Annotated in this window: 61 protein-coding genes and 1 tRNA gene (2 of these 62 cut by a window edge); 35 read left to right on the top strand and 27 right to left on the bottom strand. The window is 59.2% G+C overall.

What is annotated here, in order from left to right; translation table 11 throughout:
• The 5 genes from iolC to iolB all read left to right on the top strand — a co-directional run.
• A protein-coding gene (gene iolC / locus ACIQWS_RS21195) for a 5-dehydro-2-deoxygluconokinase (protein WP_403184022.1) crosses the window boundary here: on the top strand, positions 1–1,697 show its 3' portion. Its footprint begins 235 nt before the window's first position; 1,697 of the gene's 1,932 nt are visible here — the last part of the coding sequence; its start codon lies off the left edge, out of view; its stop codon occupies positions 1,695–1,697.
• Between the two features lie 23 nt (positions 1,698–1,720).
• The gene (iolD, locus tag ACIQWS_RS21190) at positions 1,721–3,571 is read left to right on the top strand and encodes a 3D-(3,5/4)-trihydroxycyclohexane-1,2-dione acylhydrolase (decyclizing) (protein ID WP_403184019.1); all 1,851 of its coding nucleotides are present in this window, start codon (positions 1,721–1,723) and stop codon (positions 3,569–3,571) included.
• A gap of 174 nt (positions 3,572–3,745) precedes the next feature.
• The gene (iolE, locus tag ACIQWS_RS21185) at positions 3,746–4,630 is read left to right on the top strand and encodes a myo-inosose-2 dehydratase (protein ID WP_403184017.1); all 885 of its coding nucleotides are present in this window, start codon (positions 3,746–3,748) and stop codon (positions 4,628–4,630) included.
• Positions 4,627–4,848 carry a DUF3329 domain-containing protein gene (locus ACIQWS_RS21180; RefSeq protein WP_403184014.1) on the top strand — a complete coding sequence of 74 codons (222 nt, stop codon included), beginning with the start codon at positions 4,627–4,629 and terminating at the stop codon, positions 4,846–4,848. Before iolE ends, ACIQWS_RS21180 begins: the two co-directional genes overlap by 4 nt.
• Before the next feature lie 4 nt (positions 4,849–4,852).
• Positions 4,853–5,647 carry a 5-deoxy-glucuronate isomerase gene (gene iolB, locus ACIQWS_RS21175; RefSeq protein ID WP_403184012.1) on the top strand — a complete coding sequence of 265 codons (795 nt, stop codon included), beginning with the start codon at positions 4,853–4,855 and terminating at the stop codon, positions 5,645–5,647.
• Positions 5,648–5,662: 15 nt separating this feature from the next.
• Here iolB and ACIQWS_RS21170 read toward each other — a convergent pair whose 3' ends face one another.
• Positions 5,663–6,304 (bottom strand): NrsF family protein, encoded by a 642-nt coding sequence (locus ACIQWS_RS21170; RefSeq protein ID WP_223612502.1) that lies wholly within the window; start codon positions 6,302–6,304, stop codon positions 5,663–5,665.
• Positions 6,291–6,848 carry a sigma-70 family RNA polymerase sigma factor gene (locus tag ACIQWS_RS21165; protein WP_223612503.1) on the bottom strand — a complete coding sequence of 186 codons (558 nt, stop codon included), beginning with the start codon at positions 6,846–6,848 and terminating at the stop codon, positions 6,291–6,293. Before ACIQWS_RS21165 ends, ACIQWS_RS21170 begins: the two co-directional genes overlap by 14 nt.
• A 208-nt stretch (positions 6,849–7,056) precedes the next feature.
• Between ACIQWS_RS21165 and ACIQWS_RS21160 the strand changes: the two genes are divergently transcribed.
• The 4 genes from ACIQWS_RS21160 to ACIQWS_RS21145 all read left to right on the top strand — a co-directional run bounded on the left by ACIQWS_RS21160 (position 7,057) and on the right by ACIQWS_RS21145 (position 9,903).
• Entirely contained in the window at positions 7,057–7,770 is a 714-nt protein-coding gene (locus ACIQWS_RS21160) for a DUF1223 domain-containing protein (protein ID WP_403184010.1), read from the top strand.
• Positions 7,771–7,914: 144 nt separating this feature from the next.
• Positions 7,915–8,202 (top strand): pentapeptide MXKDX repeat protein, encoded by a 288-nt coding sequence (locus ACIQWS_RS21155; protein WP_403184008.1) that lies wholly within the window; start codon positions 7,915–7,917, stop codon positions 8,200–8,202.
• A gap of 70 nt (positions 8,203–8,272) precedes the next feature.
• A complete protein-coding gene (locus ACIQWS_RS21150; protein WP_346307678.1) occupies positions 8,273–9,133 on the top strand; it encodes a cytochrome b/b6 domain-containing protein in 861 nt (286 codons plus the stop codon).
• Positions 9,130–9,903 carry a molybdopterin-binding protein gene (locus ACIQWS_RS21145; RefSeq protein ID WP_403184006.1) on the top strand — a complete coding sequence of 258 codons (774 nt, stop codon included), beginning with the start codon at positions 9,130–9,132 and terminating at the stop codon, positions 9,901–9,903. Before ACIQWS_RS21150 ends, ACIQWS_RS21145 begins: the two co-directional genes overlap by 4 nt.
• 15 nt (positions 9,904–9,918) lie before the next feature.
• On the opposite strand, the gene ACIQWS_RS21140 is transcribed toward ACIQWS_RS21145, so the two are convergent.
• Complete coding sequence (locus ACIQWS_RS21140) at positions 9,919–10,305, bottom strand: RidA family protein (protein ID WP_403184003.1); 387 nt, start codon at positions 10,303–10,305, stop codon at positions 9,919–9,921.
• 245 nt (positions 10,306–10,550) lie between these two features.
• On the opposite strand from ACIQWS_RS21140, the gene ACIQWS_RS21135 reads away from it, so the two are divergent.
• Positions 10,551–11,972, top strand: coding sequence for a coniferyl aldehyde dehydrogenase (locus tag ACIQWS_RS21135; protein ID WP_403184001.1), 1,422 nt, complete (start codon positions 10,551–10,553; stop codon positions 11,970–11,972).
• Positions 11,973–12,019: 47 nt separating this feature from the next.
• On the opposite strand, the gene ACIQWS_RS21130 is transcribed toward ACIQWS_RS21135, so the two are convergent.
• Positions 12,020–13,567, bottom strand: a complete 1,548-nt coding sequence (locus ACIQWS_RS21130; RefSeq protein ID WP_346307682.1) for an MFS transporter — start codon at positions 13,565–13,567, stop codon at positions 12,020–12,022.
• 229 nt (positions 13,568–13,796) lie between these two features.
• Between ACIQWS_RS21130 and ACIQWS_RS21125 the strand changes: the two genes are divergently transcribed.
• Complete coding sequence (locus tag ACIQWS_RS21125) at positions 13,797–14,675, top strand: LysR family transcriptional regulator (protein ID WP_403183997.1); 879 nt, start codon at positions 13,797–13,799, stop codon at positions 14,673–14,675.
• An 18-nt stretch (positions 14,676–14,693) separates the two neighbouring features.
• On the opposite strand, the gene ACIQWS_RS21120 is transcribed toward ACIQWS_RS21125, so the two are convergent.
• Positions 14,694–15,305, bottom strand: coding sequence for a LysE family translocator (locus ACIQWS_RS21120; protein WP_403183994.1), 612 nt, complete (start codon positions 15,303–15,305; stop codon positions 14,694–14,696).
• A gap of 111 nt (positions 15,306–15,416) precedes the next feature.
• Between ACIQWS_RS21120 and ACIQWS_RS21115 the strand changes: the two genes are divergently transcribed.
• Genes ACIQWS_RS21115 through ACIQWS_RS21105 form a run of 3 tightly spaced genes read left to right on the top strand, consistent with a single transcriptional unit; the run spans position 15,417 to position 16,987 of the window.
• Positions 15,417–15,878 carry an Lrp/AsnC family transcriptional regulator gene (locus ACIQWS_RS21115; RefSeq protein ID WP_223612513.1) on the top strand — a complete coding sequence of 154 codons (462 nt, stop codon included), beginning with the start codon at positions 15,417–15,419 and terminating at the stop codon, positions 15,876–15,878.
• Positions 15,879–15,881: 3 nt separating this feature from the next.
• Entirely contained in the window at positions 15,882–16,568 is a 687-nt protein-coding gene (locus ACIQWS_RS21110; protein ID WP_403183992.1) for a DNA adenine methylase, read from the top strand.
• On the top strand, positions 16,568–16,987 hold the full coding sequence (locus ACIQWS_RS21105; RefSeq protein ID WP_403183990.1) for a nuclear transport factor 2 family protein: 420 nt from the start codon (positions 16,568–16,570) through the stop codon (positions 16,985–16,987). The genes ACIQWS_RS21110 and ACIQWS_RS21105 overlap by 1 nt, the downstream gene beginning before the upstream one ends.
• Positions 16,988–17,215: 228 nt before the next feature.
• Here ACIQWS_RS21105 and ACIQWS_RS21100 read toward each other — a convergent pair.
• A tRNA-Met gene (locus ACIQWS_RS21100) sits at positions 17,216–17,292 on the bottom strand.
• A gap of 187 nt (positions 17,293–17,479) precedes the next feature.
• Here ACIQWS_RS21100 and ACIQWS_RS21095 point away from each other — a divergent pair.
• On the top strand, positions 17,480–18,442 hold the full coding sequence (locus tag ACIQWS_RS21095) for a Gfo/Idh/MocA family protein (protein WP_223613445.1): 963 nt from the start codon (positions 17,480–17,482) through the stop codon (positions 18,440–18,442).
• A 172-nt stretch (positions 18,443–18,614) separates the two neighbouring features.
• The gene (locus ACIQWS_RS21090) at positions 18,615–19,742 is read left to right on the top strand and encodes a DegT/DnrJ/EryC1/StrS family aminotransferase (protein ID WP_403183988.1); all 1,128 of its coding nucleotides are present in this window, start codon (positions 18,615–18,617) and stop codon (positions 19,740–19,742) included.
• A 39-nt stretch (positions 19,743–19,781) separates the two neighbouring features.
• Here ACIQWS_RS21090 and mnmA read toward each other — a convergent pair whose 3' ends face one another.
• Positions 19,782–20,972, bottom strand: coding sequence for a tRNA 2-thiouridine(34) synthase MnmA (gene mnmA, locus ACIQWS_RS21085; protein WP_403183986.1), 1,191 nt, complete (start codon positions 20,970–20,972; stop codon positions 19,782–19,784).
• 304 nt (positions 20,973–21,276) lie between these two features.
• Between mnmA and ACIQWS_RS21080 the strand changes: the two genes are divergently transcribed.
• Both ACIQWS_RS21080 and ACIQWS_RS21075 read left to right on the top strand, forming a co-directional pair.
• On the top strand, positions 21,277–21,552 hold the full coding sequence (locus ACIQWS_RS21080; protein WP_091878079.1) for a DUF1153 domain-containing protein: 276 nt from the start codon (positions 21,277–21,279) through the stop codon (positions 21,550–21,552).
• A gap of 166 nt (positions 21,553–21,718) precedes the next feature.
• Positions 21,719–22,015 (top strand): GNAT family N-acetyltransferase, encoded by a 297-nt coding sequence (locus ACIQWS_RS21075; protein WP_229489984.1) that lies wholly within the window; start codon positions 21,719–21,721, stop codon positions 22,013–22,015.
• A gap of 24 nt (positions 22,016–22,039) precedes the next feature.
• Here the strand turns inward: ACIQWS_RS21075 and ACIQWS_RS21070 are convergent, their stop codons facing one another.
• The gene (locus ACIQWS_RS21070; protein ID WP_105731965.1) at positions 22,040–22,426 is read right to left on the bottom strand and encodes a flagellar export protein FliJ; all 387 of its coding nucleotides are present in this window, start codon (positions 22,424–22,426) and stop codon (positions 22,040–22,042) included.
• Positions 22,427–22,880: 454 nt separating this feature from the next.
• Between ACIQWS_RS21070 and ctrA the strand changes: the two genes are divergently transcribed.
• A complete protein-coding gene (ctrA, locus tag ACIQWS_RS21065) occupies positions 22,881–23,582 on the top strand; it encodes a response regulator transcription factor CtrA (RefSeq protein WP_223612517.1) in 702 nt (233 codons plus the stop codon).
• Positions 23,583–23,660: 78 nt separating this feature from the next.
• On the opposite strand, the gene ACIQWS_RS21060 is transcribed toward ctrA, so the two are convergent.
• The 3 genes from ACIQWS_RS21060 to ACIQWS_RS21050 all read right to left on the bottom strand — a co-directional run bounded on the left by ACIQWS_RS21060 (position 23,661) and on the right by ACIQWS_RS21050 (position 25,764).
• The gene (locus ACIQWS_RS21060; RefSeq protein ID WP_403183982.1) at positions 23,661–24,239 is read right to left on the bottom strand and encodes a tyrosine phosphatase family protein; all 579 of its coding nucleotides are present in this window, start codon (positions 24,237–24,239) and stop codon (positions 23,661–23,663) included.
• 121 nt (positions 24,240–24,360) lie between these two features.
• Positions 24,361–24,723 carry a VOC family protein gene (locus tag ACIQWS_RS21055; RefSeq protein ID WP_229489986.1) on the bottom strand — a complete coding sequence of 121 codons (363 nt, stop codon included), beginning with the start codon at positions 24,721–24,723 and terminating at the stop codon, positions 24,361–24,363.
• A gap of 75 nt (positions 24,724–24,798) precedes the next feature.
• Positions 24,799–25,764, bottom strand: coding sequence for a quinone oxidoreductase family protein (locus tag ACIQWS_RS21050; protein WP_403183978.1), 966 nt, complete (start codon positions 25,762–25,764; stop codon positions 24,799–24,801).
• 92 nt (positions 25,765–25,856) lie between these two features.
• Between ACIQWS_RS21050 and ACIQWS_RS21045 the strand changes: the two genes are divergently transcribed.
• Entirely contained in the window at positions 25,857–26,723 is an 867-nt protein-coding gene (locus ACIQWS_RS21045) for a LysR family transcriptional regulator (protein WP_346307495.1), read from the top strand.
• 10 nt (positions 26,724–26,733) lie between these two features.
• Here the strand turns inward: ACIQWS_RS21045 and ACIQWS_RS21040 are convergent, their stop codons facing one another.
• Positions 26,734–27,099 (bottom strand): response regulator, encoded by a 366-nt coding sequence (locus tag ACIQWS_RS21040; protein ID WP_223612524.1) that lies wholly within the window; start codon positions 27,097–27,099, stop codon positions 26,734–26,736.
• Between the two features lie 105 nt (positions 27,100–27,204).
• Positions 27,205–27,834, bottom strand: coding sequence for a histidine phosphotransferase ChpT (gene chpT, locus ACIQWS_RS21035; protein WP_105731971.1), 630 nt, complete (start codon positions 27,832–27,834; stop codon positions 27,205–27,207).
• A gap of 345 nt (positions 27,835–28,179) precedes the next feature.
• Between chpT and ACIQWS_RS21030 the strand changes: the two genes are divergently transcribed.
• Together ACIQWS_RS21030 and ACIQWS_RS21025 are read left to right on the top strand one after the other, a co-directional pair.
• Entirely contained in the window at positions 28,180–28,740 is a 561-nt protein-coding gene (locus ACIQWS_RS21030; protein WP_223613446.1) for a DUF1134 domain-containing protein, read from the top strand.
• Between the two features lie 143 nt (positions 28,741–28,883).
• The gene (locus ACIQWS_RS21025; RefSeq protein WP_403183974.1) at positions 28,884–29,945 is read left to right on the top strand and encodes a hypothetical protein; all 1,062 of its coding nucleotides are present in this window, start codon (positions 28,884–28,886) and stop codon (positions 29,943–29,945) included.
• Here ACIQWS_RS21025 and ACIQWS_RS21020 read toward each other — a convergent pair.
• From ACIQWS_RS21020 to ACIQWS_RS21010, 3 genes are all read right to left on the bottom strand, one after another.
• Positions 29,916–30,752 carry a TrmH family RNA methyltransferase gene (locus ACIQWS_RS21020; protein ID WP_403183972.1) on the bottom strand — a complete coding sequence of 279 codons (837 nt, stop codon included), beginning with the start codon at positions 30,750–30,752 and terminating at the stop codon, positions 29,916–29,918. The two genes, ACIQWS_RS21025 and ACIQWS_RS21020, sit on opposite strands and share 30 nt — an antisense overlap.
• A gap of 4 nt (positions 30,753–30,756) precedes the next feature.
• Complete coding sequence (locus tag ACIQWS_RS21015; RefSeq protein ID WP_403183970.1) at positions 30,757–31,536, bottom strand: HugZ family protein; 780 nt, start codon at positions 31,534–31,536, stop codon at positions 30,757–30,759.
• A gap of 91 nt (positions 31,537–31,627) precedes the next feature.
• Complete coding sequence (locus ACIQWS_RS21010) at positions 31,628–31,819, bottom strand: hypothetical protein (RefSeq protein WP_223612529.1); 192 nt, start codon at positions 31,817–31,819, stop codon at positions 31,628–31,630.
• Positions 31,820–32,058: 239 nt separating this feature from the next.
• On the opposite strand from ACIQWS_RS21010, the gene ACIQWS_RS21005 reads away from it, so the two are divergent.
• A complete protein-coding gene (locus tag ACIQWS_RS21005; protein WP_403183967.1) occupies positions 32,059–33,009 on the top strand; it encodes a cell wall hydrolase in 951 nt (316 codons plus the stop codon).
• Positions 33,010–33,063: 54 nt separating this feature from the next.
• Here ACIQWS_RS21005 and ACIQWS_RS21000 read toward each other — a convergent pair whose 3' ends face one another.
• The 5 genes from ACIQWS_RS21000 to ACIQWS_RS20980 form a co-directional block, all read right to left on the bottom strand.
• Positions 33,064–33,453 carry a DUF930 domain-containing protein gene (locus ACIQWS_RS21000; protein ID WP_288192659.1) on the bottom strand — a complete coding sequence of 130 codons (390 nt, stop codon included), beginning with the start codon at positions 33,451–33,453 and terminating at the stop codon, positions 33,064–33,066.
• A gap of 108 nt (positions 33,454–33,561) precedes the next feature.
• The gene (locus ACIQWS_RS20995; protein ID WP_403183964.1) at positions 33,562–34,245 is read right to left on the bottom strand and encodes a hypothetical protein; all 684 of its coding nucleotides are present in this window, start codon (positions 34,243–34,245) and stop codon (positions 33,562–33,564) included.
• Between the two features lie 54 nt (positions 34,246–34,299).
• Positions 34,300–34,890 carry a protein-S-isoprenylcysteine O-methyltransferase gene (locus ACIQWS_RS20990; protein WP_346307489.1) on the bottom strand — a complete coding sequence of 197 codons (591 nt, stop codon included), beginning with the start codon at positions 34,888–34,890 and terminating at the stop codon, positions 34,300–34,302.
• Positions 34,887–36,080, bottom strand: a complete 1,194-nt coding sequence (locus ACIQWS_RS20985) for a hypothetical protein (protein ID WP_403183961.1) — start codon at positions 36,078–36,080, stop codon at positions 34,887–34,889. The genes ACIQWS_RS20990 and ACIQWS_RS20985 overlap by 4 nt, the downstream gene beginning before the upstream one ends.
• A gap of 178 nt (positions 36,081–36,258) precedes the next feature.
• Positions 36,259–37,020, bottom strand: coding sequence for a 3-hydroxyacyl-CoA dehydrogenase (locus ACIQWS_RS20980; protein ID WP_403183959.1), 762 nt, complete (start codon positions 37,018–37,020; stop codon positions 36,259–36,261).
• Positions 37,021–37,353: 333 nt separating this feature from the next.
• Here ACIQWS_RS20980 and ACIQWS_RS20975 point away from each other — a divergent pair, with 333 nt between their 5' ends.
• The 6 genes from ACIQWS_RS20975 (at position 37,354) to ACIQWS_RS20950 (ending at position 43,086) form a co-directional block, all read left to right on the top strand.
• Positions 37,354–38,958, top strand: a complete 1,605-nt coding sequence (locus tag ACIQWS_RS20975) for an ABC transporter substrate-binding protein (protein ID WP_346307486.1) — start codon at positions 37,354–37,356, stop codon at positions 38,956–38,958.
• Positions 38,959–39,010: 52 nt separating this feature from the next.
• Positions 39,011–40,018 (top strand): ABC transporter permease subunit, encoded by a 1,008-nt coding sequence (locus ACIQWS_RS20970; protein WP_403183956.1) that lies wholly within the window; start codon positions 39,011–39,013, stop codon positions 40,016–40,018.
• Positions 40,019–40,081: 63 nt separating this feature from the next.
• Positions 40,082–40,942, top strand: coding sequence for an ABC transporter permease subunit (locus ACIQWS_RS20965; protein WP_403183954.1), 861 nt, complete (start codon positions 40,082–40,084; stop codon positions 40,940–40,942).
• Positions 40,943–40,946: 4 nt separating this feature from the next.
• The gene (locus ACIQWS_RS20960) at positions 40,947–41,801 is read left to right on the top strand and encodes an ABC transporter ATP-binding protein (RefSeq protein WP_288192664.1); all 855 of its coding nucleotides are present in this window, start codon (positions 40,947–40,949) and stop codon (positions 41,799–41,801) included.
• Positions 41,798–42,631 (top strand): ABC transporter ATP-binding protein, encoded by an 834-nt coding sequence (locus ACIQWS_RS20955; RefSeq protein WP_223612539.1) that lies wholly within the window; start codon positions 41,798–41,800, stop codon positions 42,629–42,631. The genes ACIQWS_RS20960 and ACIQWS_RS20955 overlap by 4 nt, the downstream gene beginning before the upstream one ends.
• Positions 42,632–42,819: 188 nt before the next feature.
• Positions 42,820–43,086 carry a hypothetical protein gene (locus tag ACIQWS_RS20950; RefSeq protein WP_288192665.1) on the top strand — a complete coding sequence of 89 codons (267 nt, stop codon included), beginning with the start codon at positions 42,820–42,822 and terminating at the stop codon, positions 43,084–43,086.
• A 13-nt stretch (positions 43,087–43,099) separates the two neighbouring features.
• On the opposite strand, the gene ACIQWS_RS20945 is transcribed toward ACIQWS_RS20950, so the two are convergent.
• From ACIQWS_RS20945 to ACIQWS_RS20925, 5 genes are all read right to left on the bottom strand, one after another.
• Positions 43,100–43,450: a transcriptional regulator gene (locus tag ACIQWS_RS20945; RefSeq protein WP_346307483.1), complete on the bottom strand. Its 351-nt coding sequence runs from the start codon at positions 43,448–43,450 to the stop codon at positions 43,100–43,102.
• Positions 43,431–43,580: a DUF6516 family protein gene (locus ACIQWS_RS20940; RefSeq protein WP_403183949.1), complete on the bottom strand. Its 150-nt coding sequence runs from the start codon at positions 43,578–43,580 to the stop codon at positions 43,431–43,433. The genes ACIQWS_RS20945 and ACIQWS_RS20940 overlap by 20 nt, the downstream gene beginning before the upstream one ends.
• 227 nt (positions 43,581–43,807) lie before the next feature.
• Positions 43,808–44,851: a choline ABC transporter ATP-binding protein gene (gene choV / locus ACIQWS_RS20935; protein ID WP_346307482.1), complete on the bottom strand. Its 1,044-nt coding sequence runs from the start codon at positions 44,849–44,851 to the stop codon at positions 43,808–43,810.
• Positions 44,848–45,690 carry a choline ABC transporter permease subunit gene (gene choW, locus ACIQWS_RS20930; RefSeq protein ID WP_105731991.1) on the bottom strand — a complete coding sequence of 281 codons (843 nt, stop codon included), beginning with the start codon at positions 45,688–45,690 and terminating at the stop codon, positions 44,848–44,850. The genes choV and choW overlap by 4 nt, the downstream gene beginning before the upstream one ends.
• Before the next feature lie 79 nt (positions 45,691–45,769).
• Entirely contained in the window at positions 45,770–46,711 is a 942-nt protein-coding gene (locus tag ACIQWS_RS20925) for a choline ABC transporter substrate-binding protein (RefSeq protein WP_403183946.1), read from the bottom strand.
• Between the two features lie 190 nt (positions 46,712–46,901).
• On the opposite strand from ACIQWS_RS20925, the gene ACIQWS_RS20920 reads away from it, so the two are divergent.
• The 6 genes from ACIQWS_RS20920 (at position 46,902) to ACIQWS_RS20895 (ending at position 54,201) form a co-directional block, all read left to right on the top strand.
• Positions 46,902–47,492: a thymidine kinase gene (locus tag ACIQWS_RS20920; RefSeq protein ID WP_223612543.1), complete on the top strand. Its 591-nt coding sequence runs from the start codon at positions 46,902–46,904 to the stop codon at positions 47,490–47,492.
• A 123-nt stretch (positions 47,493–47,615) separates the two neighbouring features.
• A complete protein-coding gene (locus ACIQWS_RS20915; protein WP_223612544.1) occupies positions 47,616–48,704 on the top strand; it encodes a hypothetical protein in 1,089 nt (362 codons plus the stop codon).
• Positions 48,704–49,855 (top strand): hypothetical protein, encoded by a 1,152-nt coding sequence (locus tag ACIQWS_RS20910; protein ID WP_403183944.1) that lies wholly within the window; start codon positions 48,704–48,706, stop codon positions 49,853–49,855. Before ACIQWS_RS20915 ends, ACIQWS_RS20910 begins: the two co-directional genes overlap by 1 nt.
• Positions 49,856–49,867: 12 nt before the next feature.
• Positions 49,868–51,778, top strand: coding sequence for an AAA family ATPase (locus ACIQWS_RS20905; protein ID WP_403183941.1), 1,911 nt, complete (start codon positions 49,868–49,870; stop codon positions 51,776–51,778).
• Positions 51,778–53,064, top strand: coding sequence for a DUF6638 family protein (locus ACIQWS_RS20900; RefSeq protein ID WP_403183939.1), 1,287 nt, complete (start codon positions 51,778–51,780; stop codon positions 53,062–53,064). Before ACIQWS_RS20905 ends, ACIQWS_RS20900 begins: the two co-directional genes overlap by 1 nt.
• A gap of 12 nt (positions 53,065–53,076) precedes the next feature.
• Entirely contained in the window at positions 53,077–54,201 is a 1,125-nt protein-coding gene (locus ACIQWS_RS20895; protein WP_403183937.1) for a DUF2333 family protein, read from the top strand.
• Between the two features lie 341 nt (positions 54,202–54,542).
• On the opposite strand, the gene ACIQWS_RS20890 is transcribed toward ACIQWS_RS20895, so the two are convergent.
• Positions 54,543–55,001, bottom strand: partial view of an Lrp/AsnC ligand binding domain-containing protein gene (locus tag ACIQWS_RS20890; RefSeq protein ID WP_105731999.1) — the 3' portion only. Its footprint extends 3 nt past the window's final position; only the last 459 of its 462 coding nucleotides appear in the window; its start codon lies beyond the right edge, outside the window; it ends in the stop codon at positions 54,543–54,545.

Below are 55,001 nucleotides of genomic sequence, written 5' to 3'. Positions count from 1 at the left end.
TGCGCGAAGGCGTGGCCGTCGATGGTGTCATCACCGATGCGGAACGGCTGTCGGCACTGGTCATCCTGTCGGTCGAGAACGACAAGAGCTTTCCGCTGATCTTCTACCGCGAGAACTGCGCCGACATGGCGCTGAACGAGGACGATGTCGATCCGGAGTTTATCCGCTCGGCCCGCGCCGTGGTGGTGACGGGCACGCATTTTTCCAAGCCCAACACCGATGCCGCGCAGCGCAAGGCGATCCGCCTGATCAAGGAGGCGGGCGGCAAGGTCGTGTTCGACATCGACTACCGGCCGAACCTCTGGGGGCTTGCCGGCCATGGGGCAGGCGACAGCCGCTATATCGCCTCCGATGCCGTATCGAGCCATTTGAAGACGGTGCTGGCCGACTGCGACCTGATTGTCGGCACGGAAGAGGAAGTGCTGATTGCCTCCGGCGAGGCTGATCTGCTTGCGGCATTGAAGACAATCCGCGCGCTTTCCGCCCGTGCCACCATCGTGCTCAAGCGCGGTCCGATGGGCTGTATCGTCTATGAAGGCGCGATATCGGACAATCTTGAAGACGGCATTGTCGGCAAGGGATTTCCCATCGAGGTGTTCAACGTACTTGGCGCGGGCGATGCCTTCATGTCCGGTTTCCTGCGCGGCTGGCTCGGCGGCGAAAGCCTTGCCACGGCGGCGACCTGGGCCAATGCCTGCGGCGCCTTTGCGGTGTCGCGTCTCCTGTGCTCGCCGGAAATTCCGACATTCGAAGAGCTGCAGTTCTTCCTTGAACATGGCAGCCCGCAGCATGCCCTGCGCAAGGACGAGGCGATCAATCATGTGCACTGGGCAACCACGCGCCGCCATGACATCCCTTCGATGATGGCCTTTGCCATTGACCATCGCGTGCAGCTTGAGGACCTTTCCCAGAGGCTTGGCGCGGATATCGGCCGGGTGCAGGCATTCAAGGAACTGGCCGTCAAGGCCGCCGCACGGGTTGCGGATGGCCGCAGCGGTTATGGCATGCTGCTCGATGAAAAGTTCGGGCGCGAGGCGATGTTCGAATTTGCCCGGCACAATTTTGACTGGCTCGGCCGCCCGGTCGAACTGCCGGGCTCGCGCCCGCTGCGCTTTGAATTCTCGCAGGATATCGGGTCGCAGCTGGCGGAATGGCCGGTGGACCATTGCATCAAATGCCTGTGCTTCTATCATCCGGACGATCCGGCAGACCTGAAGGCGGAGCAGCAGGCCAAGCTGCGCGCCCTGTTCGAAGCGGCGCGCAAGGTCGGCCGCGAACTGCTGATCGAGATCATTGCCGGAAAGCACGGGGTGCTCGACGACATGACCATTCCGCGGGCGCTGGAAGAACTCTATGCGCTTGGCATCAAGCCGGACTGGTGGAAGCTGGAGCCGCAGGCTTCGGCCGCCGCATGGAAGAAGATCGAGGCGGTGATCGAAAAGAACGATCCGTGGTGCCGTGGTGTCGTCCTGCTCGGGCTGGAAGCGCCGCAGGATGAGCTGGAAGCAGCCTTCGCTGCCACCGCAAACGCCCCTGTCGTCAAGGGCTTTGCAGTTGGACGCACCATTTTCATGGACGCCGCCGAACAATGGCTGGCGGGAAAGATATCCGACGAGGCGGCCATTGCCGACATGGCCGATCGTTTCGAAAAATTGACCAGGGCGTGGCTTGCCAGCCGCAAGCAACAAGCGGCATAGCATCAGGCCGGGAGGAGATTGACATGACCAAGACGATACGCCTGACGATGGCGCAGGCATTGACGCGTTTCCTTGCCAGCCAGATGACCGTGATCGATGGCCGGAAGGTGCCGGTGTTTGCCGGTGTCTGGGCGATTTTCGGCCACGGCAACGTGGCGGGTCTCGGCGAGGCGCTGTATCAGGTGCGCGACGAGCTGCCGACCTACCGCGCCCATAACGAGCAGGCCATGGCGCATGCCGCCATCGCCTTCGCCAAGGCCAGTTTCCGCCAGCGCATGATGGCGGTGACGAGTTCCGTCGGGCCTGGCGCAACCAATATGGTGACGGCGGCGGCGCTTGCCCATGTCAACCGCCTCCCGCTGCTGCTTTTGCCCGGCGATGTCTTTGCCAACCGTATTCCCGATCCGGTGCTGCAGCAGGTGGAAAGCTTTGGCGACGGCACGGTTTCGGCCAATGACTGCTTCCGCCCCGTCTCGCGCTATTTCGACCGGATTACCCGGCCCGAACAGATCATTCCGGCACTCGCCCGCACCATGGCGGTGCTGACCGATCCGGCCGAGTGCGGTCCGGTGACTTTGGCGCTGTGTCAGGATGTGCAGGCGGAAGCCTATGACTATCCGGAAAGTTTTTTCGACGAACGCGTGTGGACGACGCGCCGCCCGCGCCCGGACCGCGACGAACTGGCTGCCGCCGTCGAACTGCTCAAATCCGCGAAAAAGCCGCTGGTCATTGCTGGCGGCGGCGTCATCTATTCGCAGGCATCGAACGAGTTGAAAGCCTTCGTGGAGGCGGCGGGCATTCCCGTGTGCGAAACGCAGGGCGGCAAGTCCTCCCTGCCTGACAATCATCCCCTGAACATGGCGGCCATCGGCGTGACCGGTACATCGGCGGCCAATCGTCTGGCGGAAGAGGCGGATGTCATTCTGGCCGTCGGCACGCGCCTGCAGGATTTCACCACCGGTTCCTGGGCGCTGTTCCGCAACGGAGACAAGAAATTCATCGGCCTCAACGTGCAGGCTTTCGATGCGGGCAAGCACCGCGCGGCGGCTCTCGTCGCCGATGCGCGGGAAGGACTGCTGGAACTGGCTGCGGTGACCGCCGGTTACAAGGCGCCCGTGAGCTGGACCGAAAATGCCAGACAGGGCAAGGCGGAGTGGCAGAAGGCCGCTGCCGAGGTCACCGGACCGACCAACGCGGTCCTGCCATCGGACGCGCAGGTGATCGGCGCCGTGCAGCGGACCATGGGCAGCGCAGCGACAGTCCTGCATGCGGCGGGCGGCTTGCCGGGAGAAATGCACAAACTCTGGCAGGCGGGCGCACCGGGCTCCTATCACGCCGAATACGGCTTCTCGTGCATGGGCTACGAGATTGCGGGCGGTCTCGGGGCGAAGATGGCCAAGCCGGATGACGAGGTGGTCGTCATGATCGGCGACGGCTCCTATCTGATGCTGAATTCGGAGATCGCCACTTCGGTGATGCTGGGTCGGAGGATCACGATCGTGCTTCTCGACAATCGCGGATTCGGCTGCATCAACCGGCTGCAGATGGGCACGGGCGGGGCGAACTTCAACAACCTTCTGAAAGACTCGCGCCACGAGGTTCTGCCTGACGTCGATTTTGTTGGCCATGCAAAAAGCCTTGGCGCCATTGCCGAGAAGGTTGCATCGATTGCGGAACTGGAATCTGCACTTGCACGCGCCAAACAGAACGACCGGACCACGGTTGTCGTCATCGATACGGACCCGCTTGTCTCTACCGATGCCGGCGGCACCTGGTGGGATGTGGCTGTGCCAGAGGTCAGCCAGCGCCCGCAGGTCAATGCCGCGCGCAAGGCCTATGAAGAGAAGCTGAAACTGCAGCACATCGGCGATTAACCCGATTTGTAGATAAATAGTGCGTGGTTCGACAAGCTCACCATGAGGGAGGTAGATGATGACAGGAAGTCATATTCTGCAATCTTTGCGATTGGTGTTGCAGCCAACCCACCTTCCTCATGGTGAGCTTGTCGAACCACGCACCCCGCACACAACAACTGAAGGAAGACAAGAATGATCCGTATCGGGGCGAACCCAATCGGCTGGTCCAATGACGACATGCTCGAAATCGGCGGCAATATTCCTCTGGAAACCTGTCTGGAACAGGCGAAGGCGGCCGGGTTCACCGGCATGGAGCTCGGCAACAAGTTTCCGCGCACGGCGGACAAGCTGCGCCCGATCCTCGATGCGTTCGGACATAGTCTTGTCAGCGGCTGGTACTCGACAGAGCTGCTCGTGCGTGACGTCGACGCTGAACTCAAGGCTGTCGTCGACCATGCCACGCTCTTGAAGGATATGGGCTGCAAAGTCCTCATTGCCGCCGAGACGTCGAACGCCATCCACTCCAACAAGGATCTGCCGCTGTCGGCCCGTCCGGTTCTGGAAAAGTCGGCATGGGCTGAATTCGGCAAGCGCTATACGGCCTTTGCCGAAGCGGTGAAACAGACCTATGGCCTGCAGGTGGTCTATCATCACCACATGGGCACCGTGGTGCAGACCGAATCCGAGATCGACCGGTTCATGCAGGTAACGGGCGATGCGGTGCATCTTCTGCTCGACACCGGCCATGCCACCTGGGGCGGCGGCGATCCGGCACGTCTCGCCCGCCATCATAAGGCGCGCATCAGCCATGTGCATTGCAAGGATATCCGCGAGGCCGTGATGTGGCAGTCCAACCGCGAAGACTGGTCCTTCCTCGATTCCGTCCTTGCCGGCGTTTACACGGTTCCCGGCGACGGCATGATCGACTATGTTCGTGTTCTCAAGGAACTCCAGGGCTATAGCGGCTGGGTGGTTGTCGAGGCAGAGCAGGACCCTGTGAAGGCTGATCCAGCCGTCTATTCCAAGCTTGGCCATGCCAATCTCAGCCGCTTCATCAAAGAGGCAGGATTGGTTTGACCAGCGATTCCAAGCATCCGTTCTTTCGTCCCCTGTGGCGGCGTATCGCCGTCGTGGCCTTCTGCGTGGCATGGGCCATTTTCGAGTTCGTCACGGGCACGCCGTTCTGGGGGACGATAGCGCTTGGTTTCGCCGGTTATGGCGTCTGGCAGTTTTTCATCGCTTTTGACCCATCCGAACCGGCCAAGCCGGCGGATGCGGACGGGAAAGAGGAATAGGACCATGTCGAAATTGTTGCTCAAGGCGAAAACCGGTATCGGCCGCGTGGCGCATGTCACGCCGGAAACCGCCGGCTGGACCTATGTCGGCTTCGACCTCAATCGCGCTGCGCCGGGCCAGACCATTGCCGGGCGCAGCGGCGACACGGAAGTCTGTCTTGTCTTCGTGACGGGCAAGGGATTTGCTCAAGTCAACGGTCACGACCTCGGTCTGCTGGGCGCGCGCATGTCGCCCTTCGAGGGCAAGCCGTGGTCGGTCTATATGCCCGCCAATTGCGACTGGTCGGTGGTGGCCGATACGGCTGTCGAACTTGCCGTCTGTTCGGCGCCAAGCCTTGGCGGCGATCTGCCGGTGCGCGTGATCGCGCCTGATGATCTCGGCCAGGAAACACGCGGCAAGGGCACCAACACGCGCTATGTCACCAACATCCTGCCGGAAAGCGAACCGGCGGATTCATTGCTCGTCGTCGAGGTGATCACGCCGGGCGGACACACATCGAGCTATCCGCCGCACAAGCACGATCAGGACAACCTGCCGGCGGAGTCCTATCTCGAAGAGACTTACTATCATCGGCTCAATCCGCCGCAGGGTTTTGCCTTCCAGCGGGTCTATACGGATGACCGGTCACTGGACGAGGCGATGGCGATCGAAGATGGCGATGTGGTCATGGTGCCCAAGGGCTATCATCCCTGCGCTGCCTGTCATGGCTACGACCTCTATTATCTCAATGTCATGGCTGGTCCCAAGCGCACGTGGAAATTCCACAACGCGCCCGAGCATGAGTGGCTGATGAAGTAGGCTCCTGGCTACAATCTACCACCGCAGAATGAAGCGACCGGCAATCGCGCCGATCAGGCCGGAGGAAATCACCCCGAGCGTGTACCAGATGGCGATGAACGGCATGGCGCTTTCATCGCAGTGGAAAGAGTAGATAAGCGCCGCAATCGACCCCGCCGCAAGGCCCGCCGCGATTCCGGCAACCGTGGGCCGCGTCGGCGCCAGGCCGCGCAGCACCCAGAAGGCGCCAAACAGCAGCGGCAGCGATAGCACCACGATGTTGAAGGTGCAGACCGTAATCGTGTGCCCCTTCATCATGTTGGCGTAGTGATCGCGCGGCGACATGGCGAGCTGGGCGAAGGCAAGCATGCAGATGAGGGCAATGGCGACCGCCATCACGGCAAGGCTGATGCGGATGCTGCCAAGCGGGTAGGCGATGCGCTTGACCGCCCAGGCGCCGCCGACGGCAAGCGCGAGCGTATAGGTGAACTTGACCCAGAAGGCCATGGTCCCCGCCGCGGTCATCAGGTCCGGGCGCATGCCCAGCCACGACCACATGAGAATGGCGGAGGCGACCGAGCTGATGCCAAGGCCGATGCCGATCCGCCGCAGCACGGCTTTGCGCGATACCGGCTTCAATTCGCTGGCGAGACGCTCGATCAGATCATTTGTCGTCATCGGCTGCCTGTCCTCTCAACTTCGCGGCTATGGCCTTCAATCCCCTGTGAATGCTGACCTTCACGAGCGATTCGGAAAGGCCGGTGCTTCGGGCCGCTTCCGCGATCGACTGCCCTTCTATCTTGGTCCGGTAAATCAGATCCCGTGATTTTTCCGGTATGGTCTGCAACAGCCTGTCCACATCCATGCGGTCTGCGGCGGCGTCTGAATTGTCCTGCAGAAACAGGTCTTCCACATCGTCCAGCGGCACGGTTGCCCGGATGCGGTTGCGCCGGAAATGATCGATCAGCTTGTAGCGCGCAATCGCATGCAGCCACGCGGTGAAGGGCCGATCCGGCTCATAGGTCTGCCGCCGCGTGTGCAGGGCGAGCAGTGTTTCCTGCACCAGATCGTCCGCGTCGCCCCGGTGGGCATCGGCCAGACGGCGCAGAAAATACCGGCGCAAAAGCTTGGCCACCTCATCGAGCAGCACACGATAGCTCTGCGCGTCGCCCGCAAGGCTTGCGAGCATCAGTTCCTTCAAACGCGCTTCGACCGAATGCACCCTGGTTCATTCCTTTATTCGCAGCAACGGCGAAAAGGTTACAGATGCGCCGATCATATCGACAGCGGTTACCGCATGCCAGTGGCCGCTGGCCGAACTTTTCGATCACCAATCCGTGATCGGTGTAACCAAATTCCAGCTTCCGGCGAATTGCCTGATGTGACCGGCCGACAGGTCCGGATCACACCACGGAAATCAGGAGGCCGTTATGGGGTCGCGCAAAAATATCGGATATGTGTCTGCAGTGTCTGTGATTGCAGGATTGCTGAGCCTTGGCGCCGGCGCCGCCTTTGCCGGCAATGGCAAGCCGTTGACTGTCGTTGAACTCTTCACCAGTCAGGGCTGCTCGTCCTGCCCGCCTGCCAATGCCAATCTGATCGAGATCAGCAAGCGGCCGGATGTTCTGGCCCTCAGCTTCGGCGTAACCTATTGGGACCGGCTCGGCTGGAAGGATATCTTCGCCGCGCCTGAATATACGGACCGGCAGGTCACCTATGAAACCCCGCTCGGCCGCGACGGGCCGTTTACCCCGCAGATGGTCGTCAATGGCCGCGCGGATGTCGTCGGCAACCGCATCGGCGAGATCGACCACCTGATCGCCACGGCGCCAAAGCCCGATCCCTTGTCCGTGACGATCACCGGCAATTCCCTCGCCATCGCTGCGGGGAAGGCACCGGCGAGCGGTGCCGATATCTGGCTGGTGACCTATGACGACAAGACCGTCAACGTTCCCGTCAGCCGTGGCGAAAATACCGGCCACACGCTGCCGCACAAGAACGTGGTTCACAGCCTTTCCAATCTTGGAAGCTGGGACGGCAAGGCGGTCAGCCTCCGCATTTCTCCGGCCAAGCCCGGCCTGCGCACGGCGGTCCTGATCCAGGCGCCGCATGGCGGGCCGATCCTGGCCGCCGCCACCAACTGAGTTCCGCGGCTGCGAATGGAAGAATTCCTGGCATGAACAGCTGTGAGACACGCAGCGCGATGCCCAGGAAGTGTGGATGACCGCATGGCATCCGAAACTCAACGGCACGCAGATACGTGTCTTATTCAAATCGAGGAGACCACCATGAACATTCTTGCACACCGCATCGCTCTGTCGGCTTTCGTTCTCGCTTCCGGACTGGCCGGCATCAACAGCGCCCTTGCGGAAGATGCCATGAAGGCAGACCCTATGAAGATGAGCAGCATGAAGGCTGACTGCATGAAAAAGGCCGGCATGGAGAAAGACTCCATGAAGAAGGATGCCATGACCAAGGAATGCGACAAGCAGGCCATGGCCAAGGATGCGATGAAGCCCGATGCCATGAAGAAAGACGCGATGAAGCCGGACGCCATGGCGCCCAAGAAGAACTAAAAAACCTTCCGGTGCTGTCTCGGGAACGGGACGGCACCGGATCCATTGCCCGACAGCCAAGGATAGCATCATGACGAGCGTAACTGATCATGAAACGGCACGGCCCAGGAAAATCCTGTTCTACCGGCATTCGATTGCCGTGCGGCTGACCCACTGGCTCAATGTCCTGTGCCTCAGCTTCCTCCTGATGAGCGGTTTGCAAATCTTCAACGCCCATCCCGATCTCTATTGGGGACAGTACGGTGCCGATGCCGACCATTCCTTCATCTCGATCGGTGCCGTCAGCGATGGCGACACGATCAAGGGCATCACCCGCGTCGGTTCGATTTCCATCCCGACGACAGGGGTTCTCGGCGCATCGACGGTCGAGGGCGAGCTGACGCCGCGCGCCTTTCCAAGCTGGATCACCATTCCGGGTTATCAGGATCTCGCTTCCGGGCGGCGCTGGCATTTCTTTTTTGCCTGGTTCTTTGTCATCAACGGCTTCGTCTACCTGCTGTACGGCCTGATCGCCGGACATTTCCGCAGGGATATCGTGCCGACGAAGGACCAGTTGACGCCGCAGCATCTGGCGCATGAGATTGGCGAACATGCCCGCCTGCGCTTTCCCAAGGGCGAAGAGGCGCGGCGTTACAACAGCCTGCAGAAACTGACCTATATGGCGGTCATTTTCATCCTTCTGCCGCTGATGGTGCTGACCGGCCTTACCATGTCGCCGGGCTTCGATTCCATCTTCCCGTGGCTGCTCGATGTTTTCGGCGGACGCCAGTCGGCGCGCACCATTCACTTCATCACCGCATCGCTGCTCGTCGCCTTCGTCATCGTGCATCTGGTGATGGTGCTGGTATCCGGCGTCTGGAACAATCTGCGCTCGATGATCACCGGCTATTACGGCCTGACGGTCGAGACCGACAAGGAAACAGTGAAATGAAGTTCGAACTCTCACGCCGCCGTTTTCTCATCGGCTCCAGCGTTGCTGCGACCGGGCTTTTGACCGGGTGCGACGCTCTGGTGGAAAATGCCAGCGTCAACAATATCCTGCAGAAGGCCGAAGCCTTGACCATGGGCTCCCAGCGTCTCCTGCAGGCGCACGAACCATTGGCGCGCGAATTCACCGAGGCGGACCTGTCACCCACATTCAAGGCCAACGGCACGCAGATGCCGGACAGCGAAGACTATGCGAGGCTGATGGAGGGCAATTTCGCCGACTGGCGGCTGGTGGTCAACGGCATGGTGCGCACCCCCCTCAGCCTGTCGCTGGCCGATCTGAAGGCGATGCCGTCACGCACGCAGATCACCCGGCATGATTGCGTTGAAGGCTGGAGCGCCATCGGCAAGTGGACCGGCGTTCCCCTCGGCCTTGTCCTGCAGAAGGCGGGCCTTGCCCCCGGCGCGCGCTATGCGGTGTTCTATTGTGCCGATGAGTACGAGAAATCACTGGATGGCAGCGGCCAGTATTACGAGAGCGTCGATCTCATCGATGCCTTCCATCCGCAGACCATCCTGTCGTACAGCATGAACGGCAAAGACCTAGAGGTGGCGCACGGTGCGCCCCTGCGGCTGCGGGTTGAACGGCAACTCGGTTACAAGCATGCCAAATATCTCATGCGGATTGAACTGGTCGACAATTTCAGGGGCCTGTGGGGCGGGAAGGGCGGATTCTGGGAAGATCGCGGCTATGAATGGTATGCGGGCATCTGAGTGGTTTGACCGAGTTCAGGCAGCGGCGATGACCTCGATTTCGACGAGCCAGGCTTCGGACAATGTCTGGGCGGCAATGGTTGTCGTGGGGATCGTGCGGCCACCCAGCGCCGCCACCCGCGCATTCTGGTTGGCTTCGGCAAAGGCGGGATCGCGCAGGTAACTCGTCGTCCTGACGATATTGTCGACCGTCATCCCGGCGCTCGCAAGGATGGCCCGGATGTTGTTCCAGACGAGATCGAGCTGTTCTGCCAGGGTCGTGCCGGCTACGCCGTTCTGGTCGAGGCCCATGGTGCCGCTGATGTAGAGGAAGCGTTCCGGCTGCTGCACTTCCAGTGCATGGAGATAGTCCGGTGTTGCCGGATAAACGCCGCTCCGGGGATTGCGCGGGATCAGTTTCATGATCTCAGTTCCTTTCGTGGCACGTTGCGGGATGTCTTGGGCCGATGAGCCTCGGATTGCCGGTCGCTGTGGCTGGGGATGCGCAGCACGCCGGGAGGCAAGGCGGGTTCTTCACTCTTCGATGGACCGGGGAAAAACTACCACGGACGCACCCCTTCGGAAATGGCCTGTTCTATTGAAAGTGCTGACGGGTACCCTCACATCCGTGGTAGAACACAAGGCGGAGAAGACCGGAGGAAAACACCATGGACATGAACGCCACATCTGCCGATGCCTTGGTGCCGACCCTCCATCGTCTGCGAACCGCATGGCTGGCGCACCGGCCCGATTACGCCCAGCGCCAGGACGATCTGAAACGCTTGCGTGCGGGGCTGAAAGACCGGCTCGAACCGATGGTCAAGGCGATCAGTGCGGATTTCGGCCATCGCTCACGTCATGAAAGCATGCTGGGCGAAGGCATGACCGTCTTTGGCGAGATCGACCACATGCTCGCGCATCTGAAATCCTGGATGAAGCCGCAGCGCCGTTCGGCCGGCTGGCACATGTGGCCGGCCAGGGCGGAAGTGCGTTATGTGCCGCTTGGGGTTGTGGGTGTCATCGCCCCGTGGAACTATCCAGTCAACCTGGCGCTGACGCCGCTTGCCACCGCCATCGCTGCCGGCAACCATGTTTACCTCAAACCCTCCGAACACACGCCGCGCACCAGCGAGTTCCTGCGGGAACTGCTCACCGATGTCTTTCCGCCGGACCGGGTTGCCGTGGCGCTGGGCGGCGCCGATGTGGGCGGGGCGTTTGCCGGTCTGCCCTTCGATCACCTGCTGTTCACCGGCTCCACCGCCGTCGGCCGCAAGGTCATGGCATCGGCTGCCCCGAACCTGACGCCCGTCACCCTGGAACTCGGCGGAAAATCACCCGTATTCATTGGCGCGGACGCGCCCTTGGCCAAGGCGGTGACGCGCATTGTCACCGGCAAGCTCTACAATGCCGGCCAGACCTGCATCGCGCCGGACTACGCGCTGGTGCCGGAGGCGCGGCGTGATGAATTTGTCGAGGCCGTGCGGGCGGAGGTCAAGTCCCGCTATGCACAGCTCGATGCCAATCCAGACTACACCCATATCGTCAATGAGGGGCAGTATCGCCGCCTGCGCGGTCTGCTTGACGATGCGCGGGCACGCGGATTTGACGTGATGACGCTGGTGGAGCCGAAAGATGCGGCACGGGCGGCAAACGAGCGCCTGCTGCCGCCGACGCTGGTGCTCGATCCGGGCGATGACAGCAAGATCATGCAGGAGGAAATCTTCGGGCCGATCCTGCCGGTCAAGACCTATCGCAGCGCCGATGAGGCCATTGATTATATCAACGGGCATGACCGGCCGCTGGCATTCTACTGTTTCAGCAATGACAAGGCGGAAACGGAAAAAATGCTGGCGAACATTGTGGCCGGCGGCGTCTGCGTGAACGAAACGCTGTTCCACAATGTCTGCAACGATCTGCCGTTCGGCGGTGTCGGCGCCAGCGGCATGGGCCATTATCACGGCCGCGAAGGCTTTCTGACCTTCAGCAAGATCATGCCGGTCCTGCATCAGGCCAGGATGCCGCTGACCGACCGGATCAAGCCGCCCTACAGGGGATTGGCAAACATGGTGGTCAGGCTTTTCGCGCGCTGAAATTCACGGAAACGGCCGTGTCGATGACCTTCAGTACCGTGCCGGCTTCAAAGGTTCGCGGCGGTCGCTTCGCTCAGGCGTTTCCTCGGCCCGAAGATCAGGAAGCTGATCACCGCCAGAACCCAGACGCCGGCACCGCCATAGAGCATGATCAGGCCAAAACCGTGGATCAGCGCATCATGGACAAGCGTTCCGTCCGGGTCCAGAGCCGTGAGTTCCGGAAAGGACTGCGGGAGGCTCGCAAAGTTTCCGGCGGCGATTTTTTCCGCCAGCAGGCGCAACCGGGATGGGTCGAACGACCCGGCAAAGACGCTTTTCAGATAAGACAGCGTGCCCTCCAGCAGGATAAAGCCCATCAGCGCGATATTGATGGCGAGCGTGATCAGCCGGGCGCTCATGTCGATGCCTGAGGCCATGCCGGCGCGGGTGCTCGACACCGAACCGGTGGTCGTGTTGGTAACGGGTGTATTGGTCAAACCCAGCCCGATACCCGCCAGCAGGCAGCCGGGCAGCATGGTCAGCCAGCTTGCGTGGTCAACGCTGCTGCCAACGCGCATCAGCATGAAGCCGAGGCCGATGGTGAACAGCCCGAGCGGAATGACGATACCGGGCCGGTAGCGCAGCGAAAGGCGCTCCGCCAATGGCGGGGTGACCAAAGTAGGCAGCGTATAGGCCAGCAACGACAGTCCAGCCGCGACAATATCGTAGCCGAGGCCGCTCTGAAAATAGATCGGCAGGTAGATCATCAGCGGCCAGAAGCTGAAATTCATGCCGATGGAGCCGAGGATAGCCCCGGAAAAGTTGCGGATGCGGAAGACGGAAAAGTCGAACATGGGATGGGGACTGCGGTTTTCCGCGACGATGAAGGCGATGAAGCTCGCCGCCGATGCGCCGATGATGGTCAAAGCAGTGATGCTGGTAAAACCGAGGTCGGGGCCCTGCGTGATGAAATAGGTGAGGCCGAAAACCGCCAGCGACAGGGTGGTGATGCCGAGGACATCCAGTTTTTTCGCTTCGGGATCACTGGATTCTTCGATGCTGCCGAAGACGAGAATCAATGTCAGGATGGTGAGGGGTACGTGGACCAGGAACACCCATTCCCAGCTCGTCAGCGCAACGATGATGCCGCCGATGATCGGCCCGAAACCGAGGCCGATGCCGAAGACAATCCCCCATATGCCGAAGGCCTTGCTGCGCTCGCGCCCTGCCTGAAACTGATGCGACAGAATGGCAATCTGGCAGATCAGCATGGCACCGGCGGCAATGCCCTGGAGAAAGCGGCTGACGATCAGAATGGCGGCATCCTGCGCCAGCCCGCACACGAAGGACGTGATGGCAAACAGCACGAGGCTGATGACGAAGATGCGTTTGCGGCCATAGCGGTCAGCCAGGGTGCCGACCGCCATCAGCACGGTGGTGCAGGCAATGGTATAAGCGTTCATGATCCACTGCATGTCCTTCAAGGTGCCATGCAGGACCTTTTCCAGGGTTGGCAGAATCACCGGCACGCTCGAAATTTCGAGGCCGAACATGAGGGACGACAAACATATGGCAGCCAGCGCCACCATATTCTTGCGGGACGAGGAGAGCGACATGGAAGGTTCTTTCCAAGGTTGCACCTGGCAATAGAACGCACCTTCCCCGGCACGCATGCGGTGCCGGTGAGTTCCGGGCCAAGTCAGGACGAAAAAGCACCAGCACGGCGGGATGACCGGTCCGATGGTCGCCGAAGCGGGTAATGCACCCACTTTAGGTCAGTTCGTATCATGACAAAAATGATTTAATTTACTAGAATAAATTAGTGATCGTCATTAATCTGCTGACATGGATTTCGACCCCACACTGTTACGCGCCTTCGTGGCTGTCAAAGAAGCGGGAAACTTTACCCGGGCGGCCCGACGGCTGAACCTGACGCAATCGGCTGTCAGCCATCAGATCCGGCGGCTGGAGGAGCAGGTTGGCCGGTCGCTGCTCTACCGCACGACGCGCAGCGTCAGGCTGACGGAAGATGGCGACGATTTCCTGCGCTATGCCTGCCAGATCCTGCATTCGCTCGATGCTTTGAGCCGCCGCTTTCAGGCATCGCCGGTGTCCGGCATCGTCCGCTTCGGCGTTCCGGAGAATTTCATCGGGGACCGGCTGCCGACATTGCTGTGCCAGTTTGCCCGCACCAATCCGGAGGTCCAGCTCGACGTGAATGTCAGCATGAGCCTTGATCTCCATGCGATGGTCAGGGCCAGCGAACTCGATCTGGCCGTCGTGCTGACATTGCCGGAGGCGGCCAACGGCAAAGTTCTCAAGCAGACGCAGTTCGTCTGGGTGGCGGCCGAAACGTTCAAAGTGCCGCCGGGCACGTCATTGCCTTTCGCCTTCATCCCGGCTCCATGCCTCAACCGCAAGGTCGGCGTCGAAGCGCTGGACCGGACGTCGATCGATTGGCACGTCGTCTTCACGTCGGCGAGCATGCAGGGCATTCGCGCCGCCGTGCTGTCGGGGCTGGCAATGACCGTGATGACCCGGGATGACCTTGAACCGGGAATGAAGATCCTTGACGGCCAATATGGCTTGCCGCCGCTGCCGACGGCGGTGTTCAGCCTGATCTGGAGCGAAGAGGGGCAGACGCCCGCCACCCGCGAATTCGGTCAACTCGTCGTCGACATGCCGGAACAGGCGGCTGCGGCAAAACTGGCCAGGATCAGCTAGCCAAGGACCCGCCCGCATTCATTTTGCCGCCATCAGACCGGCGGCAACGATGAGCAGCCCGCCAGCGCCGCCTTCGACGATTCTCCGGCGCCGGTCGCTGAAACCGCCGCGTCCGGCCAATCGCCCGATGACCAGGCTGAGAATCACATAGACCACGCCGCACCAGAGGACAAAGACGGCCGACAGGGCCGCCGCCTGCAGCGCAATGTCGCTGCCGGGCCGGATGAATTGCGGCAGGATCGCAAAATAGATCATCATGCCTTTGGGATTGAGAAAGGCCGTGAGGAAGCCGCGCTGGAGCTGCCGGCTCGCCGGTCTGGCGGCGACGGTCACCCGCCCGGCCTGCAATGCCGACGCGATGAGCTTGCAGGCGAGATACAGGAGATAGGCGATGCCGATCCAGCGCAGCGCTTCAAACAGCAGCTGCGACGCCGCCACGATGGCAGCGAGGCCGAGGGCGACGAGGGTGGAGTGGACGAGGTAGCCAAGGCATACGCCGGCTGTCGCGCGCAGGCCCGCGGCGCGTCCGCCCGCAATCGCCTGCGATGCAACGAACAGCATGTCCGGTCCCGGCGTACAGATCAGCGGCAGTACGGTCGCCGTAAACAGCAATAGCGTGTGTATTTCCATGGTTGGAACAGTACCGCACACGGCGCGCAATCGGATTGCAAAGATATCAGGGTATGGTGTTTTCCTGATATAATTACCGTATTCTATCGGAAATATTGGCAGGAAATTTCAATGATGCTGGATGAGATCGACAAGCGTATCCTTCGCGCGCTTCAGAAGGACGGGCGCATGCAGAATGTGGAACTTGCCAGGGAGGCCGGCCTGTCGCCATCGCCCTGCCTGCGCCGCGTGCGGTTGCTGGAGGAGGCCGGTGTCATCGACCGCTATGTCGCCGTGCTCAATCCGGCCAAGGTCAATTTATCGCTTTCGCTGTTCGCGCGGGTGTGGCTGACAGCGCAGGATGCCGAAACGATTGATCATTTCATGGATGCCATGAAGAGGCTGCCCCAGGTGGTGGAATGCTACATCATGCTTGGAGAGAGCGACGCGCTGCTGCGGGTTGTGGTCGCCGATCTTGACGACTACCGGCACTTTCAGGCCTCTCATCTGACGCGGATCAACGGCATCCAGAATGTCAAAACCGATGTGCCGAGCCAGATTGTGAAGCAGACCTATGCTCTGCCGCTCGATTGACCGGTGAAAAGCCGAAAATCGCCGGTATTTCAATGGATTACCTCGGCAAGAACGGGAACGGCCAGCAAAGCTCTCTTTCGCGCGCGATCTTCACAATGTCACTCTGATTGGCAAGATATCAATGATCGTAACGGCGAAGTGGTCAATCTATTCCGCATTCTTCAGCGCCACTATCCGCAATTCATGGACGCAATGCTTTTCCAGATATCTTCCCGCCGCGAGTTCAATCGGCTGAAAGCAAGCGATCCTGCGACACTGACCGATTTAGAGCGGGCTGCTCGGTTCAACCTTAATCATTCGGGCGCCTCTGCTGGAGGATGCGCCGCACGATTAGCTGGTGTCATCCTTGAGAACATGGACTGGATGGAGTTCATCAGTCGCTATGATGGGGCGGGAACTTTGTCTTATCTCGATCCGCCATATTGGGGATCGGAAGGCGAATATGGAAAGGCAACGTTCAGCCAGGATCAGTTTGAGCTTTTGGCATCACGTCTGAGTCCATTGAAGGGACGTTTCATAATGCCGATCAATGACGTGAATGAGATAAGAGAGCTTTTTAGGCTCTTTGAACAGACGGAGGTGTCATTGACCTACTCTCTCAACGGGGGCAAAGGTTCGGATGCTCGTGAACTGATAATTGTTGGTGGTGCGCCTGCTTCCAGTGAGACAAGACGGAAAGGAATTTATTAGTGACGGATAATTCTGTGATCAGCGATTTGTTCGATCGATGGGAACGAGTTTGGCACGAGGGCCAGTACGATCTCGTGCCAAGCTGCGTCGGGGAACACTATATTCGGCATGACGAGGCAGGTGACCGGACGGTGACGCGAGAGGCCTACGCAGCAGAAATTGCGAAAGTGCGGGAAGATCGACCAGATATACGTGTCGTCGTGTATGATCACTCCTTCGAAGGTTGCCGCGCGTGGTTTCGCTTTGCTTTTAAGTGGACTGATAGAGAAACGGGGGAGCCGCGCAGTCGGGCGGGCATGCAGTCGTATCGAACCGAAGCGGGCAAGCTCGTGGAGACCTGGTTGTCAATGCAGCCACTCGGCTCGTCGTGGACCGGCAACGCACAGGAAAATTGGACGAGTCCGGCTTCAACCAAGTGAAGCTGGCTGAAGCTCAATATTGAATTTGTACAACAAAGAGCCCTGAAACCAGCTTTGAGGGCTCTTCGAATTTTCGATCTTGTGAAGGCACACGAAATACCCAGAGCGTTTTAAAATGGCATTGTTCTAAATTCTGCTGTCCAAACATCAGTTTTTCGCGACCGGCTACAGTGGCAAACCGCAATTCGCGCCGCGCCGATCTGAAAACCGCCTTCTTTGGAAAGACAATGGTAGCGAAGGAGGGATTCGAACCCCCGACACAAGGATTATGATTCCTCTGCTCTAACCTACTGAGCTACTTCGCCCCATATGTCATGCGACCCGTGAACGGCTAGCCTGCAAGTGAGGACCGGGGGACGCGCTGTCAATTGACAGGGACGGGGCGGATATATGTGGGGAGCAACGGCCTGTCAAGCAATCTTCTCCGTATCGAAGACTTGTGTTCGTTTCTTCCTGCGGATAATGGATGCCGATATGAAAAAGGCTGAAAAGATGGCTCCACGGATTGCAGTGCTGGGTTGCGGCTATTGGGGCAGCAATCATATCCGGACATTGAAGAGTCTCGGGGCGCTGTTTGCAGTCTCCGACCAGAACACCGATCGCGCCGCCGGCTTCGCCGCGGAGCAGAATGTTCTGCACATTGAAGTCGACGATCTTTTCACCCATCCGGAGGTCGATGCCATCGTCATGGCCCTGCCGCCGCAATTTCACGCGGCTGCGGCGATTCGCGCCGTGACCAATGGCAAGGACGTCCTCGTCGAAAAGCCGATTGCCCTGACCGTTCCCGATGCGGAAGCTGCCGTGAAGGCCGCGCGCGACAACGGGCGCATCTTCATGGTCGGACACGTCCTGCGTTTTCATCCGGCATTCGAACGGCTTCTGGAGCTGATCAAGGCGGGCGATCTCGGCGATGTGCGCTATATCCATTCGCATCGTCTCGGTCTCGGGAAATTCCACACGGAAAACGATGCCCTCTGGGATCTGGCGCCGCATGACCTGTCGATGATCCTGGCCATCACCGGCACCGAACCTTTGGAAGTGCGCGGCGAGGGCGCGGCGGTGCTCGATCACCTCAGCGATTTCGCTCACCTGCACATGCGCTTTCCCAATAATATTCGCGGGCACCTTTTTGCCTCGCGGCTCAATCCCTATCGCGAGCGCAGGCTTACGGTGGTGGGAACCAAGGCCATGGCCGTCTTCGATGACATGGAGCAGTGGGACAAGAAGCTTGCCGTCTACAAGCATTCGATCTGGCAGGATAACGGCCAGTGGGCGTCGACGACGGAAGAGCCGACCTATGTCAAGATTGCGCAGGGCATGCCGCTGACCCGGGAATGCCAGAATTTCATCGACAGCATCAACACACGCAGCGAGCCGGTCACCGACGGTGAGGAAGCGATTCGCGTCCTGCGGATTCTGACCGCCGGTACGGTCGCGCACGACAAGGCGAGCTGATCCGTCCGGCGCCTCCAAAGGCGCTGCAAGATTGCGCTCGGTGTAAAGCGTTGTTACAAGACCGGACAAACTTTGAACGACAACGTCTGGCAGACCTCCCACGGCCCTTCTAAAGAGTTGTCTTGACCGTTTTCCGCGACGGATTCGCGGAACAATTGATATTGGAGCAATGATGCAGTTCATCGATCTCGGCGCACAGCGTGAACGGATTAGCAGCAAGCTTGATGCGGCAATCGCCAAAGTGGTGCGTGAAGGCAAATATATTCTCGGACCGGAAGTTGCCGAGTTCGAAAAGCGTCTTGGTGCATATCTCGGTGTCGAGCATGTGGTTGCCTGTGCCAATGGCACGGATGCCCTGCAGATTCCGCTGATGGCCCGCGGCATCGGTCCGGGTGATGCGGTGTTCTGCCCGAGCTTCACCTTCGCCGCCACCGCCGAGGTCGTGGCGCTTGTCGGGGCGGAGCCGGTTTTCATCGATGTCGACGCCGACACCTACAACATCAATGTCGAGCAGCTGGAAGCGGCGATCAAGGCCGTCCTGGCGGAAGGCCGGTTGCAGCCAAAGGCCATCATCCCGGTCGATCTGTTCGGCCTCGCCGCCAACTACACCTCGGTATCGGCGATTGCTGACAAGTATGGCCTGTTCGTGATCGAAGATGCGGCGCAGTCGATCGGCGGCAAGCGCGACAATGCGATGTGCGGTGCCTTCGGCCATGTCGGCGCGACCAGTTTCTACCCGGCAAAACCTCTAGGCTGCTATGGCGACGGCGGTGCCATGTTCACCAATGACGCGGCGCTGGCCGACCTGTTGCGCTCCATCCTGTTCCACGGCAAGGGCGAGACGCAGTATGACAATGTGCGCGTCGGCATGAATTCGCGCCTCGATACGATCCAGGCGGCGGTCCTCATTGAGAAGCTCGCCATTCTCGAAGACGAGATGGAAGCGCGCCAGATCGTGGCCAAGCGCTATGCCAACGGCCTGAAGGACGTGGTCAAGGTCGCCCTTATGCCGGAAGGCTCACGCTCGGCCTGGGCGCAATATGCCATCGAGACCGAGAACCGCGACGCGCTCAAGGCGCATCTGCAGGCCAACGGCATTCCTTCAGTGATCTATTATGTCAAGCCGCTGCATCTGCAGGAAGCCTATGCGCACTATATGCGCGCGCCGGGCGGCCTTGCCGTGTCGGAAACGCTGCCGAAGAACATCCTGTGCCTACCGATGCATGCCTATCTGAGCGAGGCTGATCAGGACCGCATCATCGGAACCATTCGCGAGTTCAAGACCAAAAGCGCTGCCTAAGCGCTTTTGGGGCTGCGTCGCTGACAGAGGTTTGTGCGATCAGGCGACGGCCTGGCCCTGTTGCGCCAGGCGCTTGAGCATGGCTTCCGCCTGCGGGGCCCGTTCGGAGCGGCCGATGAAGCCGCCGCCATAGACACGGGCGGTGTTGCTGTCATCGGAATAGAGGACACAGGCCTGACCGGGGGCGATGCCGCTTTCACCATCGACCAGCTCGACCCATGTCTCGCCGTTACGGTGGTGCAGGACAGCCGGGCGCGGCGGACGGGTCGAACGGACCTTGGCATACACTTCAACGCCGCCTTCCGGAATGCTCTCGAGCGCATCATCCCCGAGCCAGTTGACGTTGCGCAGGAAAACCTTGCGGGTTTCCAGCGCTTCGCGCGGGCCGACGACCACACGTGCGTTGGCCGCGTCGAGATGGACAACGTAGAGCGGGTCGCCCGTCGCCACGCCGATGCCGCGGCGCTGGCCGATAGTGTAGTGCACGATGCCCTCATGGCGGCCAAGCACGCGTCCGTCGATATGGACGATGTCGCCGGGATTGGCAGCCTCGGGCTTCAGCTTGGAAATAATATCGGAATACTTGCCCTGCGGAACAAAGCAGATGTCCTGGCTGTCCTGTTTGTTGGCAACGGACAGGCCGAGCTCTTCGGCAATGGCGCGGGTTTCCGGCTTGGTCAGCGATCCCAGCGGGAAGCGCAGGTAGTCGATCTGTTCCTGCGTGGTTGCAAACAGGAAATAGCTCTGGTCCTTGTCCGTATCGACCGGGCGGTAGAGCGCGCGGTGCGCGCCATTGGCATGGCTGCGGATATAATGTCCGGTGGCGAGCGCATCGGCGCCTAGATCCCTGGCCGTCTGCAGGAGATCGGCAAACTTCACCGTCTGGTTGCAGGATACGCAAGGGATAGGCGTTTCGCCGCTGACATAGCTATTGGCAAAGGGATCGATCACGGCCTCGCGGAAGCGTGCTTCGTAGTCCAGCACATAATGCGGAATGCCAAGGCGTTCGGAGACGCGGCGCGCATCTTCGATATCCTGGCCGGCGCAGCAGGAGCCCGCGCGGTGGGTCGATGCGCCGTGATCATAGAGCTGCAAGGTAACGCCGACGACATCATAACCCTGACGTTTGAGAATGCCTGCCACAACAGAAGAATCCACGCCGCCAGACATGGCGACGACGATACGTGTGTCTTCCGGCTTGCCCGGCAGATCGAGATTATTCAGTGTCATAAGCGGATCCGGTTCTTGCAGCGACATAACGGCGCAGGGATATTCAAGGCCCCTATATAGGTCAATTGACTCGATCTTGCCAACAGGAAGTGGCAGGCGGCGCATTTTTCTCACGCAAAGGTGAGCGATGTGTCGCTGTGGCCACGGCCGGTGACACCGGTCAAAGCCGGCAAAATGGTCATTTTCAACAATCTCCTGGAATTTGCAGAAGTTACCAGAGAATGACTCGCTGTTTAGGCAATTATTAAAGCCCTGCCTGTAATGTCGGCTGCGATAGGTCTTGAAGTTTAGTGTAGAGAGTACAATGACCGATCTTGTTCGACCGAGAGTAAAATATGTAATCGGCCCGGATGGCAGCCCGCTGACCATCGCCGATCTTCCGCCCGCCAATACGCGGCGTTGGGTTATTCGCCGCAAGGCTGAGGTGGTTGCCGCTGTGCGCGGTGGTCTTCTTAGTCTTGAGGAGGCTTGCCATCGCTATACATTGACGGTGGAAGAGTTCCTGTCCTGGCAGTCCTCGATCTCCGATCATGGCCTGGCTGGACTAAGAACAACCCGGATACAGCAATATCGTCATTAGATGATGTCGCCTTTGAGTTTGGCTGAGGCTGGTCGTTGAGACCAGCCTTTTCCTTTTCACGGGAAGCATGAACGCGATGCTGCCAAGATGTTCCGCTGAGCTACAAAACCTGATCTAACTGATCACGGATGACGGCAAGGCACTTCTTGCGTCAAGGAGACGTTGAATGGCAGACGATATCAAAATTACCAAGGAAGAAACCGCCAAGGGCGGACGCTATGTGACCGTCGTCTCGGGACACGAGGCGGAGATGACGTTTTCCCGGGTGAATCCCGAGCTGATCATCGTTGATCATACGGGTGTGCCGGATGCGCTACGCGGCCAGGGCGTGGGGCAGGCGCTGGCGCTGCATGCGGTGGAAGATGCGAGGGCAGGGGGATGGAAAATCATTCCCCTATGCCCGTTCATGCGCGCCCAATCCCTGCGGCACAAGGATTGGGCCGATGTGGTGCGGCAGAGCTGAAACAGACCCGGCTGCCGTTCCCGGTCAGCCGATCATGGCGCGTTTGTCGGCGACCGGCATGTCGTCGATATCGCGGACCTTGCCGTCGCGCTGTTCCAGCGCCTCGGCTTTCGCCAGTTCGGCTTCTGATTCGGCCAGTGCCGCCTCGGCATCGTCCTTCTGAGCCTTCAGATCACGGATCGAATCAAACAGATTGTCGCGACGCTGGCGCGCAGCCTTGGCGAATGTCGGGTAGGCAAAATGCGACGTGTCGGTAATGCCCGCCTTCTTTTCCTCGGACATAATCTGCGCGTCCAACTCAGCAGCCATGCGTTCGAATTCACCCATCATGAGATCAAGCTGGCCGAGCTGGCGGCGCTTTTCCTTGACCTGAAACAGTTTCAATCGAACCAAACCTTCATGCGACTTCATACTCACTACCCCCACAAAGCCGGTACGCAGACCCTTCAACAGGAGTCATCCGGCTGGCGTTTCACCCGAATCACTTCGGGAAAATGAAACAAAAACTTAAAGGTTGCCGCGTCTGGTAACCTTTCCTTTACGTTCAGCATTAATCATACGCCTTAAGACTTAAAGCTCGGTAAATCGAAGTCGGCCGTGTCCGGCTAAAAATTTATTGAGTCGAATGAATCGCTTAGGCGCAGAACCTGAAGCTTTGGCTGATGGTTTTTGGCCGGGTGACTCACCTTATGAATCAATGCGGTGCCTGTGATTTTTAACTTATGAGTCAAAGACACTTGCAAAGCGGAATTAGATTTTGTTAACCATTCGGTGGCAATCTTAACGTTATGGAAACGGCTTGTTTCGCGACCTGACTTCGGGATTGCACGGCAACCCATTTCAGCGGCGGGAAAAGGGGAATGATATGCGGGTTCTTTTAATCGAAGACGATAGTGCGACGGCCCAGAGCATCGAGTTGATGCTCAAGTCGGAAAGCTTCAATGTTTATACGACGGATCTGGGCGAAGAGGGTGTCGATCTCGGCAAACTCTACGACTACGATATCATCCTCCTCGACCTCAACCTGCCGGATATGTCCGGTTATGAAGTCCTGAGGACCCTGCGTCTGTCCAAGGTCAAAACGCCTATCCTCATCCTCTCCGGCATGGCCGGCATCGAGGACAAGGTGCGCGGCCTCGGTTTCGGCGCCGACGACTACATGACCAAGCCTTTCCACAAGGACGAACTGGTTGCCCGCATCCACGCGATCGTTCGCCGCTCGAAGGGCCATGCCCAGTCGGTCATCACCACAGGCGACCTGATCGTGAACCTCGATGCCAAGACGGTTGAAGTCACCGGCCAGCGCGTTCACCTCACCGGCAAGGAATACCAGATGCTGGAGCTGCTCTCGCTCCGCAAAGGGACGACGCTCACCAAGGAAATGTTCCTCAACCACCTCTATGGCGGTATGGATGAGCCTGAATTGAAGATCATCGACGTTTTCATCTGCAAGCTGCGCAAGAAGCTCGACAGTGCTTCCGGCGGTATCAACTACATCGAGACCGTCTGGGGCCGCGGCTACGTGCTGCGTGAGCCGGATGCGTCGGACATGCGCGAAATCGCCTGAGCCTTCGTCTCGGGTCATTCAAGCAAAAAGGCTCCGTCAGTGACGGAGCCTTTTTGCGTTTTGCATGTTTGATGCGGGTCAAACGGCCATGTCCAGCTCGCGGCTTCGGCCGATGCGGGCCATCCATTCGAGATAATTCGGCTCGCGCTTGATCTGCCAGCCATAGTGGCGGCGCAGTTCATCGACCAGCTTGCCGTTGCGGCCGAGGAGATCATCCGCATACTGGATCATCAGGGAATTCGGCCAGGCCTGCGGGCGTATCTGCCGCAGGCGCTCGAACAGCCGGACTTCGGATTCATCGGGATAGGTCTGGGCGAGGAGGGAGAGCATGGCTGCCGTCGAGCGGGATATGCCCATGTGGCAATGGATCAGCAGGTGGCCCTCGGCGCTTTCCGCCTTTGATTCAGCCAGCGCCTTGCCGAAGTTCAGGATTTCCGCAACGTGTTGCGGCTGCGGCAGGATCTTGCCTTCATCGGCGTCGATGATGTCGTGAAAGTTCAGCGTCGTGCGGTGATGGGTGCCATAGGCCTGGAATGCCTCGAGTTCCGGCCAGTTCGGGTCGAGAATGGACAGGACATGGGTGACGGTGCGCCCGCTCTGAGCGGGCAGTTCGTCAATGCCGCAGATGGTCAGCGTGGAGATGGATAAAGGTTTCATGGGGAATCGGTAATCCTGATGCTTGTGTGGCGCCAATCGCATTGTGGAAGCGTTCCGCGGCGATGGCAAAGATTATCCGAGGTTTTCCGGCATATTTACGACGCGGACTGGCAAAGGAAATTCATCTGGGCTGCATCAGTTCGATGCGGTTGCCGAAGGGATCGTGGACGAAGCGCCGGTCGTATTTTTCCAGCGGCTGGTCTTCGGCAATGGCATAGCCCGCCGCTTCCAATGCGTGGACCAGCGCAGCAAGATTGTCCGTCAACAGAGCGGGATGCGCTTTTTTCGCGGGAGAAAAGTTCTGCTCGACGCCAAGATGAAGGCGGACGCTGCCGGTTTCAAACCAGCATCCGCCGCGCCCGGCGAGCGATGCGGGCTTGGGCACTTCGGGGATGCCGAGAAGGCCGTCATAGAATGCGCGTGCCGCCTGTTCTTCGCCCGCGGGCATGGCCAGCTGGATGTGTTCAATTCCGGTTATCGCCATCGTCTTCAGCCTTCGGACTGCTTGCTCTTGAGATATCAACCTAGCGAGCACGCGGCGGGGCGGCAACAGGCATGGTCAGGTGGTCAGAATGACACTGCCCGTTGTTTTGCCCGCTTCCAGATCCGCCTGTGCCCTGGCCGCATCGCGCAGGTGATATTCCGCGCCTATCGGGCTGCTCAAGCCGTCCTGCAGGGCGGCGATGAGGGCTTTTGACCCGCGCTGGTAGAACGCCGGATCGTTGACGGCAGCAATGACGCTTGGGCGCATGACCGCGATGTTGCCCAGGTCTTCGAGCCGGACCGGCGGCACCGGGCCCGCCGGCTGGCCGATGGAGCCCAGGATGCCGAAGGGCCGGATTGTCTTCAACGTTTCCATGAAGATCGATCCGCCGATACCGTCGACGGCGAGGTGGACACCCTTGTTGTCGGAGATGCGGCGGACGTCATTGGCCCAGTCGCCTGATTTGTACAGCAGCACCTCATCGGCGCCCGCCGCCTTTGCGGCTGCGATTTTGCCTTCCGACCCGACTGTGCCAATGACATTGGCTCCCAAACGCTTCGCCCAGCGCGAGACCAGCTGGCCGACGCCGCCTGCCGCCGCGTGAACCAGCACCCATTCGCCCGGCCTGACAGAGCGGACCTCGTGCAGAAGCATGTAGGCCGTCAGGCCGCGCAACAATGTGCTTGCGGCGACGCGATCCGAAACCGCATCCGGCAGCTCGATCAGGCGTGACTGCGGGATCAGCCGCACTTCAGCGTAGCCGCCGAGCGGCATGCCGGCATAGGCAACCCGGTCTCCGGGTTGGAGATGGCTGACGTTTTCCCCGATGGCGTCGACAAAGCCCGCCCCCTCGAGGCCAAGCACGGCGGGCAGGCTTGGCGGTGAATAGAGACCGCTGCGGAAATAGATATCGACAAAATTTACGCCGATGGCGGTTTGTCGGATGCGCACCTCATCCGGCCCCGGATCGCCAACAACGATGTCCCTTGCCCGCAATACTTCAGGGCCGCCGGGGCCGGTCATTTCGATCGTCAGTGCCATGATGTTCTCCTCTGGAATAAGGGCATTCGAGCACATTGCGGGATGTGAGAAAATTCTGTGTTTTGTCTCCATACATGTGCAATAATTCACCAATGATCGATTGGCAGGATTTGCACTATTTTTCCGTTCTGACCCGGACAGGATCGCTGTCCGCCGCCGCCCGCGCGCTTGGCGTCGACCATGCGACGATCGGGCGACGCGTCGCATCGCTCGAACAGGCGCTTGCACTGCGTCTTGTCGATCGTCTGCCGCGCCGTTCGCCCTTGACGGCGGAGGGAAAGGCGATTGCCGAACTTGTCGAAGACATGGCGCGGCTGACACAATCTATTGAACGGCGTGCCCGAGGCTTGTCACTCTCGCCGGTCACAACGGTACGCATCAGCGCACCGCCGGCGGTTGCGGCAAGGCTGATTGCACCGCGCGTGGTGGAGTTTCACCGCGAACACCCGGACATAACCCTGGCGCTTGCGGGGGCGACGCAGAACGCCGCACTTGATCGCAGCGAGGCCGATCTCGCCGTCCGCATGGCGCGGCCTGTGGAGAAGGATCTGCTCATCCGGCGGATCGGGGCCATGCGCTTCGGGCTCTATGCCACGCGCGAGCAGGCGGCCCGGCCGCCGGAAGCGCTGGCGTTCATCGCCTATGATGCAACGCTGGATCACGTGGCCCAGCAGGTCTGGCTGCGCTCGATCCTCGCGGGACGCCCGATCATCTTTCAGGCCAGCGACCTCTTCGGCCAGCAGGAAGCGGCGCGCGCCGGTCTGGGGGCGGCTGTCCTTCCCTGCTTCATGGGGGACAATGATGCGATGCTGGTCAAACTGCCGGTCGAGGAGCTGCCGCCAGTCCGCGATCTCTGGCTGACGGCCTATCCGGATATCGGCCGCTCGCCCGTCATGCGGACGGTGATGACCTTCCTCGCCGATATCATCGGCAGGGAGTGTCCGCTCAGAATAGCATGACTGCTGGATTTTACCCGACGGACGTCGACGGCAGGATTTCCGAGATGGACTCCCGGTTGAAGGGTTTCAGGAGATAACCATATGCCCCGGCCCGTTTGGCCCGCATGATCTTGGTCACATCGATTTCGGCAAGGCAGAGGTAAATCCGGCTTTCCTTGCCGCCGGGCAGGGCGCGAATCTGGCTGATGATGTCGACGGACGGCATATCCGGCAGTGCGCAGTCCAGAATGATGATGTCAGGCATTTCTACGCTGCAGGCCGAAACCGTTTGAAAGCCCGTGTCGGCTGTGGTCACGACAACGCTGTCGCTTGCGAGCAGACGCGTCGCAACTTTCCTGACCACCGGCGCTCCGTCAACGACCATACAACGTAACACGTGCCAACTCCCCCCGGAATCACTGCGACATTGCAGCTGCTTCAAGGGAGAGTATCAGGCCGATTGTGAAGAAATGGCCAAGGCGGATGGTAAATTTTTACCGGCTCAGGCCGCCGAAAACACGATCTCTTCCGGCGTGGCGTGGATGGAGATCGTCATTCCGGCCTCCTGCGCCAGCAGCAGCGTGTAGTAAGGCTGCACCGCATGGGCGTCGATCGGCTCTTCCGGTGTCTTGCCGCTGTGCAGTTCAAGGAATTTCGGCGGAACCCGCAGCATCGGGCCGCGCGATGTCAGGACGAAGCGCGGTTCGGTTTCCGGCGTCTCCAGCGCAACATTCAGCGTGCCGCCCCGCGGCAGGGCCGCATTGGCGATCAGCACGAGATTGAGCAGCAGCTTGACCTTGTTCTTGGGCAGCAGGACGCGATTACCAGTCCAGGTGAACTCGGCTTTCTCGCCCTTCATATATTCATTGGCCACGTTCTGGGCATCGCCCGTATCGATCTGGACACCGGCTGACCCGGCGGCCCCGAAGGCAATGCGCGCAAACTGCAGGCGGGCCGAGGCGCTGCGCGCGCTCGATTTGATGAGGTTCATCGCATCTTCGTCGGCGCCACCTTCTTCCAGAAGTTCCAGCCCGTTGTTGATCGCGCCCACCGGCGAAATGATGTCATGGCAGATGCGGCTGCTCAGGAGGGCTCCGAGGTCCGTTGCCGAGAGAATTACGGGCAATGTCATGAGAGAAACTCCTAAGGATTTGGCTGACGGTTGGAAACTGCGTATTGGGGTTATGCCGAATCAGATGTTCATGCCGAATCACTCTGATGGCTGCTGCATTTGGATACATAGCTCGGTCCGGATCGGCAAGAACGACGTCAACGATACCGATAGATGCTGAATTCCTTATCTTTTTCCCGTCCCCGGCAAGCCATTGAAATGCCAAGATCGATTCATAAACTTTTATACAAGGTTTAGACCTTTAAATGGTGCTTCAATTACAAGGCGAACACAAGATTCGCATCTGGCGTCGGACAAAGAAGCGAACAGCCAAAAGGAATTATGATGGCGTCTCTATTCTTGTCTATGAACCGTTTTTTTCTCCTGATCTTGACGATGGTGTCACTGGTTGTCGCACAGCCGCATGCGGCCAATGCAGCGCAGGACCAGTTCTCCATGGACGAGATCGTCAATTCGGGGCAGAGATTCTTCGGATCGACGTCCGGTGGTTTGGCATCGGCGGTCGAGAAGATTTTCCAGAGCTACGGTCTGCCGAACGGCTATATCCTGGGTGAAGAGGGATCGGGCGCCATCATCGGGGGCCTCACTTATGGCGAGGGCACGCTTTATACAAAAAATGCCGGGGATCACAAAAGTTTCTGGCAGGGTCCATCGATCGGATGGGACTTCGGCGGTCAGGGTTCCCGTGTCATGATGCTCGTCTATAATCTCGACGATATACAAAATCTCTATGGCCGCTTTGTCGGCGTCGCAGGTTCAGCCTATCTCTTCGCAGGTGTCGGCTTCAATGTGCTCAAACGCAATCAGGTCTTGCTGGTCCCGATACGCACCGGCGTTGGCGCGCGGCTCGGCGTGAATGTCGGTTATCTCAAGATCACCCAGTCTCCGACCTGGAACCCGTTTTGATCTTTCTCCTTTGCTGACGTTTGGGCAAGACGCGGAAGCCGTTCCGCGTCTTGCCGTTTGATGCCGGACCGGCATTGTGCCAGATTTGAAGCAGAGGACGTTCCGCTCTATCCTCTGCGCGATCTTCCAACAGGACCCTTATCGTGATCCAGACCGCACTTTATCTCGCCCTCGGATTTTTGAGTGCCGTCCTGCTGGTGCTGATCTTCGCGCCTCCGGTCTGGCGCCGCGCCATGCTGCTGACACGCAGGCGCGTCGAAGCGGAAACACCGCTGACGCTCAACGAAATCCAGGCGCAGCGCGACGGTCTGCGGGCAGAGCACGCCGTGAGTGAACGCAAGCTGGAAATGACCCTTGCGGGCATCAAGGAGAAAGCGGCGCAGCAACTGCTGACGTTCAGCGAGAAGGAGCGGCAGGTCCGCCTGCTCTCGGCCGATCTCGCCGCCCGCGATGCAACGATCGCTGAATTGCAGGCATCCCTTGCGCAACGCGACCAGGCACTGGAAAAATCGGCCGGGGAACTTGGCGGTACCGTGCAAACCCTCGAGCAGCGTTCGGCAGAGCTTGAACTCCTGCATCGCCGCCTGAACAGTACGGAGACGAAAGCCGACAGCCTGCAGATCGATGTGGCGGCACAGACCACCCGTATCGAGAACCTTTCGGACGAGCTGAAAGACGCACGCCGGGCCAAGCGGGACAGCGAAGAACAGAAACACAAGCTGGAAACCGAGCTCAAGGCATTGCAGCATTCGCTCGAACAGGAAACAAAGCGCGGCAATAGCGCGGAAACACGGGCAAGCGAACTGGTGACGAAATTATCGGACAACGAGGCCAAGCTTTTGCGACGGGAAAAGGAAGTCGAACGCCTCAACGAGCGGTTGCGCAGCATCATCGCCGAAGGCCGCAAGCAGGGCGTTGCCGCGGACCATGCGCCACGCGGCAAGCAGGCGCTTGTGCAGGCGGAGGAAAGCAAACGGTTGCGCGAGGAGATGAATGCGCTGGCGTCCCAGGTGGTCGCCATGGTTGCCCGGCTCGAAGGGCCGTCCTCCCAGGTGAACAAGCTCCTGGCAACCGCGGGCGGTGACGTATCGGCGGCCTATGACGAGAACGGCGAGGCAATCATCAGCCTGGCTGATCGCATCCGCGCGCTGCAAAAGGCAGCTTCTCCGGTGGAATCAAATGCCGGAGAACCGGCTAAACCGTGACAGCGCTATGCCCGAGGCCGTGGCCACGTTAAGGCTGTCAAATGTTTCGGACATCGGGATTCTGATCGTCTTCAGCGTCTGCATCAGGGCTTTCGGCAGGCCTTCGCCCTCGGTTCCCAACAGCAGTGCCGTGCGCGATCCCGGTTGCGCGGCATAGAGACTTTCCGTGCCGGACGGGCTGAGCGCATAAATGTCGAATCTGGCCCGCTGCAATTTGGCGACGAGATCATCGATCGAGCCCTCCCGCGCGAACGGAACCTTGAGCGCGGCACCCACCGAGACGCGGATCGCCTTGCGGTAGAGCGGATCGCAGCTGGTTTCGTCCATCAGGATGCAATCGGCTTCGAATGCCGCGGCATTGCGAAAGATCGATCCCATATTGTCATGGTTGGATATGCCGCACAGCACCACGGCAAGCGAGGCGGCCGGCAGGGCATCGATCAGCTGGTCGGCTGAACGGGGCGCGCTGCGCCGGCCGACGGCAAGTATGCCGCGATGCATGGGGAAGCCGGCAATCGCATCCATGACGGCGCGCGATACGCAATAGACCGGCACGTCGTCCGGGCAGACGGCTATTTGCTGCGCGAGGCCGGCAAGCCGGTTTTCCAGGACCAGAAGCGACTCGACCGCGAACGCCGCATTGGCAAGCAGCACGTTGAGCACAACCTTGCCCTCGGCAATGAAACGGCCTTCCCGCCCAACCAGATCGCGTTCGCGGACGTTGCGATAGGGGCTGAGGCGCCCGTCGTCGGCGTCATCGATGCGCGTGATGCGGTGTTCCAGCCAGCCTTCATCCTGTCGCGGCATCGTGTCAGACCGTTTCGCCTGCAGAGGCCAGGCCTGCCCGCGCTTCACCGGCCATGCGCACAAGGCTCATATGCATGTCCCTGGCCGAGGTCAGCGGTGCCGGAAACCAGACGCGCTGGACATCGTCGCCATCGGCGATATCGAAACCATCGGCGTCAATTCCGGTCATGCGCCAGTTGCCTGCGGGGGCTTTGGCAAAGAAGCGGGCGTAGAGCGATATGGCGTTGGCATGATCGGCGTTCATGTGCTCGACCGCGGATTTTTCCGCCGCCGCCAGCTCGTCATTGGCGGGATTGCTGGTGAGCAAATCCTCGGCCGTCAAGTGATAGGCCTTGCCAAAGCCGCCATTGAGGCTGGCGCCCGTGGGCTCCAGCCGGAAGAAGCGGAAATCACCCAATCCGGCATAGAGTTTCGCCTTGGGTTGGTGCGAGAGGTAGCGCCATTCAATGCGGGCGTGTTCCGCCGCGTCGCGGGCAATTTCCCTTGCCCGGGCAAACACGGTCACGCGCGGATGGGCAAGGGGATCGCCCTTGCCGGTCTCGCCGGCAAGCAGGGAGCAGCGCGGATCGGCGAGCAGGGCGGGGGTGTGGGCGGAGAGGGCCGAGACCAGAATGACCGGCGTTCCGTCATGGTCGGTGGAGAGGCCGACGCGGGTGGCGATCGGACCGCCGGTTGCGGGATCGAGTGTCGCGATGACGGCATGACGCGCCTTGCGAATCAATGTCTGCGCAAGCCTGACGGCTTCGGCATCGGTCTCGCGCAATACCTCTTTTTTCTGGGTCACAACTCATCCCTCGCATTGCTGGTCTCGTGGTGCTGGGCGAGAGATAAGGACTTGGCGGGTGCCCGGCAAGCCATTTTCACGGGGGGAGGGATTACGCGGCGATGGATCGGTTGTCGTTGAGGCCCACATCGTTCATGCAATCGGCAAGCAGGTCGAGATCGACCGGTCCGATCGTGCACAGCACGGGCGCAAACTCCTCGGCCGGTACCTCAAGCGCCATCAACTCGACGAGCGCTTCCATCAGTGCTTCACGCGTGTCATACCTTGCGGAATAGTGGGGCATGATTCTGTCTTTCGAGCCGGATCAGTTGCGTAAACCTTACTTCAAATACGGTAAACAAATTCTTAATTTTGCCATTTTTAGAAATTTTTTGCTTCTTTTGTGAATAAAATAACGTCATGATTTCAAACAGATGGCAGATTGTGATCACCCATTAGCTATATCTGCCATTGTTTGGCCCCAAATGACCTCAATCTGTGGGCAACTTCACCAGCAGGAAAAACAGCGATGAGAATTGCTTCGTGATCGGCGCAAGGAAGTGGAAAACCCCCTCGATTGTGGGTGTCATTGCCGCCATTGGCCTCGTCAGTGGGTGTACCACACAGAATGCCCAGCATGCCGGTAAGGTGAAGGCAAATCTGACAAGCAGCAATACGACCGTCTCCAAGACGTCGACCTATGCCTATACGCCGAAGGACAAGGAATGCCTGGAACGGGCAATGTTCTTTGAGTCCAACCGCTCGAGCAAGGATGGCCTGCTCGCGGTGGGTACCGTGGTGATGAACCGTCTCGATTCCGGTAAATATGCCAATACGATTTGCGGCGTGGTGGGCGAGAAGGGGCAGTTTGCTCCCGGCGTTCTTTCGCGGCCCATGCAGTCGGCGGCGCTTCCCGATGTACAGCAGGCGGCGGATGCCGTGCTCAAGGGCCAGCGCCATCCCAAGGTAAAGGAAGCGATGTTCTTCCACACGGCCGGTCTGCGTTTCCCCTATCGCAACATGCACTATACAGTTGTTGCCGGTGGTAACGCTTTCTACGAGAAGCGCGACAGGTACAATTCGCCGGATCTGGGCAACAAGGTTGCCAGTGTTGCCATTGCGAATGCCTATATCGCCAGCATGAAAAATACCAATCCTGCGTCGGTCAACAACATCATGGTTGCCAGCGCGCAGCCGACGATGACAACCGCGACATCCGGGCGTGTGACCAACCAGCCTTTTGCCGTGGCGCAGGCCCAGCCGGTGCATGCGGCGGCTCCGCAGCAGCTTGCTTTTGCCAATGTCGCCGTGCCGGTTGATCCGCCAGCACCGGCCATGGTTTTCACGGCGCCCGCACAGGCACCGGCAAAGACGGCAGCCATCCCGCAGAATGCGGAGCAGGCGGTGCTTGCCTTTGAAGCGCCGAAGAGCAAATCGGTCGATGCCATCGGGCAGATGCTGCTCGCGCAGGACCGTCCGGGCTTCACAAACTAGACAGGCATGGAATTTGGCTCCGGCGTCGCCCAGGCGGCGCCGGTCGCGATTCGTTTACGGCACGAGATAGTGCTGTGCCCACTCGCTGTGGGGAACCATCTGTCCAATCGCATATTGAAACGTCAGCACGGTCATATGATCGGGCGAGGTCGTGCACGTGTAGGAGAGGTGGTACCACTCACCCTTGCTGCGGAAGGCTGCACCGGTGGACTGGATTTTGTCGCCGGTCACCAGGGGCTCCTTGAAGGCATAGGCGACGAGTTCGTCGGGCACCAGCTTGACCGGATCGTGGTGGATACGCTCCATGGCTTCGAGATCGCAGCGCTGTTCCAGCCGGGTCTCCGGACTCAATCCTTCCAGCTCTTCGGCCTCGGTTGAATCCATGGCTTTGGCTGAGCCCATCATGGCTGCCGTCGCCAAAAGCATGGCCAGAACTGATTTCATCGATGCCGGGCTCTCCGAAAATGGGCAGAAGGACAATGGTCCGTGTCCGGATGCATGGCCGGTTCCGACCCTAATGTCTCCCGGATTGGGACCAAATTATGAAAAACGCTACGTCCGCTTCCGGGCGGCCGGCTTCTTGTCGCCATTGGCTTCGATATAGGCGTAGATATAGGCAAATGACGGCAGGGCGGTGTTGGACGGCTCGACAAGACCGGCAACGCTGCCCAGCGAGGCGGCGTAATTGTTGCAGTTGAAACCGAACATCGTCCACTTCGGCGGGTTGGCCAGATTGGCGCGTACCTTGCCGAGAAGGCTCTGATACTGCGCTTCCGTTAGTGAAACGCGATAGGCCGCGCCGGTGGCGAAATGGCAGTCGGCATAGCTGGGCTTCAGTTCCGCGGGCATGGGAATGAGGGCGCCGCCATAAAGGCCCAGCAGGCTGCCCTTGGGGAAGAGGCCGTTATACTGGCGCGTGACGGGATTGCCATTGGCATCGAGCCTGCCGAAAACCGCATACATGTGGCCGCTTGGAATGCCGGGCGACAGGCGCTGGCGGAATTCGATATAGGCCGGATCACCGGGCCTGGTCCGGTTGGCGGTCAGCTTCACCGCTGATCCGCTGACGCTGCCATGGGCGGCGCAGGTCAGTTCCGGCATCTCCGCCGCATAGGCCGATGGGGTAACGGACACGCTGGCTGGCGGGGTCGACTGGCAGGCCGCGAGGGAGAGAGCGAAGGCCGGTGCGAGGAACATCTTGAACGAGGTTGATGCGTTTGAAGCGGTGTTCAGCAAGATAATTCTCTTTTCAATCCTGTGATGGCTTTGCCGCGAACAACGGCACAGCTTTCAATAGACCAATGGCAATACGCGCCATGTTCTGGCGCGATATTGGCGATACTCTTCCCCGAAGGCCTCTTCCATCATCTGTTCCTCCGCCCCAATTCTGGAGAAGAACAGGAAACCGAACCCCGCCAGACCCGATAGACCGGCGATATAATTGGGCAAAAGCAAGGCCTGGGTCAATGCCATGAGCCAGAAGGCCGTGTACATGGGATGCCGCAGGCGTTTGTAGATGCCCGTGGTAATAAGTTTGTGATCCTGCTTCAGTTGCAGGGAGACCGACCACATCTGCCCCAGAGCCTTGTGTGTGAGCCGGAACAGCAGCAGCGCGGCAATGCCGGTCAGGATACCCAGGGTGAAGAGGACGGGGCTTGGCGTATAGGATGCGAATCCCGGCCGGCCGGTGGCGACATAGACGGCCGGAATGATGCCAAGACCGGTCAGCGATATGGCAAGCCGCAGCGTGTCGGCGCCCTTGCGGCGGTCGACGGTCAGTTTCGCGCGGCGCGCGCGCCTGTCGAACGGGCGGCGCAAGAGATACCAGGCGACGATAAGAACGACCCACAGGGCCTTTCCGGCAACGGCAAGTGACATCATATGGTGGCAGTTTCGGCTATTTTCATGGGTGAGGAGGACTGGGCGGCGCATTCGCATGGCAGCCCGCCGCGTGCGGCGACATCGGCAAAGCTTTCCGGTCCGCAGAGAATCGCATGCCAGGAATAGGCCGAGCGCTTTTCGACGCCATAGACAAATTGCCGGTGCACGCGAAAGAAATTCCGCCGAATGGACCTGTAGGTTTCATCGCATAACTGGCTGCGAAAGCGGACCTTGACCAGGACAGGCGATTCCGCGTCCGCGATGTTCAGATCACGGACGGGATTGGATTTGTAGAAATTCATCGGGTCTGTCAGCGATTGCGCGTCGACCCAGATGGCGCGGCTGCGCGCGACGGCTTCAACGCTTGCCCGCAGGGCTTTGGCGGCCGGATGCAACGCCAGTTTGAGCAGGCTTGAACCCACGGTCAGCAGGCCATAGCGCCGGGAATCATTCTGCTGCAGGGCAGCATCGAGAATATGCAGGGCGCAGATCGCCCCCATGCTGTGGGCGGCAACGACAACTTCGGTCGCTGGCGCCGCCTGACTGATCCGGGCTGCGGCATCGCTGATGACCTGGTGCAGTTTTGCCGTGATGTCGGGACGGCGGTTGCGTGCCATGTCACGCGCGAATGTCCAATCGTCCATGATCAGCAGGAAGTGCATCTTTTGTGCCGCCACGACCAGCAGAACCAGGGCCGTCGCCAGGCCGACGGCAACGGCAACCGCCGCCTGCTGCGTCAACCCCAGGGCAATGCGACCGCTGCCGTAGGACAGCGCCGCAATGGCACCCATGATGACGAGGGGATAAAGGAAGAAAAGCGCATAGCGCCAGCTTGTCGACAGGAAGCGAAAGAACGTGCCGCTGACAATGAAATCGATCAATGCGGCGATGCCGCTGAGAACGCGAATGGCAGGGTTGCGCGCGGCGTAGAAATGGTTGATGTCACCGAGGCCGTAAAGGACAAAATCAGTTCTGGCGGACCAGTTCGCACCGGCGGTTGCAAGCGTGAACTCTCCCACGCTGACGCCGCCTTCCGCGGACGATACCTTCAACGCGCCATCCTCCTGCAACGACATGTCATAAACAGGCGCTGTCTTGGCTGCCTCCCGCAGGAAGCGCCGATGATGGGCCTCGACCGGCATATGTTCAAAGCCTGGCAAGAGAACGACCAGGCGATTGATAACGGACATCTGCCACCTTTCCAGGTTCCGATTGCGACGGTGTCAGCGCTCTCAACTCAATCGAGCCAAGAAGGAATTTAGATGACCGACGTTAACAGAACGTCGTCAAAGGCAAAGAGTTGCAATGGTTGGTACCATGGCAGCTTTTTGGCGTATTCGCCTTCAACCTGAACCTGTCCAATCGCTGTTATTTAGGCGCCATGCGTATCGCGCCGTCAAGGCGAATCGTTTCACCGTTCAGCATGGGGTTGTCGATGATATGCAGGGCCAGGGCCGCATATTCCTCGGGTTTGCCGAGGCGGGAAGGGAAGGGAATGGAGGCTGCCAGCGAATCCTGGACCTCCTGCGGCATGGCCAAAAGCATCGGCGTGCCGAATATGCCGGGTGCAATGGCCATGACCCTGATGCCGAAACGCGCCAGTTCGCGCGCAGCGGGCAATGTCAGGCCGGCAATGCCTGCCTTCGAGGAAGCATAGGCCGCCTGGCCGATCTGGCCATCGAAAGCCGCAACCGAGGCGGTTGAAATAATCACGCCGCGCTCACCCGTATCCAGCGGCTCGAGCTTGGCGGCCGCGTCGCTGACCAGCCGCAGCATGTTGAACGAACCGATGAGATTGACCTCGATGACCCGGCGGTACAGGTCCAGATCATGCGGGCCGTCGCGGCCGACAATCCGCCCGGCATTGGCAATGCCCGCGCAGTTCACCAGAATTCGCGCGGTGCCAAGCTTGTTTGCGACATGGGCAACGGCACGCTGGGCATCGTCCGCACTGGACACGTTGCAGGCCACGGCCAGGCTGCCAATGTCATCGGCGACTTTTTGCGCTGCATCAATATTGATGTCGAAAAGGGCAACTTTAGCGCCTTTGTCTGCCAGCGCGCGCGCTGTCGCGGCACCCAGACCCGATCCGCCACCCGTAACAATCGCTGTTTGGCCCTGAACGTTCACAATGCATCTCCTCACTGATTTTCATGCGTTCTGGCACGAGTTTGGGTCCCGATCCAGTCGTTATTTATGATCGGAGCTGGGGGGAAACATGTTCTGGCCGGGATTGTGCAGATATAAAAACGCTGCTTCGCAAAAGTCGCCGGCGTCACATTTAGTGAATTTCGCTATTTTTGTGACTTTGTTAAAAAATTTCCCCAGAATCTTCGTTTCTTCATGAGATGGCAGGTTGACTGCGAATAAATCTGCTTGCATTGCGACATTGCAAAGGCTTCCATGCAATCTCGGTTGCGGGCATGGGGGCCGGCAACACAAAAAACCTCTGAAGGTGGAAAAATGAAGACCTACAAGAAACTCCTTGCGGCGACAGCGCTTGCAATGTTGACGGGTGGGCTGATGGCAGGTGGAGCCTCGGCTAAATCTCTCGTGTACTGCTCTGAAGCTGCTCCCGGCGGTTTCGACCCTGCACTTTATACCGGCGGTGAAACGCTTGATGCGACTGGCCAGGCTGTTTTCAATCCATTGGTTGAATTTACGCCCGGCACATCGACGGTTCGCCCGGCGCTTGCAGAAAGCTGGAAGATCTCGGATGACGGCCTTGAATACACGTTCAAGATCCGCAAGGGCGTCAAGTTCCAGACCACGAGCTATTTCACACCAAGCCGTGAGCTGAATGCCGACGACGTGGTTTTCTCCTTCGAACGTCAGAAGGAAGGCAGCAAGTGGGCCAAGTATGTCGAAGGCGCGACCTACGAATATTTTGAAAGCATGGACTTCCCCAAGCTGATCAAGGAAGTCAAGAAAGTGGACGATCTGACAGTCAAGATCGTGCTGAACAAGCCAAGCGCCCCGATGCTCGCAGGCCTTGCGATGGACTTCTCGTCGATCGTTTCGAAGGAATATGCCGACAAGCTCATGGCTGATGGCACACCGCAGAAATTCAACGAACAGCCGGTTGGTACCGGTCCTTTCCAGTTCGTTGACTATCAGCTCAACACGGCGATCCGCTACCAAGCCAACCCGACCTATTGGAAGGGCAAGGTCAACGTCGACAACCTGATCTTCGCGGTTACACCTGATGCGGCCGTTCGCGTGCAGAAGCTGAAGGCCGGCGAATGCAACCTGACGATCTATCCGGATCCAGCCGATGTTGATGGCCTGAAGGCCGACAAGAACCTGACCGTTATCCAGGAAAGCGGCCTGAACGTTGCTTATCTGGGTTACAACACCACCCAGGCACCTTTCGACAAGCCGGAAGTGCGCAAGGCGCTCAACATGGCCATCGACAAGAAGGCAATCGTTGATGCCGTCTACCTCGGCCAGGCCAAGCCGGCGATCAACCCGATCCCGCCGACAATGTGGTCCTACAACAAGTCGATCAAGGATGACGAATACAATCCTGAAGCGGCTAAGAAGGCCTTGGAAAAGGCTGGCGTGAAGGATCTTTCCATGAAGATCTGGGCGATGCCGGTTGTGCGTCCCTACATGCCGAACGGCCGCCGTACGGCTGAACTGCTGCAGTCCGACTTTGCCAAGGTCGGCGTAAAGGTCGAGATCGTCAGCTATGACTGGCAGGAATACCTGAAGCGCGCTTCCGATCCGAAGCATGACGGTGCGGTCATTCTCGGCTGGACCGGTGACAATGGCGATCCGGACAACTTCCTTGCCGTGCTGCTGTCGTGCCAGGCCGTCGGTCAGGCCAACCGTACCGCATGGTGCAACAAGGAGTTCACTGCACTGATCGACAAGGCTGCTGTGACCGCCGATCAGGCCGAACGCACCAAGCTGTATGAAGAAGCTCAGGTTATCTTCAAGCGCGAAGCTCCATGGGGCACGCTTGCTCACTCGCTCGTAACGACAGCCATGACCAAGAACGTGACCGGCTATGTAGCCAGCCCGTTCGGCGTTCATAACTTCGCTTACGTCGACGTCACCGAGTAATTTACTCCTCGCGGTACCGGCTTCGGCCGGTACCGCCTTTTATTGGGTTACCATGTTCCGATACATCGCTTCACGAGTGCTGCTGCTGATTCCGACCTTTATCGGCATCAGCTTTGTGGCTTTTATGTTCATCCGCCTGCTGCCTGGCGATCCTGTCATTGCGCTCGCAGGCGAGCGCGGCATGACGCCGGAGCGTCACCAGATGCTGCTTGAGCAGTTTGGCTTCAACAGACCGATCTGGGAGCAGTATTTTTCGTTCCTGTGGAATATTTTCCATGGAGATTTCGGCACGTCGATCGCCAGCAAACGTGCGGTCCTTGCCGATTTCCTGACCCTGTTCCCGGCGACGCTTGAGCTCAGCATCTGTGCGATGCTGTTTGCTGTCATCATTGGCATTCCCGCCGGTATTTTCGCCGCCGTCAAGCGCGGTTCGATCTTCGATCAGTTGAGTATGGGGATCGCATTGGTTGGCTATTCCATGCCGATTTTCTGGTGGGGCATCCTGCTGATCATCCTGTTCGCCGGTATTCTGCACTGGACGCCGGTGTCGGGCCGCATGGATCTGATCTATTTCTTCAAGTCCACAACCGGCTTCATGCTGATTGACAGTCTCATTTCGGGGCCGAAGGGTGCGTTCAAATCCGCATTCTCGCATCTGATCCTGCCGACGATCGTGCTTGGAACCATCCCGCTCGCGGTCATCGCCCGCCAGACACGTTCCGCGATGCTGGAAGTGCTGGGCGAGGATTATGTGCGCACGGCACGGGCCAAGGGTCTCGCGCCGAAGCGGGTCATCGGCATCCATGCCCTGCGCAATGCCATGATTCCCGTCATCACGACGATCGGCCTGCAGATGGGCCTGCTGATGGCCGGCGCCATCCTGACAGAGACGATCTTCTCCTGGCCCGGTATCGGCAAGTGGATGATCGACGCCATCGCGAAACGCGATTACGTCGTCGTTCAAGGCGGCCTGATGCTGGTCGCGCTGATCGTCATGACCGTCAATTTGATTGTCGATCTGCTCTATGCGGTCGTCAACCCGCGTATCCGCGTAAAGTGAGGAACTGTGACTAACGAAGTTTCCCCTCCCGCACCGCTTGCTGCCGCCCCCAAAGAGGGCCGCATGGGCAGGTTTGCAGAATTCTGGTTCTATTTCAGCGTCAACAAAGGCGCTGTCATAGGGCTTGCCACCCTGATTTTTCTGGTCCTCGTTGCCATTCTCGGACCGTTCATTGCGCCGCATGCGCCCTATGAGCAATATCGCGAAGCACTGCTGACGCCACCGGCCTGGCAGGAGGGCGGCAATCTGTCATTCCTCCTGGGAACCGATGCTGTTGGCCGCGATCTGCTGTCCCGGCTGATTTACGGCGCGCGCTTCTCGCTGTTCATCGGTTTGATCGTCGTGGCCATTTCCATGGTCACCGGCGTCATCCTCGGCGTTCTCGCCGGCTATTTCCGCGGCTGGGTCGATGCGCTGATCATGCGCATCATGGATATCATTCTTGCCTTTCCGCCGCTGTTGCTGGCGCTGGTGCTCGTCGCCATTCTGGGGCCTGGCCTGTTCAATGCGATGATCGCCATTGCGCTGGTTCTGCAGCCGCACTTTGCGCGTCTGACGCGCGCGGCGGTGATGAGCGAAAAGAACCGTGAATATGTGATTGCCGCCAAGCTTGCCGGTGCGGGCCACATAAGGTTGATGTTCAAGACGATCCTGCCGAACTGTCTGGCGCCGCTGATCGTGCAGGGCACGCTGTCCTTCTCGAATGCCATTCTTGAGGCGGCGGCTCTTGGCTTCCTCGGCATGGGTGCGCAGCCGCCCACACCGGAATGGGGTACCATGCTGGCGGAGGCACGCGAATTCATCCTGCGCGCCTGGTGGGTGGTCACATTCCCCGGTCTTGCCATCCTGATCACCGTGCTTGCGATCAATCTCGTTGGCGACGGTCTGCGCGATGCCCTCGATCCCAAACTGAAGAGGAGCTGAGATCATGGCGCTGCTTGAAATCAAGAATCTCTCGGTTGGATTCGACACGAGCTCGGGTCAGTTCATGGCCGTGCAGGGGATCGACCTGCACGTCGATGCCCGCGAAGTGCTGGCCATTGTCGGCGAGTCCGGCTCGGGCAAGTCGGTTGCCATGCTTGCTGTCATGGGGCTGCTGCCGAACACGGCCACTGTCACGGCAGACAAGATGGTCTTCAACGGCCACGACATGCTGACGATGACGACCAAACAGCGGCGGCAGATCGTCGGCCGTGACGTGGCGATGATCTTTCAGGAACCCATGGCAAGCCTCAATCCGTGCTTCACGGTTGGCTTCCAGCTGGAAGAAGTTCTGCGTTTCCATATGAAAATGGATGCCAGGACCCGGCGCACGCGGGCAATCGAACTGCTGAAGCAGGTTGGCATTCCCACACCGGAGGAACGGCTGAACTCGTTCCCGCACCAGATGTCCGGCGGACAGTGCCAGCGCGTCATGATTGCCATCGCCATCGCCTGCAATCCGAAGCTGCTGATTGCCGACGAACCGACGACGGCGCTCGACGTGACCATCCAGAAGCAGATTCTCGATCTGCTGGTCAGCCTGCAGGCCAAGCATGGCATGGGGCTGATCATGATCACCCATGACATGGGCGTTGTCGCGGAAACCGCCGATCGGGTGATCGTCCAGTACAAGGGCCGCAAGATGGAGGAAGCCGACGTGCTGTCTCTGTTTGAAACGCCGAAGAGCCCTTATACGCGCGCCCTTCTTTCCGCCTTGCCGGAAAACGCGACGGGTGACCGTCTGTCCACGGTCGCAGACTTCATGAAGAACGAAGCCGCCAATGCAGGAGCAGCAACATGAGCGAGATCGTTCTTGAAGGGCGCAACATTGTCCGCGATTACCACGTCAGCGGCGGCCTGTTCGGCAAGCCGAAGACGGTGCGCGCGGTCAAGGGTGTCAGCTTCACGCTGGAAAAGGGCAAGACCCTTGCCATCGTCGGTGAAAGCGGCTGCGGAAAGTCGACGCTCGGCCGCATCCTGACCCTGATTGATCCGCAGTCGGAAGGCGAACTGCTGATCGACGGCAAGCCCATCAACATTGCCAAGGATAGGGTAACGCCGGAAATGCGCCGCAAGGTGCAGATCATTTTCCAGAACCCCTATGGCTCGCTCAACCCACGCCAGAAGATCGGCGAGGTTCTCGGCGAACCGCTGCTGCTCAATACCAACAAGACGGCGGCGGAGCGGCGGGAACTCGCCATGCAGATGCTGGTGAAAGTCGGCTTGGGTCCCGAGCACTACAACCGCTATCCGCACATGTTCTCCGGCGGCCAGCGTCAGCGTATCGCCATTGCCCGTGCATTGATGCTGAGCCCGAGTCTGCTTGTCCTCGACGAGCCGGTCTCCGCGCTTGACCTTTCGGTGCAGGCACAGGTGCTCAACCTGCTGGCTGATCTTCAGGACGAATTCAACCTGACCTATGTGTTCATCAGCCATGACCTGTCGGTCGTGCGCTACATCGCCGATGAGGTGATGGTGATGTATTACGGTGAAGTGGTTGAGTACGGCACGCGCGACGAGGTGTTTTCGAACCCGCAGCACAGCTATACCAAGACGCTGTTTGCGGCGACGCCGAAATCCGATGTCGCCAGCATCCGCGCCCGTCTGGAGAAGAAAAAAGCCGCCGCTTGATTTTAGCGCGCGGTTCGTCCGTTAATGGCAGACCCGTTGTGCGTGGTTCGACAAGCTCACCATGAGGGAGGTCGAGGATTGCAGGGAGCTATATCCTGCAACGTTCGTCGTTGGCATTGCAACCAAACCACCTCCCTCATGGTGAGCTTGTCGAACCACGCACAGCACGATTTGCAGGAGGAACTGTTATGAGCGGACGTCAGCCGATTGCAACTGCCCCAAAGGACGGCAGCAAGGTTCAGGTTTTCTGGAAGGACGAGGACGGGCAGGAGAACGAATCCCTGGCGCAGTACAGGTCGCTGGACCGCCTGAAGGCGACCGGCGGCCAGTGGGATGAAACCGATGCGGGCTGGTGGATATTCACCGATTCAAACACGCAGAAGAAAGTCACGCCGCATGCATGGCAACCGGCCGGCAAAAGCGGCGATGACGATGAGGACGGCGACGACAAGTAGACTTGTCTACGCTTCAAGCTGCCGCTGAAATCTCGAAATCGACGTGGATTTTGTCGTAAGGGAAGATCACCTTGCCATTCCCGGTCTTGGTGATGACCCCAGCATTCAGAAGCAGCGTCACATCAGCATGAACGCCTTTGAAATCGCGCTCAACCCGGCGCGCGATTTCGCGGATGCTCAAAGGGCCCGCTCCGGCCATCACCTTTACAATCTCCAATCGCTTCGGTGACAGAATTTTGTGCATGACCTCCCAGGTGACAAAACTGAACTGGGGTGTCGTCTCGGCCTCGCCTGTTTTCCAGGAGATCTCAACGTCATCGAGGACGGACGCCAGCGTCTGAACCTTAAAGGTGATTGTTTTCATGGAGCCATCTTTCGACATCGTCTTTGAAATCCGCCAGAAGCGCTTCTATCGTCGAAAACGCGTAGGGAACTTCCGTTTCTCCAATATGCCTGTGATCGCCTTTACCGGCCTCGTTGTCATACCGTAGCACGCAGATATTATTGGCAACCAAAGCGAAACGGTATTTGTAGGTGTGTGCTGCCTCTCAGAGGCTTTGGTACGAGCCAGACAACAAGGTCGGCAAATATGCCTTGATGAATGAAGACTCGCCGCGAGACGAGACTTTTCGCTCGTTCCATAAGTGTACCATCATCAAAAATCGATGTAAATCACACCATCAACAGGATGCATTTCATCGAATTCTAGGGATGTTTACACCTAATTTCTCTGATGCTTTAGTAGCCCCCGCACGATGTCGTCGGCGGAGATCATGCCGAGAATGGCGCCATTCTCGACAATGCCGACATCGCCACCGTTTTTCGACACCGCCTGCATGATCTGGCGCACGGGGGTGGCCAGACGTGCTGTTGCGGCAAAGGGACGGTTGGCGGGCCGGCTGCGGTCCAGCGGCACCATGATGTCGCCGGCGGTCAGCACACCCAGCGGATTCATGTTGGCGACGAAGTCGGCGACATAGTCATCGGCCGGGTTGAGCAGGATGTCCTGCGCCGTGCCGCACTGGATGATGCGGCCGCCTTCCATGATGGCGATGCGGTTGCCGATCTTCATCGCTTCGTCGAGATCGTGGCTGACGAAAACGATGGTCTTCTTCAGCCGTTCCTGCAGGCTGAGCAGTTCATCCTGCAGACGGGTGCGAATGAGCGGATCGAGCGCCGAAAAAGGCTCGTCCATCAGCAGGATCGGTGCGCCGGTGGCGAAGGCGCGGGCAAGGCCGACGCGCTGCTGCATGCCGCCGGAAAGCTCGCTGACCTTGCGCTTGGCCCAGTCCTTGAGGTTGACCAGCGCCAATTGCTGTTCCACGGCTTCGGCGCGCTCTTCCTTGGACACGCCCGACAGTTCAAGGCCGAAGCCGACATTTTCCTCGACCGTGCGCCAGGGCAAAAGGCCGAACTGCTGGAAGACCATGGAGACAAGATGTTTGCGCAGATCGCGCAGCGTATTCTTGTCCGCCTTGCCGACATCGACGGAGCGGCCGCCATGATGCACGACGACGGACCCGCGCGAAATCGGGTTGAGGCGGTTGATGGCGCGCAGAAGCGTGGATTTGCCCGAGCCGGACAGGCCCATGAGCACCAGGATTTCGCCTTCGGCAATGGTGATCGAGCAATTGTGGACGCCGAGCACATGGCCGGTTTCCGCCTGGATGTCCGACCGGCTCTTGCCCTGGTCGGCAAGCGCCAATGCGCTGTCCGTCTTCTTGCCGAAAATGATGCAGACGTTTTCGAGGGTGATCGCGGTCATTCACCAGGCTCCTTGCCGGGACGGAAGATACGGTCAAGCACGATGGCGACGACCACGATGACAAGCCCGGCTTCGAAACCCAGCGCCGTGTTGACGGAATTGAGCGCACGAACAACCGGAACGCCGAGCCCGTCGGCACCGACCAGGGCGGCAATGACCACCATGGACAGAGACAGCATGATGGTCTGGGTCAGGCCCGCCAGAATTTGCGGCATGGCGTAGGGCAGCTCGATCTTCCACAGAAGCTGGCGCGACGACGCGCCGAAGGCTTCGCCCGCCTCGACCAGATGCTGCGGGGTGGAGGACACGCCGAGATGCGTCAGCCGGATCGGGGCAGGGAGAACGAAGATCGCCGTTGCGATCAGGCCGGGAACCATGCCGATGCCGAAGAACACGATGGCCGGGATGAGATAGACGAAGGTCGGCAATGTCTGCATCAGATCGAGGACAGGCCGGATGGCCGCATAGAACCGGGGGCGGTGGGCGGCGATGATGCCGACGGGGACACCGATGCCCATGCACAGGATGCAGGAGGAGAGCACCAGCGTCAGGGTCTCCATGGTTTCCTTCCAGTAGCCCTGATTGAGGATGAACAGGAAGCCGAACAGGGTGAGCAGGGTCACGGCAATCGAGCGGCGCAGTGCATAGGCAACCGCGGAAAAGATGGCGACCATGATCAACGGGTGCGGGTATTTCAGAACGAACATGAGGCCGTCGATGAACGACTGCATGACGAAGGCGAGCCCATCGAAAAACCCGGCGAAATTGTTCGTGAGCCAGTCGACGACGGCCTTTGCCGTCTTGCCTACCGGAATCTTGTCTTGTGTCAGCCAGTCCAAGCGAAAATTCCTCTGTCGGTTGCAGTATCAGGCGAAAGAATCGCCCGGTGCGTGCACCGGGCGACAATATCGGCAGGCCTTAAAGACCGAGCGACTTCTTGACGGCTGGCAGACCGTCCTTGCCGTCAACCGTCGTCACGCCGGCAAGCCAGGTGTCGAGAATGGCAGGATTGGCCTTCAGCCATTCGGAGGCTGCCTTCGGGCCGTCTTCGCCATCGTCGAGAATCTTGCCCATGATCTCATTCTCCATTTTCAGGTCGAACTTGAGATTGGCCAGAAGTTTGCCAACATTCGGGCATTCGGTCGTATAGCCGGCGCGAACATTGGTATGAACGGTTGCACCGCCGAAGTCGGGGCCGAAGAAATCATCGCCGCCGGAAAGGTATTGAATCTTGAAGTTGGTGTTCATCGGATGCGGCGCCCAGCCGAGGAAGACGATGGGCCCCTTGGTCTTTGTCTGCTTGGCAACCTGCGCCAGCATGCCCTGCTCGGATGATTCGGCAACCTCGAAGCCCTTCAGGCCGAAGGCGTTCTTGGCGATCATGTCGAGGATCAGGCGATTGCCGTCATTGCCCGGCTCGATCCCATAGATCTTGCCGCCGAGATCGTCCTTGAACGTGATGATATCCTTGAAGTCTTTCAGGCCCTTGTCATAGAGGTACTGCGGCACGGCCAGTGTATATTTTGCGCCGGTGAGGTTCACACCGAGATCTTCAACCGTCTTGTTGTCGAGATAGGGCTTGAGATCGGCGGCCATGCTGGGTGTCCAGTTGCCGAGGAATACGTCGATGTCCTTCTTGCCAAGGGACGCATAGGTTACGGGAACCGACAGGACCTTCGTATCGGTGGAATAACCCAGTCCCTTGAGCACGGCGCTTGCCGCTGCCGTGGTCGAGGTAATGTCGGTCCAGCCGACATCGGCGAATCGAACGGACTTGCAACTCGCGGATTCCGCGGCGAAGGCGGTGCCGGCGGTCAGCGTGAGAGCCAGTGAAATGGTCAGTTTGGTCAACATTTTCATCGATTGTTCTCCCTCTCCGGTTTTCTACCGGCTGTTAAGGGCATGAACCAAGCACCAATTTCGCAGGGGTTCAAGCATAGCCGCGCATAAATCCGGTCAATTCGCGACAGTTGTTGATATTCCGGCAAAAGTTGCACCCTCTGCACGGGAGAGGCTTCAAGCCTGACCTCAACTCTGATTAAACGCCCTTATGGCAAAACTCTATTTCAGCTACTCCACGATGAACGCCGGCAAGTCCACCATGCTGCTGCAGGCATCCTACAATTACCAGGAACGCGGCATGCGGACGATGATGTTCACGGCTGCGCATTATGCGGAAAACGGCGTCGGCGTCATATCTTCACGCCTCGGTGTGACGGCGGCCGCCGAGCTTTACCGTGACGAGGACAATCTTTTCGATCGCATCGCATCGGCGCATGGCGCGAATGCACTCAGCTGTGTTTTCGTGGATGAGGCGCAGTTCCTCACCCGGGACCAGGTCTGGCAACTGGCACGCGTTGCCGACCGGCTGCATCTGCCCGTGATGTGTTTCGGGCTTCGCACGGACTTTCAGGGCAAGCTCTTTCCCGGTTCGGCCGAATTGCTGGCCATCGCCGATACGTTGCGGGAGATCAGGACGATCTGTCATTGCGGCTCGAAGGCGACCATGGTGGTCCGGCACGATTCGACGGGCAAGGCGATCACTGAAGGAGATCAGGTATCCATCGAAAAATCCGTGTATGTCTCGCTTTGCCGCAAGCATTGGGAAGAAGAAACCGGGCGGATTGTTTCGGACCAATAGAGCTTGTTCCGGCCTAATATAGCCTGTCATTTTTCTATAGGCTTTTTTTCGTTAAATGCCGTGTCTATATTCGAACGGCAGATATATTTATGATTTTATCTTGGGCATCTAGGGGAGACACCAATGGCGAGCTTGCAGAGCTTTGATACCGAGATCGAAAAGACCCGGAATATGGTCAATGAGATGCGGACGAAAATTGACCAGTCCAGTGTCGTTCTCGACAAGTTCGCCAAGGCGGATGCTGCGATCGGAAATCCTGACTTCGATATCGAAAATGCCCGCATCGATGATGTCCTGCGCCAGCAGAAAGTCATGGAAGGCAATATTGCCGACCTGATCATCGGTCTGGAAGACGCGACCAATGTGTTCGGTTCCGAATTTGAAAGCATGAAAAGCTATTCCGGCTGGGAAAAGCTGGTCGGCGTTTTCTCCAAGGACAAGATGCAACGCCTGCGGACGGATCGCGTGCGCAACATGTCGCTGGCCGGCAACCTGCAGGAACTGCTGTCGAAATCCGACCGGATCGTTGGCATTCTCAAAGAACAGAAGACCATTCTCGATGCGCGCTACAAGACGTCGGAAGCCAGCCTTTCCAACGTGATCGAGCGCCGCAAGACGGCAGTGGCGACACTCGAAGCCACGCAGAAGCGCATCGAAGAGCTGAACCCGCTGCTGCTCGACATTGAAAACCGGATTGCCGCGTCCACCGATCAGGGCACCCGCGCCACACTGGAGGGTGATCGCTCGAAACTGGCGACGGAATACAATGAGCGTCAGGCGAAGGAGCAGGAGCTTCTGGCGGAAAGCCAGACGCTGGAACGCTATACCTCGATGTTCCAGACATTCGTCGATTCGCTCAACAACCAGATCGCCGCGCAGAGCACGCTGATCAACAAGCTGTCGATCGATACGGAACAGCGCATCGTTCTCTACAAGGCGCTGGAGGATTCCTTGAAGACGGCGGCCCAGCAGGACGTTGCCCACAAGATCAATACCCTTGGCAGCCGGGTCGATACGGCGGCGGAAGAGACGATGGCCGGTGTCGGCGCCGCCGCGCAGAAACACATTGGCGACCTGCTCGAGATGCACGAGAAGAACATGGTCAGCACCCAGGATATCCAGCGCCGCAAGAAGCTCGCCGATGATGCTTTCTCGCGCCGCTTCTCGGAAGTCCTGAAGAAACACAATTCCGCTGACTACGTGCAGAATTAATGGCCGGGAATGCTGATCTGACCGCCGCCGAACGTTATTTCGGTGCGATCCGTGCTGCGCTGGACGGGCTGGACGTGTTTCTCAACAACCAGCAGTCGCCGCTCTACAAGCACGATCTGGTTGCGCAGACCGTATCGGAATATCTGCGGCGGCTGGAAGCCTCCTTCGAATGCTGGCGCAACCGGATCGGTTTCACTGACCGGTTCCAGATTTCGCGCGCCGAAAGCGGCTTTCCGGTTTTCCAGAACGTGCTGGAACTGGAAAATGACAAGCGGGACACCAGGGCCCGGCTGGCAGCCATTCCGCCAGCGGCCGCGCTGCGCAATGAAATGGCCGATTTCATCCTGCGGCACCGCGCATTTCCGCGCGATCTGCAGAAATCGATGGCGGAGCGGATTTATCTGGAAACGGTCGAGCAGGGAGAGGTTTTCTCGCCTTTCATCCTGCCGGTGACCATCCGCGTTTCGGTCAATCCGAAGACCATGCGGCCGCTCTACGTGGTGCACTGGGGCGCCTTTGACGGCGCTTCCAATCTGCCGCTGATCTATATGGCGATCATCGAGGATTCGTCGCAAGGCCTCGTGGAAACCCTCGTGGGCAAGGATGGCAAGCTTAATCCCGGCGTGCGGATACCGCTGCCCGTCGGCGGCCTGCTCAATCCGGAGCTGGCACGGCGTTTTGACGATTTCGCCGCCAAGAATTCGGCCTATTCGCTGTCGCCGATCACGATTGCGACAAGCCTCGACACGGATTTTCCGGAACTCCACCCCAAGCAGCTGCGGCGTGTGGTTCTCGGGCCGTTCTATACGACGGGTATTACCGAACATAACCAGAAGGTTGCCGATGTCCTGGAACGCGTGCGCAAGCCGGAAGATGCCTGGCTTCTGACATGGACCATGCAGGAGGTTTTCTCCAAGGCGGAACGGCCGGGCAAGCGCGGGCTCTGGTCTTCGGAACCGTCGCGCGAGGAGTTCTACATCAATACGGATGATCTGGAGGCGGCCCGGCAAGGCGTCAGCAGCTACGAACAGCATGCGCTGGTGCCGCACGAGGCCTATCAGGCGCTCTATGCCTCGGGTGAGGCCAGCCGTGTTTTCAGCGGGTTCAAAACCCATATCCTGTCCAACGGCCAGGTCATCAGCGACATTTAGGGGAGCACGATCATGGATGTCGGTTTGACCACCATCGACGAGAAGGACATCACCAAGCATCTGCCGGTGGCGCAGGCCATGGTGACGCGTTTTGTCGTGCTGGAATCGGGCGATGCGAAATCCGGGACCGAGCTTGCCGGTACCGGGCGGCGGTTCGTCTCAACAGTTTCGACCGGCGGTCTGCGCTCAACGCGTGAAGTGGACCTGACAAAGACCATCCAGGCCGTGCGTCCCGACGACCAGATGCTGTCCATCGCCCAGCACACCCTGTTGTTCCGGGTGCGCCGCGGCGTGGCAGTCGCATTGGCCGTTGCCGATGTTTTTGGCCGCCAGAGCGATCTGGAGAACCTTCTGGCGCGCAATGCCTCGGCGCCCCTGCAGGGGGAAGATGCCAGCCATTTCAAGAAGCTTTTGTCCGCCGCCGCCTATGTCTCGGCCTTTGCGCTTGCTGCCTACCTCTCGCAACTGATCGAAGCGGATAGCCAGGCCGCCAATGATGTGACGGTTGCGGAATTCAATTTCGATACGGCGCAGGATGCCTTGAAATCGATCGTCGGCGGTTTGGACCGGGCCATTGCCGGTGCCGCCGATGAACAGACCATGCTGGCGCGGGCGAAAGCCTATGCTGCCGCGGCCATTGAAGGCCTGCTGCAGCGCAAGGGCCGTTTTGACGGGCTCGGCAGCTTTGAAGACACGCATCTGCGCCTCGACAACGACGATTTCACGCTTGACGGCTTCGATGTGGCGCCGGGCAAGAAGCGCACGCCCTTGGTGATGACCTTCAAAAAGCCTGGTGAAGTCATCGGCAATCACATTGCCAAATATCAGGCGCTGAAGCTGTCAAAAATGCTGATGGCCTATGATTTCGACCGGCAGCTCAACCCGTTCGTTGAACTTGGCGGCTTTCTGTTCACCTTCATCGGCGACGGCGCACCCGGCACGGGCAAGACGACGCTGATCCAGATGATTGCCGGTCTCGTCAACGATTACTGCCAGGTGGCGGGCTATGCCTTCCATTACGAGAATTTCGGTGTCGATCAGATTTCCTCCTATCAGGGAAAATCCGGACAGAACTGCCGGCAATTCGTCAACAACGTGCTCAATACGCGCGTGATCGGCTTCGGCACCATCGATGATATCGATCAGGTTGCCGCGCGGCGTTCCGACGACCGGGCATCTGCCGGCCAGCAGGAAATCACCGGCGTGCTGATGGAAGCGTTTGCGGGCGCATCCACCGTGGTGCGCGGCAACTGCGCGTTCGGCATGTTCTCCAACTATCCGGAGAATGTCGACGATGCGCTGCGCCAGCGTGCCGGAGCGCGCTGGCTGGTGGACGGGCCGCAGACCCGCAACGATTACATCGATATCTTTGCGCTGCTCGCCGGCAAGAACCACAGGATTCCGCTCGGCGAACACAAGCTGTTCGAAGACCAGCAGATCGAACGCGCCGTGGATGCCGCCTATGAACAATTGTCGAAGCCGCAGGAAGACGGGCTGAAAGCGGTGTATGAGCGCTTCATTTCTGAGAACGGCGAACCGGAAACGCTTGCCGATATCGGTACCTATCTGCACATGATCAAGGAACGCGAGCCGCGTTTCACCGGCCGTGCCATCAAGAACGTGACGGATGCGATCAAGATGCGCGCCATGGACATCGAACTGCCGGATGCATGGTTCGAAAAGCCCGAGACCTTCATGCACAAGCCCTATGATGAGAAAAAGGCAATGGTGGAGGAACTGCGCAAGCCCTTCACCATGGACATGGTGCTGCAGGAAACCAACCGGTATGCGGATTCGGAATTCCGCTATGCCGACAAGTCGGACGATGCCGCCGTGGAAAAGATCGTCCGCGATGCACGCCTGCGCGAACGGGCGATCCGGGAAGTGGAAGCCCTGAAAGCGCGGGGGCAGTGGGACGCCTGATGGACCTTCTCTACGAAAACGAACTGATCTACGGGCGTTTGCTGACGATCGACCAGCCGCATCTGATCGAACGCTACAACCGGGCGCTGACGGCTTTTGGATTCAAGGCAACCGAACTCACCCGGTTCAATATTGACCGGACGGGATTCTCGCCGGAAATCGCCGCTGAACTGAAGGACCCTTCCTATCTCGATCCCAATGGCGTCAACCGCCGCTTCATCATTCTGACGCCGGATCAGGCGATGCTGCCGGTGGTTCACACGCAGTTCTCCAACACGTCGCAGCTGATGTATGAATTCTTCAGCAGCAATGCGCGGGCGATCAACGCGCTGACCATCAAGGACGTGATCTTCGGCGAGATCGAGGACAGTGTTTCCATCGTCAACGACATTGAGGATCTTCTATCGATCAATCAGGTCGAGTTCCGCGTCCTTTCCGCTGAAAATGTCATGGGGCAGGCGGCGGAACTGCGTCTCCTGGTGGACCGGCTGCAGAACGAGCCGAACACCTGGCGCGACGACGATCTCATCAACCGTATGGTCGAACTTGCCAAGGTCACCGGCGATATCCGCGAGAATTCACTGGTGCCCGACAAGGTGGTGTTCCGCCACAGCGCCTTCTGGACCAGTCATTTCGGCGGCATCTATATCTTTGTCGATGACAATACGACAACGGTCATCGGCGATCCCGCCGCTCCCGGTTTCCGGCGTTCGCGCCCCTGGCAGGTCAATTACATCTCGATTAAGGACGCCGACCAGGTGTTCCAGTTTCTTGCCGCGACGGGGCGCATCGAGTTGCCGCGCGGCTCGTGGATCGAGCAGTCGGGCTATCTGGAAAACCGCGGTGAGATGATCATCCGCCATCTCATCCGGACGCTTGAACCGGAACGCAATCTGAGCGGCATTGATCGTATCTGGCTGCAGACCTGGATTCACGCCAATGCCAGCCTGATCAATCATGACGGGACATGGCCGTTCCTGAACGCCGTGAAACGTGAAATTGCCCAGACGGGGCAGATCAACCTCTCCGAGATCGACCCGGCGCGCCGTTTTCTGGTGGTGCGGGCGCTCCCAAGCCATCCCGATGCCTGGCTGGTCAATCAGCTGATCAGTGATTTTGTCCCGTGGGATTTCCTGTCGCGGTATATTTTCAACAAGCAGGGTTTCTACGCCGACTACGGCCGCTGGAGCCCCGCCTATCAGGAACACGTTGTCGATATACTCAAAACCACCTATTTGAAAGACAAGGAAGGGCTGCGCAGGCGGCTCTACGGTCTCACCTCCTAGCAAGGATGCACAATGCTCGATCCCGTCATCAACTTCTTCAGCCGGATTTTCTATCTGATCGGACGCGGCATCGGCTATGCGGTCGGTATCATCCTGTGGCCGTTCCTATGGGCAGGGCGCTGGTACACCCAGCGCGGCTGGATCCTGAAGACGGTCCTGGGTGCGATACTCATTCTCTGGGTCGGGCTTTACGGCTATTTCTTCTGGGTCACGCAGGTCTGGACGAATTTCAATCCGGATTACGTCGCCGTCTATAATTTCGACAAGCGTGATGTTGCCGCTGGGGAACCGGTTGCTGCGCAAGCCGTCGGAACGGCGCCCAAGAGCTGCGCCCGTTCGGCCATTGTGGAAGTCACGGCTGACCTCACCGATTTCAACGTCAACCAGAATGCCTGGATTTCCTCCATGCTGCTGTTCAAGCTCGGCTTCTTCGGCATGTCATGGGACGATACGCCTTTCCTCGACAACAAGGCGGCGTTCCAGCGCGGCATCAACTCCGCCGTGCGCCGGACGGCCGTCGAGCTTGTCGACACGCTTGGCCGTATCCGCGGCACATCGCAGATCGACAACGATCTGCAGAAGGCGCGCGGCAATCTGCAGTTCACCGAGGATGCATGGTATTTTGGCCTGAACCCGTTTGGCCCCAAGACCCCGACCCCGAGCTATTACCGTTCGGCGGTCAAAGACCTCAGGACTTTCAATTCGAAGCTGGAAGCCTGCAATGCCGTATTCGATGCACGTGCCGATAATCTCATGCAGTTCATTGACCGTATCGCCAATGATATCGGCTCCACCTCCGCCATCCTGAAGGATCGCTCGGAGAAGAACAATTATGGCTGGTTCGATACCCGTGCGGATGACCGGTTCTGGTTCGCCTATGGCCAGCTCTACGCCTATTACGGCCTGATGAATGCGGCAAAGGTCGACTTCAAGCAGGTCGTGCAGCAGAAGAACCTGGCGCCCCTGTGGGATGGCATGGACGGACAACTCCGTTCGGCGCTCAACATAACGCCATGGATCATCGCCAATGGCAGCGAGGGCGGTTGGTTGTTGCCCAACCATCTGACAACCATGGGTTTCTATATCCTGCGCGTGCGTTCCAACCTGATCGATATCAAACAGGTGCTGCAGCAATAAGTGGACTTGGGCGGGTAAAATGCTATATTTAGCCTTGGAGTGAGGGCGAGCTTTCGCCCACCCTCTTTTCTGGTTATCTGAATTGGATCCGGATGGTCACCTGCCAGTGAGTCCGGATCCTTTTCATTTCCAGGGTGATGCTGAAGGGTTTAAACCACATCGTATCACCTCCAAGTTTGAGGGCATGGCTGATGCCGCAGCCGGAGCAGCCCATCTCCTCCGATACACCGCTGGCCCGGTGCTGTTGCTTTTGCGCTCAACCCGTCCATTGATGATGAAATGCGACCGGTTCGGCAACGAACGGGGAGTTGTGTCGCGATAGGTATCCGGTTGCAGGTCGATCAAACCGGCAGGTGGGTGGTTTCCTTGACTTCCTCCATGACGGCATAGGTGTGCGTCTCGCGCACGCCCGGCAGCGACAGCAGGGCATCGGAGAGAAAGCGGCGGTAGTGCTCCATGTCCGCGACGCGCGCCTTGATCAGGTAGTCGAAACCACCGGCGACCATGTGGCATTCCATCACATCGGGGTTGCGCCGTGTCGCAGCCGCAAAGGTGGCAAAAACATCCGGGGTGGTGCGGTCCAGCTTGATTTCCACGAAGACCAGCATTGCGCGGTCGAGCTTTTTCGGCGACAGTCTGGCGGTATAACCAAGGATATAGCCGTCTCTTGTCAGGCGCTTGACCCGTTCCGTGGTCGCCGTTTGCGACAGGCTGATACGCTCGGATAACTCGGTGTTGGAGAGCCGCCCGTCCTTCTGCAGCTCGCGCAAGATGCGCCGGTCAAGGCTGTCCAGGTTTTT

Source organism: Phyllobacterium sp. NPDC097923 (assembly GCF_044760925.1).
GTDB classification, from domain to species: domain Bacteria; phylum Pseudomonadota; class Alphaproteobacteria; order Rhizobiales; family Rhizobiaceae; genus Phyllobacterium; species Phyllobacterium calauticae.
Note: the sequence above shows the minus strand (reverse complement) of the source record. Positions and strands in the feature narration are given on the sequence as shown.

Bases quoted from the DNA above. Each gene is read 5' to 3' on its own strand.
- iolD (WP_403184019.1), top strand. From the start codon at position 1,721: ATGACCAAGACGATACGCCTGACGATGGCGCAGGCATTGACGCGTTTC.
- iolE (WP_403184017.1), top strand. From the start codon at position 3,746: ATGATCCGTATCGGGGCGAACCCAATCGGCTGGTCCAATGACGACATG.
- iolB (WP_403184012.1), top strand. From the start codon at position 4,853: ATGTCGAAATTGTTGCTCAAGGCGAAAACCGGTATCGGCCGCGTGGCG.
- ACIQWS_RS21170 (WP_223612502.1), bottom strand. From the start codon at position 6,304: ATGACGACAAATGATCTGATCGAGCGTCTCGCCAGCGAATTGAAGCCG.
- ACIQWS_RS21160 (WP_403184010.1), top strand. From the start codon at position 7,057: ATGGGGTCGCGCAAAAATATCGGATATGTGTCTGCAGTGTCTGTGATT.
- ACIQWS_RS21155 (WP_403184008.1), top strand. From the start codon at position 7,915: ATGAACATTCTTGCACACCGCATCGCTCTGTCGGCTTTCGTTCTCGCT.
- ACIQWS_RS21150 (WP_346307678.1), top strand. From the start codon at position 8,273: ATGACGAGCGTAACTGATCATGAAACGGCACGGCCCAGGAAAATCCTG.
- ACIQWS_RS21145 (WP_403184006.1), top strand. From the start codon at position 9,130: ATGAAGTTCGAACTCTCACGCCGCCGTTTTCTCATCGGCTCCAGCGTT.
- ACIQWS_RS21140 (WP_403184003.1), bottom strand. From the start codon at position 10,305: ATGAAACTGATCCCGCGCAATCCCCGGAGCGGCGTTTATCCGGCAACA.
- ACIQWS_RS21135 (WP_403184001.1), top strand. From the start codon at position 10,551: ATGGACATGAACGCCACATCTGCCGATGCCTTGGTGCCGACCCTCCAT.
- ACIQWS_RS21130 (WP_346307682.1), bottom strand. From the start codon at position 13,567: ATGTCGCTCTCCTCGTCCCGCAAGAATATGGTGGCGCTGGCTGCCATA.
- ACIQWS_RS21125 (WP_403183997.1), top strand. From the start codon at position 13,797: ATGGATTTCGACCCCACACTGTTACGCGCCTTCGTGGCTGTCAAAGAA.
- ACIQWS_RS21120 (WP_403183994.1), bottom strand. From the start codon at position 15,305: ATGGAAATACACACGCTATTGCTGTTTACGGCGACCGTACTGCCGCTG.
- ACIQWS_RS21115 (WP_223612513.1), top strand. From the start codon at position 15,417: ATGATGCTGGATGAGATCGACAAGCGTATCCTTCGCGCGCTTCAGAAG.
- ACIQWS_RS21095 (WP_223613445.1), top strand. From the start codon at position 17,480: ATGGCTCCACGGATTGCAGTGCTGGGTTGCGGCTATTGGGGCAGCAAT.
- ACIQWS_RS21090 (WP_403183988.1), top strand. From the start codon at position 18,615: ATGCAGTTCATCGATCTCGGCGCACAGCGTGAACGGATTAGCAGCAAG.
- mnmA (WP_403183986.1), bottom strand. From the start codon at position 20,972: ATGACACTGAATAATCTCGATCTGCCGGGCAAGCCGGAAGACACACGT.
- ACIQWS_RS21080 (WP_091878079.1), top strand. From the start codon at position 21,277: ATGACCGATCTTGTTCGACCGAGAGTAAAATATGTAATCGGCCCGGAT.
- ACIQWS_RS21075 (WP_229489984.1), top strand. From the start codon at position 21,719: ATGGCAGACGATATCAAAATTACCAAGGAAGAAACCGCCAAGGGCGGA.
- ACIQWS_RS21070 (WP_105731965.1), bottom strand. From the start codon at position 22,426: ATGAAGTCGCATGAAGGTTTGGTTCGATTGAAACTGTTTCAGGTCAAG.
- ctrA (WP_223612517.1), top strand. From the start codon at position 22,881: ATGCGGGTTCTTTTAATCGAAGACGATAGTGCGACGGCCCAGAGCATC.
- ACIQWS_RS21060 (WP_403183982.1), bottom strand. From the start codon at position 24,239: ATGAAACCTTTATCCATCTCCACGCTGACCATCTGCGGCATTGACGAA.
- ACIQWS_RS21055 (WP_229489986.1), bottom strand. From the start codon at position 24,723: ATGGCGATAACCGGAATTGAACACATCCAGCTGGCCATGCCCGCGGGC.
- ACIQWS_RS21050 (WP_403183978.1), bottom strand. From the start codon at position 25,764: ATGGCACTGACGATCGAAATGACCGGCCCCGGCGGCCCTGAAGTATTG.
- ACIQWS_RS21045 (WP_346307495.1), top strand. From the start codon at position 25,857: ATGATCGATTGGCAGGATTTGCACTATTTTTCCGTTCTGACCCGGACA.
- chpT (WP_105731971.1), bottom strand. From the start codon at position 27,834: ATGACATTGCCCGTAATTCTCTCGGCAACGGACCTCGGAGCCCTCCTG.
- ACIQWS_RS21030 (WP_223613446.1), top strand. From the start codon at position 28,180: ATGAACCGTTTTTTTCTCCTGATCTTGACGATGGTGTCACTGGTTGTC.
- ACIQWS_RS21020 (WP_403183972.1), bottom strand. From the start codon at position 30,752: ATGCCGCGACAGGATGAAGGCTGGCTGGAACACCGCATCACGCGCATC.
- ACIQWS_RS21010 (WP_223612529.1), bottom strand. From the start codon at position 31,819: ATGCCCCACTATTCCGCAAGGTATGACACGCGTGAAGCACTGATGGAA.
- ACIQWS_RS21000 (WP_288192659.1), bottom strand. From the start codon at position 33,453: ATGAAATCAGTTCTGGCCATGCTTTTGGCGACGGCAGCCATGATGGGC.
- ACIQWS_RS20990 (WP_346307489.1), bottom strand. From the start codon at position 34,890: ATGATGTCACTTGCCGTTGCCGGAAAGGCCCTGTGGGTCGTTCTTATC.
- ACIQWS_RS20985 (WP_403183961.1), bottom strand. From the start codon at position 36,080: ATGTCCGTTATCAATCGCCTGGTCGTTCTCTTGCCAGGCTTTGAACAT.
- ACIQWS_RS20975 (WP_346307486.1), top strand. From the start codon at position 37,354: ATGAAGACCTACAAGAAACTCCTTGCGGCGACAGCGCTTGCAATGTTG.
- ACIQWS_RS20970 (WP_403183956.1), top strand. From the start codon at position 39,011: ATGTTCCGATACATCGCTTCACGAGTGCTGCTGCTGATTCCGACCTTT.
- ACIQWS_RS20965 (WP_403183954.1), top strand. From the start codon at position 40,082: ATGGGCAGGTTTGCAGAATTCTGGTTCTATTTCAGCGTCAACAAAGGC.
- ACIQWS_RS20960 (WP_288192664.1), top strand. From the start codon at position 40,947: ATGGCGCTGCTTGAAATCAAGAATCTCTCGGTTGGATTCGACACGAGC.
- ACIQWS_RS20955 (WP_223612539.1), top strand. From the start codon at position 41,798: ATGAGCGAGATCGTTCTTGAAGGGCGCAACATTGTCCGCGATTACCAC.
- ACIQWS_RS20950 (WP_288192665.1), top strand. From the start codon at position 42,820: ATGAGCGGACGTCAGCCGATTGCAACTGCCCCAAAGGACGGCAGCAAG.
- ACIQWS_RS20945 (WP_346307483.1), bottom strand. From the start codon at position 43,450: ATGAAAACAATCACCTTTAAGGTTCAGACGCTGGCGTCCGTCCTCGAT.
- choV (WP_346307482.1), bottom strand. From the start codon at position 44,851: ATGACCGCGATCACCCTCGAAAACGTCTGCATCATTTTCGGCAAGAAG.
- ACIQWS_RS20925 (WP_403183946.1), bottom strand. From the start codon at position 46,711: ATGAAAATGTTGACCAAACTGACCATTTCACTGGCTCTCACGCTGACC.
- ACIQWS_RS20920 (WP_223612543.1), top strand. From the start codon at position 46,902: ATGGCAAAACTCTATTTCAGCTACTCCACGATGAACGCCGGCAAGTCC.
- ACIQWS_RS20915 (WP_223612544.1), top strand. From the start codon at position 47,616: ATGGCGAGCTTGCAGAGCTTTGATACCGAGATCGAAAAGACCCGGAAT.
- ACIQWS_RS20910 (WP_403183944.1), top strand. From the start codon at position 48,704: ATGGCCGGGAATGCTGATCTGACCGCCGCCGAACGTTATTTCGGTGCG.
- ACIQWS_RS20905 (WP_403183941.1), top strand. From the start codon at position 49,868: ATGGATGTCGGTTTGACCACCATCGACGAGAAGGACATCACCAAGCAT.
- ACIQWS_RS20900 (WP_403183939.1), top strand. From the start codon at position 51,778: ATGGACCTTCTCTACGAAAACGAACTGATCTACGGGCGTTTGCTGACG.
- ACIQWS_RS20895 (WP_403183937.1), top strand. From the start codon at position 53,077: ATGCTCGATCCCGTCATCAACTTCTTCAGCCGGATTTTCTATCTGATC.